This is a genomic window from Neisseria sp. P0004.S004 (assembly GCF_051963335.1).
Taxonomy (GTDB): domain Bacteria; phylum Pseudomonadota; class Gammaproteobacteria; order Burkholderiales; family Neisseriaceae; genus Neisseria.
Window position 1 is genome coordinate 57,672 of sequence record NZ_JBQCUK010000007.1, and the last position, 56,578, is coordinate 114,249.

57 protein-coding genes (2 of these 57 only partly in view) are annotated in these 56,578 nt (G+C 48.1%); 30 read left to right on the forward strand and 27 right to left on the reverse strand.

Going from position 1 to position 56,578, the window contains the following annotated elements; translation table 11 throughout:
• The 9 genes from ACTHRY_RS07450 to gltX form a co-directional block, all read right to left on the reverse strand.
• On the reverse strand, positions 1-81 hold the start of the coding sequence (locus tag ACTHRY_RS07450; protein ID WP_049323685.1) for an HvfB family MNIO-type RiPP peptide maturase. It extends 762 nt beyond the left edge of the window; only the first 81 of its 843 coding nucleotides appear in the window; the start codon lies at positions 79-81; its stop codon lies beyond the left edge, outside the window.
• An 86-nt stretch (positions 82-167) separates the two neighbouring features.
• Complete coding sequence (locus ACTHRY_RS07455) at positions 168-440, reverse strand: hypothetical protein (protein ID WP_049323686.1); 273 nt, start codon at positions 438-440, stop codon at positions 168-170.
• Between the two features lie 109 nt (positions 441-549).
• Complete coding sequence (locus tag ACTHRY_RS07460; RefSeq protein ID WP_049323687.1) at positions 550-999, reverse strand: HvfX family Cu-binding RiPP maturation protein; 450 nt, start codon at positions 997-999, stop codon at positions 550-552.
• A gap of 224 nt (positions 1,000-1,223) precedes the next feature.
• Positions 1,224-3,533 carry a DNA helicase RecQ gene (gene recQ, locus ACTHRY_RS07465; protein WP_440374159.1) on the reverse strand — a complete coding sequence of 770 codons (2,310 nt, stop codon included), beginning with the start codon at positions 3,531-3,533 and terminating at the stop codon, positions 1,224-1,226.
• Between the two features lie 216 nt (positions 3,534-3,749).
• Positions 3,750-4,085 carry a zinc ribbon domain-containing protein YjdM gene (locus ACTHRY_RS07470; protein WP_440374160.1) on the reverse strand — a complete coding sequence of 112 codons (336 nt, stop codon included), beginning with the start codon at positions 4,083-4,085 and terminating at the stop codon, positions 3,750-3,752.
• Between the two features lie 59 nt (positions 4,086-4,144).
• The gene (locus ACTHRY_RS07475) at positions 4,145-4,483 is read right to left on the reverse strand and encodes a hypothetical protein (RefSeq protein WP_004519158.1); all 339 of its coding nucleotides are present in this window, start codon (positions 4,481-4,483) and stop codon (positions 4,145-4,147) included.
• 277 nt (positions 4,484-4,760) lie between these two features.
• Positions 4,761-5,711, reverse strand: a complete 951-nt coding sequence (locus ACTHRY_RS07480) for a hypothetical protein (RefSeq protein WP_003747822.1) — start codon at positions 5,709-5,711, stop codon at positions 4,761-4,763.
• Positions 5,704-6,135 (reverse strand): hypothetical protein, encoded by a 432-nt coding sequence (locus ACTHRY_RS07485; protein WP_440374161.1) that lies wholly within the window; start codon positions 6,133-6,135, stop codon positions 5,704-5,706. The genes ACTHRY_RS07480 and ACTHRY_RS07485 overlap by 8 nt, the downstream gene beginning before the upstream one ends.
• Positions 6,136-6,243: 108 nt before the next feature.
• The gene (gene gltX, locus ACTHRY_RS07490) at positions 6,244-7,638 is read right to left on the reverse strand and encodes a glutamate--tRNA ligase (protein WP_440374162.1); all 1,395 of its coding nucleotides are present in this window, start codon (positions 7,636-7,638) and stop codon (positions 6,244-6,246) included.
• Positions 7,639-7,797: 159 nt separating this feature from the next.
• Between gltX and ACTHRY_RS07495 the strand changes: the two genes are divergently transcribed.
• Positions 7,798-8,892, forward strand: a complete 1,095-nt coding sequence (locus ACTHRY_RS07495; protein WP_440374163.1) for an ABC transporter substrate-binding protein — start codon at positions 7,798-7,800, stop codon at positions 8,890-8,892.
• A gap of 118 nt (positions 8,893-9,010) precedes the next feature.
• Positions 9,011-9,268 carry a hypothetical protein gene (locus ACTHRY_RS07500; RefSeq protein WP_070837238.1) on the forward strand — a complete coding sequence of 86 codons (258 nt, stop codon included), beginning with the start codon at positions 9,011-9,013 and terminating at the stop codon, positions 9,266-9,268.
• A 70-nt stretch (positions 9,269-9,338) separates the two neighbouring features.
• On the opposite strand, the gene ACTHRY_RS07505 is transcribed toward ACTHRY_RS07500, so the two are convergent.
• Both ACTHRY_RS07505 and arsC read right to left on the reverse strand, forming a co-directional pair.
• Complete coding sequence (locus ACTHRY_RS07505; protein ID WP_440374164.1) at positions 9,339-9,995, reverse strand: YdcF family protein; 657 nt, start codon at positions 9,993-9,995, stop codon at positions 9,339-9,341.
• A 25-nt stretch (positions 9,996-10,020) separates the two neighbouring features.
• The gene (gene arsC / locus ACTHRY_RS07510) at positions 10,021-10,380 is read right to left on the reverse strand and encodes an arsenate reductase (glutaredoxin) (protein ID WP_004519164.1); all 360 of its coding nucleotides are present in this window, start codon (positions 10,378-10,380) and stop codon (positions 10,021-10,023) included.
• A 169-nt stretch (positions 10,381-10,549) separates the two neighbouring features.
• Here arsC and ACTHRY_RS07515 point away from each other — a divergent pair, with 169 nt between their 5' ends.
• From ACTHRY_RS07515 to ACTHRY_RS07555, 9 genes are all read left to right on the forward strand, one after another.
• Entirely contained in the window at positions 10,550-11,032 is a 483-nt protein-coding gene (locus tag ACTHRY_RS07515) for a TlpA disulfide reductase family protein (protein ID WP_003747814.1), read from the forward strand.
• Between the two features lie 126 nt (positions 11,033-11,158).
• Positions 11,159-12,121 carry a DNA (cytosine-5-)-methyltransferase gene (gene dcm / locus ACTHRY_RS07520; protein WP_004519166.1) on the forward strand — a complete coding sequence of 321 codons (963 nt, stop codon included), beginning with the start codon at positions 11,159-11,161 and terminating at the stop codon, positions 12,119-12,121.
• The gene (locus tag ACTHRY_RS07525; protein ID WP_440374165.1) at positions 12,114-12,749 is read left to right on the forward strand and encodes a hypothetical protein; all 636 of its coding nucleotides are present in this window, start codon (positions 12,114-12,116) and stop codon (positions 12,747-12,749) included. The genes dcm and ACTHRY_RS07525 overlap by 8 nt, the downstream gene beginning before the upstream one ends.
• Positions 12,680-13,231 carry a hypothetical protein gene (locus ACTHRY_RS07530; RefSeq protein WP_440374166.1) on the forward strand — a complete coding sequence of 184 codons (552 nt, stop codon included), beginning with the start codon at positions 12,680-12,682 and terminating at the stop codon, positions 13,229-13,231. Before ACTHRY_RS07525 ends, ACTHRY_RS07530 begins: the two co-directional genes overlap by 70 nt.
• 221 nt (positions 13,232-13,452) lie before the next feature.
• Entirely contained in the window at positions 13,453-14,103 is a 651-nt protein-coding gene (gene ftsE / locus ACTHRY_RS07535; RefSeq protein WP_004519169.1) for a cell division ATP-binding protein FtsE, read from the forward strand.
• A complete protein-coding gene (gene ftsX, locus ACTHRY_RS07540; protein WP_440374167.1) occupies positions 14,100-15,017 on the forward strand; it encodes a permease-like cell division protein FtsX in 918 nt (305 codons plus the stop codon). Before ftsE ends, ftsX begins: the two co-directional genes overlap by 4 nt.
• 196 nt (positions 15,018-15,213) lie before the next feature.
• Complete coding sequence (gene murA / locus ACTHRY_RS07545) at positions 15,214-16,467, forward strand: UDP-N-acetylglucosamine 1-carboxyvinyltransferase (protein WP_070504121.1); 1,254 nt, start codon at positions 15,214-15,216, stop codon at positions 16,465-16,467.
• A 127-nt stretch (positions 16,468-16,594) separates the two neighbouring features.
• Positions 16,595-18,652, forward strand: coding sequence for a methionine--tRNA ligase (gene metG, locus ACTHRY_RS07550; protein ID WP_440374168.1), 2,058 nt, complete (start codon positions 16,595-16,597; stop codon positions 18,650-18,652).
• A gap of 27 nt (positions 18,653-18,679) precedes the next feature.
• Positions 18,680-18,874: a virulence regulator gene (locus ACTHRY_RS07555; protein WP_440374169.1), complete on the forward strand. Its 195-nt coding sequence runs from the start codon at positions 18,680-18,682 to the stop codon at positions 18,872-18,874.
• Positions 18,875-18,983: 109 nt separating this feature from the next.
• On the opposite strand, the gene rsgA is transcribed toward ACTHRY_RS07555, so the two are convergent.
• Positions 18,984-19,850, reverse strand: a complete 867-nt coding sequence (rsgA, locus tag ACTHRY_RS07560) for a ribosome small subunit-dependent GTPase A (protein ID WP_440374170.1) — start codon at positions 19,848-19,850, stop codon at positions 18,984-18,986.
• Between the two features lie 151 nt (positions 19,851-20,001).
• Between rsgA and ACTHRY_RS07565 the strand changes: the two genes are divergently transcribed.
• The 5 genes from ACTHRY_RS07565 to ACTHRY_RS07585 all read left to right on the forward strand — a co-directional run bounded on the left by ACTHRY_RS07565 (position 20,002) and on the right by ACTHRY_RS07585 (position 24,846).
• The gene (locus ACTHRY_RS07565) at positions 20,002-20,619 is read left to right on the forward strand and encodes a tellurite resistance TerB family protein (RefSeq protein ID WP_107868135.1); all 618 of its coding nucleotides are present in this window, start codon (positions 20,002-20,004) and stop codon (positions 20,617-20,619) included.
• 99 nt (positions 20,620-20,718) lie between these two features.
• Positions 20,719-21,639 (forward strand): patatin-like phospholipase family protein, encoded by a 921-nt coding sequence (locus ACTHRY_RS07570; protein WP_440374171.1) that lies wholly within the window; start codon positions 20,719-20,721, stop codon positions 21,637-21,639.
• A 108-nt stretch (positions 21,640-21,747) separates the two neighbouring features.
• The gene (locus ACTHRY_RS07575; RefSeq protein ID WP_440374172.1) at positions 21,748-23,604 is read left to right on the forward strand and encodes a ribonuclease catalytic domain-containing protein; all 1,857 of its coding nucleotides are present in this window, start codon (positions 21,748-21,750) and stop codon (positions 23,602-23,604) included.
• A gap of 134 nt (positions 23,605-23,738) precedes the next feature.
• Positions 23,739-23,966 (forward strand): exodeoxyribonuclease VII small subunit, encoded by a 228-nt coding sequence (locus ACTHRY_RS07580; protein WP_003681131.1) that lies wholly within the window; start codon positions 23,739-23,741, stop codon positions 23,964-23,966.
• A complete protein-coding gene (locus tag ACTHRY_RS07585; RefSeq protein WP_440374173.1) occupies positions 23,950-24,846 on the forward strand; it encodes a polyprenyl synthetase family protein in 897 nt (298 codons plus the stop codon). Before ACTHRY_RS07580 ends, ACTHRY_RS07585 begins: the two co-directional genes overlap by 17 nt.
• Positions 24,847-25,003: 157 nt before the next feature.
• On the opposite strand, the gene ftsY is transcribed toward ACTHRY_RS07585, so the two are convergent.
• Positions 25,004-26,536, reverse strand: a complete 1,533-nt coding sequence (ftsY, locus tag ACTHRY_RS07590; RefSeq protein WP_049323015.1) for a signal recognition particle-docking protein FtsY — start codon at positions 26,534-26,536, stop codon at positions 25,004-25,006.
• Positions 26,537-26,681: 145 nt separating this feature from the next.
• Between ftsY and msrAB the strand changes: the two genes are divergently transcribed.
• A complete protein-coding gene (gene msrAB, locus ACTHRY_RS07595; protein ID WP_049323014.1) occupies positions 26,682-28,250 on the forward strand; it encodes a bifunctional peptide-methionine (S)-S-oxide reductase MsrA/peptide-methionine (R)-S-oxide reductase MsrB in 1,569 nt (522 codons plus the stop codon).
• Between the two features lie 130 nt (positions 28,251-28,380).
• Here the strand turns inward: msrAB and purB are convergent, their stop codons facing one another.
• A complete protein-coding gene (purB, locus tag ACTHRY_RS07600) occupies positions 28,381-29,751 on the reverse strand; it encodes an adenylosuccinate lyase (RefSeq protein WP_049323013.1) in 1,371 nt (456 codons plus the stop codon).
• Between the two features lie 210 nt (positions 29,752-29,961).
• On the opposite strand from purB, the gene ACTHRY_RS07605 reads away from it, so the two are divergent.
• Positions 29,962-30,402, forward strand: coding sequence for a surface-adhesin E family protein (locus ACTHRY_RS07605; RefSeq protein WP_049323011.1), 441 nt, complete (start codon positions 29,962-29,964; stop codon positions 30,400-30,402).
• Positions 30,403-30,787: 385 nt separating this feature from the next.
• On the opposite strand, the gene ACTHRY_RS07610 is transcribed toward ACTHRY_RS07605, so the two are convergent.
• Positions 30,788-31,357 (reverse strand): L-threonylcarbamoyladenylate synthase, encoded by a 570-nt coding sequence (locus ACTHRY_RS07610; RefSeq protein ID WP_049323029.1) that lies wholly within the window; start codon positions 31,355-31,357, stop codon positions 30,788-30,790.
• Positions 31,358-31,428: 71 nt separating this feature from the next.
• Positions 31,429-32,700: a phosphoribosylamine--glycine ligase gene (gene purD / locus ACTHRY_RS07615; protein WP_049323010.1), complete on the reverse strand. Its 1,272-nt coding sequence runs from the start codon at positions 32,698-32,700 to the stop codon at positions 31,429-31,431.
• 140 nt (positions 32,701-32,840) lie between these two features.
• Here purD and ACTHRY_RS07620 point away from each other — a divergent pair, with 140 nt between their 5' ends.
• Positions 32,841-33,152 carry a DUF4298 domain-containing protein gene (locus ACTHRY_RS07620; RefSeq protein ID WP_049323009.1) on the forward strand — a complete coding sequence of 104 codons (312 nt, stop codon included), beginning with the start codon at positions 32,841-32,843 and terminating at the stop codon, positions 33,150-33,152.
• Positions 33,153-33,206: 54 nt separating this feature from the next.
• Here the strand turns inward: ACTHRY_RS07620 and ACTHRY_RS07625 are convergent, their stop codons facing one another.
• From ACTHRY_RS07625 to ACTHRY_RS07645, 5 genes are all read right to left on the reverse strand, one after another.
• Positions 33,207-33,818: an IMPACT family protein gene (locus ACTHRY_RS07625; protein WP_440374174.1), complete on the reverse strand. Its 612-nt coding sequence runs from the start codon at positions 33,816-33,818 to the stop codon at positions 33,207-33,209.
• Positions 33,819-33,879: 61 nt separating this feature from the next.
• Entirely contained in the window at positions 33,880-34,812 is a 933-nt protein-coding gene (locus ACTHRY_RS07630; RefSeq protein ID WP_049359009.1) for an electron transfer flavoprotein subunit alpha/FixB family protein, read from the reverse strand.
• Positions 34,813-34,822: 10 nt separating this feature from the next.
• Positions 34,823-35,572, reverse strand: coding sequence for an electron transfer flavoprotein subunit beta/FixA family protein (locus ACTHRY_RS07635; protein WP_049323005.1), 750 nt, complete (start codon positions 35,570-35,572; stop codon positions 34,823-34,825).
• Positions 35,573-35,756: 184 nt separating this feature from the next.
• Positions 35,757-36,725 carry a lipopolysaccharide heptosyltransferase I gene (gene waaC / locus ACTHRY_RS07640; protein ID WP_049323004.1) on the reverse strand — a complete coding sequence of 323 codons (969 nt, stop codon included), beginning with the start codon at positions 36,723-36,725 and terminating at the stop codon, positions 35,757-35,759.
• Positions 36,726-36,771: 46 nt separating this feature from the next.
• Positions 36,772-37,407, reverse strand: coding sequence for a nicotinamidase (locus tag ACTHRY_RS07645; protein ID WP_049323003.1), 636 nt, complete (start codon positions 37,405-37,407; stop codon positions 36,772-36,774).
• A 170-nt stretch (positions 37,408-37,577) separates the two neighbouring features.
• Between ACTHRY_RS07645 and tsaA the strand changes: the two genes are divergently transcribed.
• A complete protein-coding gene (gene tsaA, locus ACTHRY_RS07650; protein ID WP_049323001.1) occupies positions 37,578-38,252 on the forward strand; it encodes a tRNA (N6-threonylcarbamoyladenosine(37)-N6)-methyltransferase TrmO in 675 nt (224 codons plus the stop codon).
• A gap of 95 nt (positions 38,253-38,347) precedes the next feature.
• On the opposite strand, the gene gap is transcribed toward tsaA, so the two are convergent.
• Entirely contained in the window at positions 38,348-39,352 is a 1,005-nt protein-coding gene (gene gap, locus ACTHRY_RS07655; protein WP_049323000.1) for a type I glyceraldehyde-3-phosphate dehydrogenase, read from the reverse strand.
• A 648-nt stretch (positions 39,353-40,000) separates the two neighbouring features.
• On the opposite strand from gap, the gene lpxC reads away from it, so the two are divergent.
• Positions 40,001-40,915: a UDP-3-O-acyl-N-acetylglucosamine deacetylase gene (gene lpxC, locus ACTHRY_RS07660; RefSeq protein WP_049322999.1), complete on the forward strand. Its 915-nt coding sequence runs from the start codon at positions 40,001-40,003 to the stop codon at positions 40,913-40,915.
• Between the two features lie 237 nt (positions 40,916-41,152).
• Here lpxC and ggt read toward each other — a convergent pair whose 3' ends face one another.
• Positions 41,153-42,922: a gamma-glutamyltransferase gene (gene ggt, locus ACTHRY_RS07665; protein WP_049322998.1), complete on the reverse strand. Its 1,770-nt coding sequence runs from the start codon at positions 42,920-42,922 to the stop codon at positions 41,153-41,155.
• Between the two features lie 482 nt (positions 42,923-43,404).
• Here ggt and gnd point away from each other — a divergent pair, with 482 nt between their 5' ends.
• Positions 43,405-44,853, forward strand: coding sequence for a decarboxylating NADP(+)-dependent phosphogluconate dehydrogenase (gene gnd, locus ACTHRY_RS07670; protein ID WP_049322997.1), 1,449 nt, complete (start codon positions 43,405-43,407; stop codon positions 44,851-44,853).
• A 195-nt stretch (positions 44,854-45,048) separates the two neighbouring features.
• Here gnd and ACTHRY_RS07675 read toward each other — a convergent pair whose 3' ends face one another.
• Positions 45,049-45,999, reverse strand: coding sequence for a D-2-hydroxyacid dehydrogenase (locus ACTHRY_RS07675; RefSeq protein ID WP_049322996.1), 951 nt, complete (start codon positions 45,997-45,999; stop codon positions 45,049-45,051).
• 128 nt (positions 46,000-46,127) lie between these two features.
• Between ACTHRY_RS07675 and ACTHRY_RS07680 the strand changes: the two genes are divergently transcribed.
• Complete coding sequence (locus tag ACTHRY_RS07680; RefSeq protein ID WP_070826381.1) at positions 46,128-46,346, forward strand: DUF2061 domain-containing protein; 219 nt, start codon at positions 46,128-46,130, stop codon at positions 46,344-46,346.
• 164 nt (positions 46,347-46,510) lie between these two features.
• Positions 46,511-48,661: an ATP-dependent DNA helicase DinG gene (gene dinG / locus ACTHRY_RS07685; RefSeq protein WP_440374175.1), complete on the forward strand. Its 2,151-nt coding sequence runs from the start codon at positions 46,511-46,513 to the stop codon at positions 48,659-48,661.
• A 69-nt stretch (positions 48,662-48,730) separates the two neighbouring features.
• Here dinG and ACTHRY_RS07690 read toward each other — a convergent pair whose 3' ends face one another.
• Positions 48,731-49,186, reverse strand: coding sequence for a GNAT family N-acetyltransferase (locus ACTHRY_RS07690; protein WP_049322993.1), 456 nt, complete (start codon positions 49,184-49,186; stop codon positions 48,731-48,733).
• Positions 49,187-49,353: 167 nt separating this feature from the next.
• On the opposite strand from ACTHRY_RS07690, the gene ACTHRY_RS07695 reads away from it, so the two are divergent.
• Positions 49,354-49,620 (forward strand): DUF3079 domain-containing protein, encoded by a 267-nt coding sequence (locus ACTHRY_RS07695; RefSeq protein ID WP_003686685.1) that lies wholly within the window; start codon positions 49,354-49,356, stop codon positions 49,618-49,620.
• An 81-nt stretch (positions 49,621-49,701) separates the two neighbouring features.
• Here ACTHRY_RS07695 and ACTHRY_RS07700 read toward each other — a convergent pair whose 3' ends face one another.
• Complete coding sequence (locus tag ACTHRY_RS07700; RefSeq protein ID WP_049322992.1) at positions 49,702-50,184, reverse strand: dihydrofolate reductase; 483 nt, start codon at positions 50,182-50,184, stop codon at positions 49,702-49,704.
• A gap of 194 nt (positions 50,185-50,378) precedes the next feature.
• On the opposite strand from ACTHRY_RS07700, the gene ACTHRY_RS07705 reads away from it, so the two are divergent.
• Complete coding sequence (locus ACTHRY_RS07705) at positions 50,379-51,179, forward strand: factor H-binding protein (protein ID WP_239662102.1); 801 nt, start codon at positions 50,379-50,381, stop codon at positions 51,177-51,179.
• Between the two features lie 89 nt (positions 51,180-51,268).
• Here ACTHRY_RS07705 and asd read toward each other — a convergent pair whose 3' ends face one another.
• On the reverse strand, positions 51,269-52,384 hold the full coding sequence (gene asd, locus ACTHRY_RS07710) for an aspartate-semialdehyde dehydrogenase (RefSeq protein ID WP_049344926.1): 1,116 nt from the start codon (positions 52,382-52,384) through the stop codon (positions 51,269-51,271).
• Positions 52,385-52,624: 240 nt separating this feature from the next.
• On the opposite strand from asd, the gene ACTHRY_RS07715 reads away from it, so the two are divergent.
• From ACTHRY_RS07715 to mltA, 4 genes are all read left to right on the forward strand, one after another.
• Positions 52,625-53,197, forward strand: coding sequence for an RDD family protein (locus ACTHRY_RS07715; RefSeq protein ID WP_049344925.1), 573 nt, complete (start codon positions 52,625-52,627; stop codon positions 53,195-53,197).
• Positions 53,198-53,434: 237 nt separating this feature from the next.
• A complete protein-coding gene (locus tag ACTHRY_RS07720; RefSeq protein WP_011058339.1) occupies positions 53,435-53,521 on the forward strand; it encodes a tetracycline resistance determinant leader peptide in 87 nt (28 codons plus the stop codon).
• Positions 53,522-53,536: 15 nt separating this feature from the next.
• Entirely contained in the window at positions 53,537-55,456 is a 1,920-nt protein-coding gene (tet(M), locus tag ACTHRY_RS07725; protein ID WP_440374176.1) for a tetracycline resistance ribosomal protection protein Tet(M), read from the forward strand.
• 91 nt (positions 55,457-55,547) lie between these two features.
• Positions 55,548-56,578 carry the 5' portion of a murein transglycosylase A gene (mltA, locus tag ACTHRY_RS07730; RefSeq protein WP_070873668.1) on the forward strand. The gene runs 292 nt beyond the window's last position, so 1,031 of the gene's 1,323 nt are visible here — the first part of the coding sequence; its start codon is at positions 55,548-55,550; its stop codon lies off the right edge, out of view.

Genomic DNA, 56,578 nt, shown 5'->3' on the forward strand with positions numbered 1-56,578 from the left:
GCGTATCGGGCTGTCGTCTGAAAGCGAGAGGAAGTCTTCCGCCAAGTCGCGGCGGTAGCCCAAGCCTGCATGTTGAATCATGGTGATGTCCTGTTATGGTGCCGTATGAACGACAAAGTCGCATTTTCGTTCATAAAATGCGACTTTGTTAAAGGTATGTTGCAGGATTATTTAGAACCGCATTTACCTTCGCCGCATTTGCCTTCTACTACTTTGGCAGCTTTGGCTTTAGATGCTTTGCTTTTTTTAGCATGGGCTTTTTTCATGGCTGCGCCGCAAGAACCTTCACCGGCTTTGGCAGACGCGCCGCAAGTACCTTCGGCAGCTTTAACAGTTTTCTCAACAGCCACGTCGCTGGCGGCTTTATCAGCGGCAACAACGCCGGCAGCCAGAGACAGGGACAGCGCACCGGCCAAAGCAGCAGCTACATTTTTTTTCATTTCAACTTCCTTTTTAAAATATGGGTTTAAATAAATCAAGGGATAATATCGGGCATTTAAAGTCGGCCCGCGACCATTAATCCTTAAAGATAATCCTTAAAGATAATCCTTAAAGAAAATGCTTGATGCGGCAACAGCGTTTCTTCAGCAGTGCATCCAAAGACAGACGGCCTGCGCCCTGCAATAGGACAGGAAATAAAACCACCAAATAAATCAGTGCCATTTTATAACCGTTGTCGCACACATTGTACCCTAAGCCGGCATGTACCGCAGACCATGCGACAGCCGTCACAACCATCAATCCCAGCGCGGACAGCCGCGTTGCCAAGCCGACGATGAGCAGCGCAGGCAAAACCAGTTCCGCCCACATCGCCAAATTCCAGTTGATCGTATCCGGCAACAAATTGAACGGAAAGGGAAATTGACTGTTGATATCTGCAAACCAGTTTTCCCCGTTCCATTTTTCCAAGCCGGATTCAAGAAATTCATACGCAGCAAAAAGCCTGAGCGTCAACAAACCGAAAGCGGCCTGCCAAGAGGGGTTGGATGAGGTGTTCATTTATTTTCCTAATCAATGTGTGTGTCGAATGGGATGGGACAAAAAATCCATCGGCACCATCCCATCTTTCATGCCTGTTTAGACGCGGCAGCTTTAAAAAACTGACGAAATAAATAAAGTTATTTTCTTATTCATTGTTTTATAAAGATTAAAAATTCAAAAGGCCGTCTGAAACACCATGCTTGATTGGGTTTCAGACGGCCTTTGATGATAATCGCAATCCATTAATCCGCTTGTTTGCACAATTCAACAATTTCCGCGCCATATTTGTCGGTTTTTTCCTCATTCATGCCGTGGATTTCCGCCAGCTCCGCCAAATCTTGCGGCCGTCGGGCGGCAATGGCGCGCAGGGTGACTTTGCTGCATATCTGATAGGCTTCGAGACCTTCATGACGGGCAGTATCGATGTTCCACTGAAGCAGGCGGCGCATCAATCGGCGTTTGCGTTTGTCCTCTTCGCTCAGGCCGTCTGAAAACGGGCGGCAGATGTTTAAAATGCCCTCGCCGTATTGTTCGATACGTTTTTCGCCGAGTTTATACACGCCTAAAAGATCGATGGGTTCGGCAGGCGTATTGGTCAGCAAGTCATCCATGCTTTCGTTGGAGAACACCGTTCCCAGTGTGACTTGATCGGCACTTGCCTGCTGCTCGCGCCAAGTTTCCAAAGCCTGTTTTAAGGCCTGTTCGCGCTCGCCCAAGCTGGGGATAACTTGTGTGTTATCTGTGGAAACCGTACCGGCTTCGGCCGTTTCGCAAACGTCGAGTATCTCCAAACCGAATTTATTAATTTTCGCCTCGCCCAAGCCGTAGATTTGATGCAAATCTTCCAAACTTCGGGGCATTTTTTCGACAATATCGCGCAGGGTTTTGTCGCCGCAAACCACATAGGCCGGTACTTCCTCTGCCCGGGCGCGTTGTTGCCGCCATTGGCGTAATGCCTGCCACAAACGCTCTTCGCGCTCGGTGCGCAACCAATCGTCTTTCGGCTTTTGGGTGGCCGTTTTTTCGCGGCGCAGGGGGCGCAGCATGACTTCGGTTTCACCCTTGAGGACTTTTTTGGCCGCGTCGGTCAGCTGCAAGGCTTGATGCTGCTCGACGTTGACAGTGAGATAGCCCAGGCTGATGCACTGGCGGATGACGCTGCGCCATTCCTTGTCGGTCTGTTCGCTGCCAATGCCGAATGTGGATAATTTGTCATGGCCGTTGCGCTGTATCCAATCGTCGCTTTTGCCGCGCAAAAGGTTGGTGATGTAACCGGCGGCAAAACGTTGTCCAGCGCGGTACACGCAGCTGAGTAATTTTTGCACCAACACCGTACCGTCAAACCGTACGGGCGGATGCAGGCAGTTGTCGCAATGGCCGCAGGGTTCGGATTCTTCTCCGAAATGTTTGAGCAGCAGTACGCGACGGCAGGCGGCGGTTTCGCAGACGGAAAGCATGGCATCGAGTTTTTGCATTTCGATTTGCTTTTGCACCTCGTCGCTGTTGCCCTCGGCAATCCGTTCGCGCAGCAACACCCAATCGTTCAAGCCGTAACACAACCAGCTCACGGCAGGCAGCCCGTCCCGGCCGGCGCGCCCCGATTCCTGATAGAAATGTTCGACACTTTGGGGCATATCGAGATGGGCGACAAAGCGCACGTCGGGTTTGTCTATGCCCATGCCGAACGCCACGGTCGCCACCACAATAATATTGTCTTCATGCGTAAAGCGGCGTTGGTTTTCCTCGCGCACGTCCATGCTCAAACCGGCATGATACGGAATCGCCTCCAAGCCGTTTTCACACAAAAACTGCGCCACATCCTCGACTTTTTTGCGGCTTAGGCAATACACAATACCGCTTTGCCCATGCATCTGCTTGCGGATGAAATCCAGCAATTGTTTTTTTCCATTATTTTTTTCGATAACCTGATAATAAATATTCGGGCGGTCAAAGCTGGAAATAAATTCGGGCGCATTGTCCAAATGCAGATAATGCTTGATGTCGGCGCGCGTGGCCGCATCGGCGGTAGCGGTCAGGGCGATGCGCGGGACGTTCGGATAGCGTTCGGCAAGCATGCCGAGCTGTTGATATTCGGGGCGGAAATCGTGTCCCCATTGGCTGACACAATGCGCCTCATCAATGGCAAACAGGCTGACGGTTTGTTGGTCGAGAAAACGCAAAAAGCGGTCGGTAACCAAGCGTTCCGGCGCGACATAAAGCAGTTTCAGACGGCCTTGGGCAAGCTTGTCGGCAATATCGCGCGCCTCATCTGCCGATGTACTGCTGTTGACTGCTGCCGCTTCAATCCCGGCCACATGCAGGCTGGCTACTTGGTCGTTCATCAGCGCAATCAGCGGCGATACGACAACCGCCACGCCTTCGCGCATCAGTGCCGGAATCTGGTAACACAAAGACTTGCCCCCGCCCGTCGGCATCAGCACCATCAAACTCTCGCCGCCGGCCAAAGCATTGACGATAGCCTCCTGCTTGCCACGAAATTCGGGATAACCGAATACTTCGTGCAAAATCTGTTTGGCGGTCGGCTGAGGCATAATGGTTCCGTAAAATAGGGGAAAGCGTTATTTTAACGGTTTTGCACCCGCGTATGTGCGGAACATTTTGCAGCCGCTTTTTCAGACGGCCCAAAATTCAAATTTATAAAACTCATTCAATTTTAAATAAGTATTTATTTTATCTTGAATGAAATAGATGGAGGCCGTCTGAAACCTGATATTAGGATTTCAGACGGCCTTTCAAAAATAAAATCTTTAGGCTTTTTTGACGAACTCAGATTTCAAGTTCATCGCGCTGCCATCAATTTTGCAACCGATATTGTGGTCGCCCTCTTGCAGGCGGATGCCTTTGACTTTGGTGCCTTGCTTGATGACCATAGAGCTGCCTTTGACTTTCAAATCTTTAATCAAGACAACCGTATCGCCATCTTGCAAGACCGCGCCGTTGGCATCTTTGACTTCCAAGGCATCATCGCCGACGGCCGCAGCATCGGCCTCGTTCCACTCATGGGCGCACTCAGGACAAACGTATTGGGCGCCGTCTTCGTAAGTGTATTCGGAGTGGCATTTCGGGCAGGGAGGTAGGGACATGAGGTTTCCTTATAAATATAATAAAAGAAGCGTAAAACGCAAATAATACAATGTCTAAATTATTGATTCGCCTTGCTGCCGCCTACACCGTAAACAGCATTCCACGCCGCATCCAACATCTGGCCGGCTTGTTGCAGCTTGGCATTTTGCTGCTCTTTCTGAGCCAAGGCCGTCTGAATTTCGCCTTTCAAACGGTCAATATCGGATTGCGCAGCCTGCAAACGGCGCTGCGCGCTTTCCAAATCGCTTTGCAGGGAAATGATTTTGCTGTCATTGCTGTTTTGCTCATGCAAAGCGGCACGGTAAACCGATTGGACAGACAGCAAACGGTCTTCCGCCTCACCGGCATACGCCGCGGCGGCAGATAACATCATCAGGGCAAGTAAGGTTTTTTTCATGGGTTTTCCTTTAAAGTTGTTTGATTTGTAAAAGTAAAGCGCAGAGCCGATTTTTCAGCTGTCAAGTTTACATAATAGGCTTATTGGTCTTTGTTCTTGATGGTTTATTTTATCTAATCCGGACATTCAGGCTGATGATAAAAATTAATTCAATCGGCAGTTGTGACAGGCAGGTGGCTATTATTTTCTCATATTCTCCGCCTTATTCCATTATTTTCTGGTTTTATTATAAAAGGCCGTCTGAAACATTTCAGACAGCCTTCCCTTTAATTACGTTTTAAGAACGACTTATCCCCTGTGCTTGTGACTGCGCATACTGTCTTTGCTGTTCTTCATACTCAAAACGCTGCGTCGCTTCCTGAACCTTTGCAAGGCTTTCTTCTATCGGAATATAGGCTGCTGTCTGCATATCCATAGATACTCGATTCAATATGGGATTACGCTCACCAATCAGATACTGTCCGTCTTTTACATTAAACAGCGTGACATCTGTCATTTTTTTGGAATAACCCAACGCAGTAAGAGCCATTGCAGAGTTTTGCAGTTTTGCTTCCTCAATCGGTATCCCATTTTTCTCATGGTATTCGGTTAGATGTCCTTTTACTGCATTGAAAAGATTTTGGGTTTCTGGGGCAAGAGATTGTAGTTTAGATACAAAAAAGGACTGTGAATATTGTAGTAGCTGTTCTTTCTCATTTTTAAATGATAATTTCATTTCCTCAGTAAAAACGCGATTATCTTTCAAATTATTTATCGTCTCTCCTCTTTTTACTGCATCATAGATCCATTTTTCCAATGGATCTTTAGTTTCTCCCTTGATTTTTGCTTGCTCCCATTTGAAATATTCCTTTTGTCCAACGGCATTATTCCATTTATCCATGTTAACTTCTTTTCGCCAATCTTCCATACTCATGTTAGCAGGCTTATTAGAAATATCTTCATGATCATCAAGTATTGCTTTAGCTCGATCACGTCCTATTGCCTTAGATAATTCATGAAATTGATCCTGAAATACAGGGTAAACGATACCAGAACCAGATATTAATGTACTTTCAGCTACTTTTTGAATATTTTGAGTAATAACTGCACTTAAAAGAGCATGTCTATATGCATCATAACTATTATTATGTGGTCTTTTATCATCTTCGCCTGCAAAGCCACCATATTCATTAGCCTTTTTTACTGCATACGACACAAAAGTACTAGGGCTATAATAGTAGTCACTCATTTTCACACTTCCCTAAATTAAAGTTAGAAAAACTTGAATTATTTGATATTTCTGCCTGTAAACAAATATTTTTATTTATGGGATAACAAACTTCGGGTTGTTTGTTCATAGGCCATGATTCAATGTAATAAACCTTCTCAAATTTTCCATTTTTTTTACCCCAAAATATTGTTTTATCTTCTACCATCTTGTAAAAAAATAAATCTTGTCCTAATTTATTTTCAAAATCAGTTTCCAATACATAAGGTTCTTGAATACAAACTTCATCATACCCATTAAAAATCTCGATTAAAGGGATACTATTTTTTCCTTGAATTAATGGAAATAAGTTATTATTTACATTAAAAAATCTAAAAAATAGACAAATAAACACTATTAATATAAATATGAGTACTAGAATAACTTTAAAAGAAATTTTTTTCATAATCATACCCTTATAAAGACGTAATGATTATAGTCTGAAGACTAAATCTGAACAACCCAAAAGGCCGTCTGAAAAATTTTCAGACGGCCTTTTATCATTATTCATGCCTTACGAACGAATCCGTTTCAACACTTCTTCTTTGCCGATTAATGCCAATACGGCATCAACGCTTGGAGTTTTTGCCGTACCGCAGACAGCGAGGCGCAAAGGCATACCGAGTTTGCCCATTTTGATGCCTTCTTCGTCGCAGAAAGGTTTGAAGAGGTCGTGGATGGCTTCGGCGTTCCAGTCTTCCAAACCCTCGAGGCGTTCGGCAAAGCGCAGCATACGGGCGGCGGCTTCATCGTCCCAGTGTTTCTGCACATCTGCTTCGGCAGGGGTTTGTTTGACGTAGAAGTAGAGGCACTCGTCGGCAAGCGTGTTCAGGTCTTGGGCGCGGTCTTTGACCAATGCCAACACGTCTTCCAAAGCGGGCTTGCTGGTTTCATGGATATCGCGCAGGGCGAGGCGGGGTTTGACGAGTTCGGCGAGTTTGTCGTTAGGCGTGATTTTGATGTGTTCGCCGTTGATCCAGTAGAGTTTCTTCAAGTCCATACGGCTTGGAGATGGGGAAACGTCTTTCAAATCAAACCATTCGATGAATTGTTCCATTGTGAAGAATTCGTCGTCGCCGTGCGCCCAGCCCAAACGAGCCAGATAGTTGAGCATGGCTTCGGGCAGGATGCCCATCGCGCCAAAGTCGGTAATAGCAACGGTATCGCCGCTGCGTTTGGAGATCTTTTTGCCTTGCTCGTTGAGAATCATGGGCAGGTGGCCGTATTCGGGCAGGGTGGCGCCAATGGCTTTTAAGATGTTGATTTGTTTCGGGGTGTTGTTCACATGGTCGTCGCCGCGGATAACGTGGGTAACGCCCATGTCGTAGTCGTCCACGACGACGCAGAAGTTGTAAGTCGGCGTGCCGTCGGCGCGGGCGATAATCAGGTCGTCGAGTGCTTCGTTGGGAATGGAGATTTCGCCTTTGACCAAGTCCGTCCATTTGGTGACGCCGTCCAAAGGCGTTTTGAAACGGACGACGGGTTGCACGTCGGCCGGGATTTTGGGCAGGGTTTTGCCTTCTTCCGGACGCCAGCGGCGGTCGTACGTCGCCGTGCCTTCTTTTTCGGCTTTCTCACGCATGGCTTCCAACTCTTCTTTGCTGCAATAGCAGTAGTAGGCATGGCCTTTTTCTAAAAGTTCGGCGATGACTTCTTTGTAGCGGTCGAAACGGCGGGTTTGGTAAACGACGTTGTCGGCATTGTCGTAGTCCAGGCCGACCCATTTCATGCCGTCGAGGATGATGTTGACGGATTCGGCAGTAGAGCGCGCCAAGTCGGTGTCTTCGATACGCAATAGGAACTCGCCTTTATGATGGCGGGCAAACGCCCATGAGAACAGGGCGGTGCGTACGCCGCCGATGTGCAGGTAGCCGGTGGGGCTGGGGGCGAAACGGGTTTTGACGGTCATGATGGCTCCAAAATCTTTTAAAATGGTTATTTTACTTTTTCGGCAAGGTTTAAACAATGTAAGGCCGTCTGAAAATAATGTCGGCGCAGAAGGACCGTCTGGGAACTTTTCTCCTGAAAACAAAACAAATGATAATCATTTCTTTGAAAGTATCCGCTCATGAACAAACGCGCTTTATTTGCCGCCCTCGCCCTCCTGCCCCTTTTTGCCCAAGCCGAAATCAAAACTATCAAAGACGTATTGGGACGCGAAGTCAAAGTCGATGTCCCTGTCAAACGCGCGGTTTTGGCGTTTTACTATCCCGACTATATCGCGGTAACGGGCGCGGACAAATTTAAAAACGTCATCGGCATTTCGCGTGAGTTTTGGGAGAAATTCAATCCCGGCAGCTGGGCGATGTTCAAACAGAAGCTGCCTACGCTGCAAAACATTGCCGACATCGGCAACATCAGCACCGGCACGTTTTCACTGGAGAAAACGCTCGCGCTCAAGCCGGACGTATTGATTCTGGCCGACTGGCAGTATAAGGCCGTCGCCACCCATCTGCCGCGCATTAAAGCGGCAGGCATACCCGTCGTCGTGGTCGATTTCAACGCCGAAACCGTCGCGCGGCACACGCGCAGTGCGGAAATTTTCGGCGAACTCAACGGTACGCAGGCGCGCGCCCAAAAAATTGCCGCCGAATACGCCCGAGGCATTGCCGACATCCAAAAACGCGTCGCACGCGCCAAGCAGTCCAAACCGAAAATCTATATCGAGTTCGGCGACAAAGGCCCGTCCGAATACAGCTACACCTTCGGCAAAGATATGTGGGGCGCGATTGCCGACACAGCAGGCGGCAACAATATCGCCGCGCCTTACGTTAAAAACTGGGGACCGGTAAACCCTGAAAAATTCCTGACGGCCAAACCCGACGTCATCGTCATTTCGGGGACGGAAAACGGCCATAAAGACAAGCCTGACATTATGGCGATGGGCATAGGCATCAGCCAGGCCGATGCGCAACGCCGACTGGCCGGATTTGTCAAACGCAAAGGCTGGGCAGACATTCCTGCCGTCAAAAACAAACGCGTTTACGGCATCTACCACACCGCCTCCCGCTCGCTCACCGATTTGGCCAGCGCGCAATTTATCGCCAAAACCCTGTATCCGCAGCAGTTTGCCGACATAGACCCAAACAAGACCTATCTGGACTTCTACCGCAAATACCTGCCCGTCGTGCCGGACGGTACGTTTTACATCCGATTGAAATAGCGGCTGCAAAAATCATAGGCTCAGGCCGTCTGAAGATTCAGACGGCCTGAGCATGCTATGCCGATAAAGATTTAATGAGTATAATTACTGTTCTTTCAACAAAATTACTGAGTACATAATGAACGGACAAAACCAAATCGGCCATCAACAGGCTCCAATTGTAAGCGTCAAAGAATGGTTGATAACAAACTTGATTATGATGATTCCGCTGGTCAATATAGTTATGATGCTTGTATGGGCATTCGGCTCAAACACCAATCCAAATAAAGCTAATTATTTCAAGGCTACCTTGATTCTGTTTGCCATCGTAATGGTAATTTATCTGGTACTGGCTGTAGTCTTTTTTGGCAGTGTAGCTGCAAATCAATATCAATAAGTAAGAATACATTTAGGCCGTCTGAAACCTAAAAGGCTTCAGACGGCCTTTTACATGGATTACCGAAAGCTCAAGCACCTATCCAATTCCAAACTGCATCGCTCCATTTGCCGATACGGTAGAGAAACAAAGAATAGCTCTCCTGCATCAGGAACTTGGCTTTCTTGTTGCGCTCGTCAAAGCGCGTGGTCGGGGTGGCGGAGAACTGTGCGTCTGACAAGCCCAAATCGGCGGCCATTTCTTCGGCGCGCGCCAAATGATACGGGTCGCTGACAACGATAATGCTGCCGATGCCGTTGGCGTGCATGATGGGAACGATATTGCGCAGGTTTTCGTAAGTGTTGCGCGACGTGTTTTCAAACAGGATATTGTGCGCCGGTATGCCCTGCTTGAGCGCGTATCGGCGCCCCACTTCGGCTTCGGTCATGAATCCTTTTTTGGGCGTGCCGCCGGTGAAAATGATTTTGCCGACACGATGGCTTTGGTAGAGCGTGATAGCGTGGTTGATGCGCTCACGGAATACCGGCGACGGGCGTTTGTCCCACGCCGCCGCACCCAATACCACCGCCGCATCGGCATGAGCGTCCTTCGGCAAGGTGTGCGAACCTGTCCGGTAAATCTGCCATGTGCCGCTCAAAAAAATACCGCACACCAGCAAAACGCTCAAAGCAAGGCCGCGAAACAGGTAATATCGCAGTCCGTTGCGGCTTTTAAGCAGGGAAATCATCTTCAGACGGCCTTATCCAACCCCATCAGCCGAGTAGGGCGGCAATGTTTTCCAACGGACGGCCGATGGCTGCGCGCGTAGGCGTTACCAAAACGGGACGCTCGAGCAGGGCGGGGTGTTCGGCGATTGCCTGAAGCAGGGCGGCATTGTCCAAATCAGGATTGTCCAAACCCAATTCTTTGTACAAATCGTCTTTCGTGCGCATCATGCCGCGCACCGATTCGATGCCGAGTTTGGCAAACATATCCTGCAAAGTCGCCAAATCGGGCGCGGTATCCAGATATTTGACCACGTCGGCGGCAACGCCTTTTTCTTCGAGCAAAGCCAGCGCGGCACGCGATTTGCTACAACGCGGGTTGTGATAAAGTGTGAATTCAGACGGCATGAAATTCTCCGTATTATTGCAAAATCATTCAATGATGGCGGTTATTATCGTCTGCAACTGATTTTTACTCAAACTTTTTACCTGATATCTTGATATGAATCGGTAGGCATACCCACCAAACCGTTTTACAATAAACCCAATTTCGATTGGCAACCTCAAGGATACAACCATGAAAGCCTTAACCGCCCTTCTCTTGTCCGCCGCCGTTTTTACCGCTGCGCCGGCCTTTGCCGCCGATGAAACGGCAGGTTGGCAGGACAACAAACCGCAAAGCCTGGAATCGCTCAAAGCCCCCGTGCGCGTGGTCAACCTTTGGGCAACCTGGTGCGGCCCCTGCCGTAAAGAAATGCCCGCCATGTCCGCATGGTACAAAGCGCAGAAAAAAGGCAGCGTCGATATGGTCGGCATCGCACTGGATACCACTGACAACATCGGCAAATTCCTGAAACAAACGCCGGTCAGCTACCCGATTTGGCGTTACACCGGCGCCAACAGCCGCAACTTCATGAAAGCCCACGGCAACAACGTCGGCGTATTGCCTTTCACTGTCGTCGAAGCGCCGAAATGCGGTTACAAACAAACCATCACCGGCGAAGTCAACGAAAAAAGCCTGACCGCCGCCGTGAATTTGGCCAAAACCAAATGTAAATAGGTAAATTAATGTAAATAGATAAATTGAAATAAGGTGGGATTTTGCCGATCTTAACTATTATTACCGAGTATAACTACATGGCTTTTTGATATACTGAAAAGTTATTAAATACAAATTAACTTAGAAATGAATAATCCAAAATTTACTTTTATTGACTTATTTGCTGGTATTGGAGGTTTCCACTTTGCTCTTAAAGAATTGAGAGGAAAATGTGTCTTTGCCAGTGAATGGGATAAAAATGCACAAAAAACTTATGAGGTTAATCATAATCTAAAACCTTTAGGAGATATCACCAAACAAGAAATTAAAGATCAAATTCCAGAAAAATTTGATATCCTCTGTGCAGGCTTTCCTTGTCAGGCTTTTTCGATTGCTGGTCACCAAAAAGGTTTCTCTGATAGTCGTGGAACGCTATTTTTTGATATTGAACAAATAGTGAAAAAACACAGACCTAAAGTTGTTTTTTTAGAAAATGTTAAGAATTTAGTTTCACATGATAAAGGAAATACTTTCAAAGTAATTCTTGATATTTTAGAAAATAAACTAAATTATCAGGTTTTTTTTAAAGTAATGAATACAGCAGAATATGCAAACATACCTCAAAATAGAGAGCGTATATTTATTGTGGCTTTTAATAAAGACCATAACTTTGATACTTCAAAATTTGATTTTCCCAAAAAAATTAAACTTACAAAAAGCATACACGACATTTTAGACAAGGAAAAACAAGAAGATATTTATTACTACGATAAATCAAAATATATTTCTCAATTAAAAGAAACAATTAAATCAAAAGATACCATCTATCAATGGAGAAGGGTTTATGTAAGAGAAAATAAAAATAAATTATGTCCTACATTAACTGCTAATATGGGAACAGGAGGCCATAATGTGCCACTCTTACTTGATGACTACGGAATAAGAAAACTAACACCTAAAGAATGCTTTGCTTTTCAAGGGTACGATATGAGAAGTTTTATAATGCCCAATATTGCCAAGAGTAAATTATATATGCAAGCTGGAAATAGTGTTACCATGCCTCTAGTAAAAAGAGTTGCTGAAAATTTCTTAAGGGTACTATATGAATAATCAAATTAATACAAATGAAAAATATATTGAACTTTTAAAAATTATGGCATCTCTATCTGGTCTGTTTTCTAACAATAAAATCCCTTACCTTTATTATAGAAATGCTGAAAACCTTTTCTGCTATGCATTACGTGCTAAAAACTTAAGTAGAGACGATTCGGCTTTTGATGCTCTAATTAATATAAACGATATTAAAATAGGAGTTGGACTAAAAACTTTTATTTGCGAGCGAGATCACTCTCTAGAAAAAGTTGCTGAATTTAATCAGCTTTCAAGTAGTTTTAATATTTCTGATAGTCGGCAATTAGCTAAAACTATAGCAAATGCTAGGAACGAACGTATCCGTTTTGCCCAACGAATATATGGTGTAAATAGTGCTATATATCATTTAGTTACTAGAAGAAAGGATGAGCTCCGTATTTTTGAAGAAAATTATGATTTAATTGATATTGATAATATAAAAATAGATAAACATAATAATAAAATTTTAAGTTTTCAGATGAAAAAAATTTTTACAATTATAATTTCTCTAAAAGCACCTTATTTAAGAGATTTGATATGCCTGAAGTATGCAAAGTTATTCCTGTCAAAATCATTAAAGAACCTTATGATTTACTACTTAAACTAAGAGATACTTTAAATGATTATGACATTGCTAATTTTGATTCACTCCCACAAATAGTATTACCTCTATATTCCACAAGAGATAATAGTGTTCCGTTAAAAAGTGGGCTAAACCAATGGAATGCTAATGGTAGAAAACGTGATAATAATGAAGTATATATTCCCGTTCCTAAATATATACATGATAAATATCCTGATTTTTTTCCCTCTTCAAATACTACTTTTTCGTTAATTACTCCTGATGGTCAAACTCTTCAAGCTAAGATTTGCCAACAAAATGGAAAAGCTCTAATGACTAATCCTAACTCAGCATTAGCAAATTGGCTATTACGTCAACTTTTAGCCTTAGAACCGAAGCAATTAGCAACAATGGAACATCTAAAACTAATAGATTGTGATAGTGTAACTATTACTAAAATAAATGACGCAGAGTTTAAAATAGATAAAGCAAAATTTGGAGAATATAAAAGATTTTCTGAAAAATAAGTTATAAAAGGCCGTCTGAAACCCAACCGTTCAGACGGCTTTTATTTCAAACCATGTTGTTTTGTGTTGCAAACCGGCAGTGTATCCGCCGGCAGAACCGGGGTTTCACTATCAAAAAGCAGCCGAAATATTTATAATATGTGAATATCCCCATTTTTTCAGACGGCATGTTGCCCTATCGATGATACCGGCCGTCTGAATCCCTATTTTCAGGAAAACCCATGATCCGTTTCGAACAAGTTTCCAAAACCTATCCCGGCGGTTTCGAAGCCCTGAAAAATGTCAGTTTCCAGATTAACAAAGGTGAGATGATTTTTATCGCCGGCCATTCGGGCTCGGGCAAATCCACCATTTTGAAGCTGATTTCAGGCATTACCAAGCCTACCAAAGGCAAGGTTTGGTTCAACAACCAAGACCTCGGCACCTTGAGCGACAATCAGATCGGCTTTATGCGCCAACATATCGGCATTGTCTTCCAAGACCACAAAATCCTCTACGACCGCAATGTCTTGCAAAACGTTATCCTGCCTTTGCGGATTGGCGGCTACCAGCCGCGCAAAGCGGAAGAGCGCGCGCGTATTGCGATTGAGAAAGTCGGCTTGAAAGGCCGCGAAAACGATATGCCCATCACTTTGTCCGGCGGCGAACAACAACGTTTGTGCATCGCGCGCGCAGTGGTTCACCAACCCAGCCTGCTGATTGCCGACGAGCCGTCCGCCAGCCTCGACCGCGCCTATGCGCTGGATATTATGGAATTGTTTAAAACCTTCCATGAAGCAGGCACGACCGTGATCGTTGCGGCGCACGATGAAACGCTGATGGCGGATTACGGCCACCGCGTCTTGCGCCTGCAGAAAGGACGCCTCGCATGAGTATGATTCACTACATCTCGTTACACGTTGAATCGGCACGCGCCGCGCTCAAAGAGCTTCTGCGCCAACCCATCGGCACGTTGCTGACCCTGTTCATGCTTGCCGTTGCCATGACCTTGCCGCTGTTTATGTATTTAGGTATCCAAAGCGGACAAAGCGTGTTGGGCAAACTCAACGAGTCGCCGCAGATTACGGTTTATATGGACACCGATGCGGCAAGTTCTGATGCCGATACGGTAAAAAACCTGCTCCAACGCGACAGCCGTATCGATAAAGTCCGCTTTATCAGCAAGCAGGAAGGTTTGGAAGAATTGCAGACCAATCTCGACCAAAACCTCGTTTCCATGCTCGATGGCAACCCGTTGCCCGACGTCTTTATCGTTACGCCCGACCCTGCCACTTCTCCGGATCAGATGCAGGCCATCTATAAAGACATTACCAAACTGCCGCGCGTCGAATCGGCAACCATGGATACCGAATGGGTACAAACTCTTTATCGTATTAACGAATTTATCCGCAAGATTTTGTGGTTCCTCTCGCTGACATTGGGCATAGCCTTTGTCTTGGTGGCACACAACACCATCCGCCTGCAAATCCTCAGCCGCAAGGAAGAGCTGGAAATCACCAAGCTTTTGGGTGCGCCCGCTTCCTTCATCCGCCGTCCTTTCCTTTATCAGGCAATGTGGCAGAGCATTTTCTCCGCCGCCGTCAGCTTGGGCTTGTCGGCTTGGCTTTTGGCCGAAGTACGGCCGCTGGTGGACGCGATTTTCAAACCCTACGGTCTGAACATCGGCTGGCGTTTCTTCACATTTAGCGAAGTGTCGCTGGTATTCGGCTTCGTCATCGCGCTGGGCGTATTCGGCGCATGGCTGGCCACCACGCAACACCTCTTAGGCTTCAAAGCCAAAAAATAAGCCTTGGCAAACAGGCCGTCTGAACCATTCAGACGGCCTGAAATCTTATCCTTTCGCAACGTAAACAAACCTTGTGAAAATTTAATACTGCCAAATCTAACAGCAAGGGCATAATCCCTTATAATTGATGGTTTATTATCCATCTCATTTCATTTGTGCGGCATAAGCCGTGCGGACAAATAACGAAAGACATCCTGTGGACAAACTCAAAATCTCTGCCAACGGCCCCCTCAACGGCGAAATCATCGTATCCGGCGCGAAAAATGCCGCCCTGCCGCTGATGTGTGCCGGTCTGCTGACTTCCGGCACTTTACGCTTGAAAAACGTACCCATGCTCGCCGACGTCAAAACCACCCAAAAACTGCTGCAAGGCATGGGCGCACGTGTTTTGACCGACAACATCTCCGAATTTGAAATCAACGGCGGCACCGTCAACAACACCTGCGCACCTTACGAACTGGTGAAAACCATGCGCGCATCCATCTTGGTTTTGGGCCCGACCCTCGCCCGCTTCGGCGAAGCCCAAGTCAGCCTGCCCGGCGGCTGCGCCATCGGTTCGCGCCCGGTTGACCAACACCTCAAAGGCCTAGAAACCATGGGTGCGGAAATTACCATCGAACACGGTTACGTCAAAGCCAAAGGCCGTCTGAAAGGCACGCGCGTCACCATGGACGTCGTGACCGTAGGCGGTACCGAAAACCTGCTGATGGCGGCCACGCTTGCCGAAGGCACCACCATCCTCGAAAACTGCGCCATCGAGCCCGAAGTCGTCGATTTGGCCGAATGCCTCGTCAAAATGGGCGCAAAAATCAGCGGCATCGGTACAGCAACCATGACCATCGAAGGCGTAAAAGAGCTGCACGGCTGCGAACACAGCGTCGTTCCCGACCGCATCGAAGCCGGCACCTTCCTCTGCGCCGTCGCCATGACCGGCGGCAAAGTCGTCCTGCGCAATGCCGCTCCCAAAACCATGGAAGTCGTGTTAAACAAATTGACCGAAGCCGGCGCCATCATCGAAGCCGGCGACAACTGGATTTCCATCGACATGCAACAACGTCCGAAAGCCGTGGACATCCGTACCGTCGTCCACCCGGGCTTCCCAACCGACATGCAGGCGCAGTTTATGGCCATGAACGCCATTGCCGAAGGCAGCAGCCGCGTGGTGGAAACCATTTTTGAAAACCGCTTCATGCATGTTCCCGAACTCAACCGCATGGGCGCAGACATCACCACCGAAGGCAACACCGCCTACATCAAAGGCGTAGAAAAACTCTCCGGCGCCGTCGTGATGGCAACCGACCTGCGCGCCTCCGCCAGCCTCGTCATGGCCGGTTTGGTCGCAGATGGCGAAACCATCGTCGAACGTATCTACCACCTCGACCGCGGCTATGAATACATCGAGAAAAAACTCGGCGGCGTAGGCGCAAAAATCGAACGCGTACGCGGTTAATCCCATACACAGCCGATAAATAAAAGGCCGTCTGAAACACCGGCAATCGGGTTTCAGACGGCCTTTGCGTATTGTTTTGCGGTATAATTCCCACCATCTTTATCCATTGTTTTTAAAAGCACAAACCATGACACGCAAAATCCTTGTCACTTCCGCGCTGCCCTATGCCAACGGCAGCATCCACCTCGGCCACATGGTCGAACACATTCAAACCGACATTTGGGTGCGCTTCCAAAAACTGCGCGGCCACGAATGCTACTACTGCTGCGCCGACGACACCCACGGCACGCCCGTGATGCTTGCCGCGCAAAAACAAGGCATCGCGCCTGAAGACATGATTGCCAAAGTGCGCGAAGAACACTTCGCCGACTTTACTGGTTTCGGTATCGGTTACGACAATTATTACAGCACCCATTCCCCTGAAAACAAACAGTTTTCCCAAGACATTTACCGCGCGCTGAAAGCCAACGGCAAAATCGAAAGCCGCGTCATCGAGCAGCTTTTTGACCCAGAAAAACAAATGTTCCTGCCCGACCGCTTCGTCAAAGGCGAATGTCCCAAATGCCACGCCCAAGACCAATACGGCGACAACTGCGAAGTTTGCGGCACGACCTATTCCCCGACCGAACTGATTAACCCGTATTCCGCCGTTTCCGGTGCCAAACCCGAATTACGCGAATCCGAACACTTCTTTTTCAAACTGGGCGAATGCGCCGACTTCCTCAAAGCATGGACTTCCGGCAACAATCCGCACGACGGCAAGCCCCATCTGCAACCAGAAGCCCTCAACAAAATGAAAGAATGGCTGGGCGAAGGCGAAGAAACCACCCTGTCCGACTGGGACATCTCCCGCGACGCCCCGTATTTCGGTTTCGAAATCCCCGACGCGCCGGGCAAATACTTCTACGTTTGGCTAGACGCACCCGTCGGCTACATGGCGTCGTTTAAAAACCTATGCGACCGCATCGGCGTCGATTTTGACGAATACTTCAAAGCCGACAGCCAAACCGAGATGTACCACTTCATCGGCAAAGACATCCTCTATTTCCACGCCCTGTTCTGGCCCGCCATGCTGCATTTCTCCGGCCACCGCGCCCCGACCGGCGTGTACGCACACGGCTTTTTGACCGTGGACGGACAAAAAATGTCCAAATCGCGCGGCACCTTCATCACCGCCAAATCCTATCTGGAAAAAGGCCTGAACCCCGAGTGGATGCGCTACTACATCGCCGCCAAACTCAACAGCAAAATCGAAGACATCGATTTGAACCTGCAAGATTTTATCTCGCGCGTCAACAGCGACCTCGTCGGCAAATACGTCAACATCGCCGCCCGCGCGTCAGGTTTCATCGCCAAACGCTTTGAAGGCCGTCTGAAAGACGTTTCAGGCAGCGCATTGCTGGCAAAACTGACTGCGCAAAGCGAAGCCATTGCCGAATGCTACGAAAGCCGAGAATACGCCAAAGCCCTGCGCGACATCATGGCCTTGGCGGACATTGTCAACGAATACGTTGATGCCAACAAACCTTGGGAACTCGCCAAACAAGAAGGCCAAGACGAACGCCTGCACGAAGTATGCAGCGAACTCATCAACGCCTTTACCATGTTGACCGCCTACCTCGCCCCCGTATTGCCGAAAGTGGCCGAAAACGCCGCCAAATTCCTGAATTTGGAAGCCATCACTTGGGCAAACACGCGCGAAACCTTGGGCGAACACGCCATCAACAAATACGAACATTTAATGCAACGAGTGGAGCAAAAACAAGTGGACGATTTAATCGAAGCCAACAAACAAAGCATCGCCGCAGCCGCCGCGCCTGCTGCCGAAGAGAGCAAATACGAAAAAGTCGCCGAACAAGCGAGCTTCGACGACTTCATGAAAATCGACATGCGCGTCGCCAAAGTATTGAACTGCGAAGCCGTCGAAGGCAGCACCAAACTTTTGAAATTCGACCTCGATTTCGGTTTTGAAAAACGCATCATCTTCTCCGGCATCGCCGCGTCTTATCCCAACCCCGCCGAATTGAACGGCCGCATGGTCATCGCCGTCGCCAACTTCGCCCCGCGCAAAATGGCAAAATTCGGCGTATCCGAAGGCATGATCCTCTCCGCCGCCACAGCCGAGGGCAAACTGAAGCTCCTCGATGTCGATGCCGGCGCGCAGCCCGGGGATAAAGTGGGCTAAGCCTTAGCCAAACCATAAGGAGAAACCATGTTAAACCTTTCCGCACCGGTACTTAAAGAAATTGAGTTGCTTCATGCCGCAGGCTTATCGGTTGGCGCTATTATTACAGTGTTGCGTCTGAAGTTTCCGGTAGAACTCCATGATCGGGGGGACAAACAAATTGAAGAAGCCGTTCTTCTCATGATCAATCCGCCACGAAAAGCACCTTCTCTTTCCCGCTAAGGCAGCAGTGCCGGTTGAAAGGTAAATTTGGTTATACTTCAACAAAAGGCCGTCTGAAACTTTCAGACGGCCTTTTTATTTATCCAAACGCTTAGTTTCCGTTAAAACTTTATCTCAACAATTCATCGGTAACGCGTTGCAGAAATTCGATACGCTCGGGTTTGGCTTCGCCTGATTCGGCAGCGGCTTTGACGGCGCAGCCGGGTTCGGCGCGGTGGGTGCAGTTGTGGAAACGGCACTGGCCGATAAGGTGGCGCAGGTCGGGGAAGTATTGTAATAAATCGGCAGCTTGGAGATGGTGCAGGCCGAATTCTTGCAGGCCGGGGGAATCGATGAGTCGGGTTTCTGCGTTTAAATCGTATAGTTGGGCGTGGGTGGTGGTGTGTTTGCCGGAATCGAGCGCGGTGGAAATGTCGCCGGTTCGGGCGGCTTGGTTGCCGAGTAGGGCGTTGGTCAGGGTGGACTTGCCCATGCCGCTTTGTCCGAGCAGGATGTTGGTTTGCCCTTCTAATATGGGACGCAGGATGTCGGCGTTTTCCAATGCGTTGGTTTCGACCACGGGGTAGCCGAGGGTTTCGTAGAATTTGAGTTTCTCGCGCCATTGGGCGGTTTCGGGGAGGTCGGCTTTGTTGAGGACGATGACGGCGTTAATGCCGGCCGCTTCGGCTGCGAGGAGGGCGCGTTGCAACAGGGCTTCGCTGGGTGAGGGGCTGGCGGCGGTTACGATGAGCAGTTGGGTAACGTTGGCGGCAATCAGTTTGGTTTTCCACGCGTCTTGGCGGTAGAGCAGGCTTTCGCGCGAGAGGTAGTCTTCAATCACGACTTGTTCGCCGTTGATGGGGCTGATGCGGACTTGGTCGCCGCAGGCGAAATCGACGCGTTTTTTGCGGGTGGTGGCGTCATATGTTTGGCCGTCGGGGGTGCGGACAATATAGCGGCGGCCATAGCTGGTAATGATTTGGGCGGTATCGGTCATGATGGGGTTTATTGTTTGGAATGGTGTGATTGTACCGAAAGTCGGCTATGGCCGTCTGAAAACTTGTTTGCACCTTTTAACTTTCTTTGGCTTGGTTTTTGGGTGTTTCTACTCTATATTTGCAATGTATTGGTTTTCAGGAGATTTTTTTATGGATTTCAGTCAGTTGCTCAATCAGGTTTTGGGTGCGGCTCAAAAAGGCGGCAAAGCGGTGGCGGACAGCCCGCTCAATTCTTTCGGCGGCGGCGCACTGACGGGTGCTTTGGCATCGATGCTGTTGAAAAAGAAAAACGCAAAGAAGCTGGTCAAGGCCGGCTCGGTCGCTGCTTTGGGTTTTCTGGCTTATAAAGGCTATCAAAACTGGAAACAAAACCGCCAGCAGGACGAATTGCCGCAAAGTGCGTTCCAACCTGCCGGCCTGATTGGTGAAAACCACAGCCGTGTGATTTTGCAAACGATGATTGCGGCGGCGGCTTCAGACGGCCTGATTGACGATGCGGAACGCGCGGCCATTGAGCGTGAAAGCGGCAGCGATGCGGAAACGGCGGCATGGTTGCAGGCGGAATATGCACAACCGGCCTCTATCGAGCAAATTGCCGCTTCTGTCGGCAGCGACGAGGCTTTGGCAGCCGAAACTTATCTGGCGGCCCGATTGGTCTGCGCGGACTTGTCGCGCAAGGAAATCGTGTTCCTGAGCCGTTTGTCCCAAGCTTTGAATTTGGACGACCAGCTGGTCGAAAGTTTGGAAAAACAGCTCGAATTGGCTTAAGCTAGATTTAAAAGGCCGTCTGAATCCTGATTTCAGACGGCCTTTCGACTTAATTTCAGAGTAAAATAACCCTTTCGACATATTAAAGGCTGTCTGAACATGAATAAACTTTTTTCCACATTCAAAACGTTTTTAGCCGCTTCGTCCGTCTTGGTATTGGCCGCCTGTCCGAGCGGCAACGCGCCGCAATCCAAACCTTCTGCGCAGAGTCAAAATACGGTTTCGCATACTGCACCTAAACCGAAAGCTACGGTTGCGCTGGCTTTGGGCGGCGGCGCATCCAAAGGCTTTGCCCATATCGGGATTATTAAGGTTTTGAAAGAAAACAATATTCCGATCAAAATCGTTACCGGCACATCCGCGGGCTCGATTGTCGGCAGTATGTACGCTTCGGGAATGTCGCCCGACCGCCTCGAATTGGAAGCGGAAATTTTGGGTAAAACCGATTTGGTGGATTTGACCTTGTCCACCAGCGGCTTCATCAAAGGCGAAAAACTGCAAAACTACATCAACCGCAAAGTCGGCAACCGCCCGATGCAGCAGTTCCCCATCAAATTTGCCGCCGTTGCGACCGATTTTGAAAGCGGCAAACCGGTGGTGTTCAACGTAGGCAATGCCGGACAGGCCGTCCGCGCTTCTGCTTCGATTCCGAACGTGTTCCAACCTGTCGTTATCGGCAGCCGCAAATATGTGGACGGTGGCCTGTCGCAGCCCGTACCGGTCAGCGCGGCGAAAAAACTGGGCGCAAACTTCATCATTGCCGTCGATATTTCCGCCCGTCCTGCCAAAAACGTCAGCCAAGGCATGTTCTCCTATCTTGACCAAACCATCAACGTGATGAGCCAAACCGCCTTGCGCCAAGAATTGGGCCAAGCCAATGTGGTCATCAAACCGCAGGTTTTGGAGCTGGGTTCGATTGGCGGTTTCGACCAAAAACAACGCGCCATCCAATTGGGTGAGCAGGCCGCACGCGCCGCCCTGCCTGAAATCAAACGCAAACTGGCGGCATATCAGTATTAATCATCCGCCGTTTGAACAGGCCGTCTGAAAGTATGTTTTTCAGACGGCCTTTCTTGTGCAAATCTGCTAAAATCACGCGTTTCCTACAAATCATAAAATCCTAAAAAAATGAATATCTTTTACGAAGAGTCCGGCCAATTCAAAGTTGCCTCCATCGTCCAAAAAAACGACGCCACCTACCAAGTCGATACCCAACACGGCAAACGCACCAAAGTGAAGGCAAACAATGTCTTTGCCGAGTTTGACGGCGATATGGCGGCGTTTTTGGAGAACGCGCAGGCGCAGGCAGCGGACATCGACACCGATTTATTGTGGGAAGTATGCGGCGAAGAGGAATTTACCGCTGAGGCGATTGCCGAAGAATATTTCGGCCATGCACCGACCAAAACCGAGCTGGCGGCAACTTTGATTGCGCTGTACGCCGCACCGATGTATTTCTACAAAAAAGCCAAAGGCGTGTTCAAAGCCGCGCCTGAAGAAACTTTGAAACAAGCGCTTGCCGCCATCGAACGCAAAAAACAACAAGACGCGCAAATCGACGCTTGGGCGGAAGCCTTGAAACGCGGCGAGATGCCGTCTGAAATCGCGGCGGATTTGAAAACCATCTTACACGCGCCCGACAAGCAGTCGCTGACCTACAAAGCCTTTACCAAAGCCGCCGACGAGCTGAAAATCTCCGCCTACGAACTGGCGAAAAAAACGGGCGGCATTACGTCCATTCCCCAATATCTGCAAGACGGGTTTGAAATCAAATATTTCCCCAAAGGAACAGGTTTCCCCGACCTTCCGCTTCCCGAAATGCCCGACTTGCCCAAAGCCGACGTTACTGCCTTTTCCATTGACGACGAATCGACCACCGAAGTCGATGATGCTTTGAGCCTGACCGACTTGGGCAACGGCATGAAGCGCGTCGGCATCCACATTGCCGCGCCGTCGCTTGCCGTTAAACCGGGCGACAAAATGGAAAAAAACATCATGGAACGCTTGAGCACGGTTTATTTCCCCGGCGGCAAAATCACCATGCTGCCCGAAAACTGGATTGCCGCGTTCAGCCTTGATGCGGGCGCGTACCGCCCTGCCGTCAGCATTTATTTCGATGTGGACAGCGAGTTCAACGTCGGCGCGCCAACCTGCAAAATCGAAGCGGTCAACATCGCCGAAAACCTGCGCATTCAAGCCATTGAGCCGCATTTCAACGCTGAAACCGGCTTGGACGAAGCAGGCGAAATGATGTTTGCCCACCATCAAGACCTGATTTGGTTCTATCAATTCGCCATCGCCCTGCAAAAAGCGCGCGGCAAATACGAACCCGACCGTGCGCCGCAATACGATTACAGCATCGAATTGGATGAAGAAGGCAACGTATCCGTCGTCCGCCGCGAACGCGGTTCGCCCATCGATACGCTGGTCAGCGAGATGATGATTCTTGCCAACAGCACTTGGGCGCAAATGCTGGACGAAAACGAGCTGCCCGGCCTTTTCCGCGTCCAACCGGCAGGCAAAGTGCGCATGAGCACCAAATCCGAACCGCACATCGGCATGGGCGTGCAGCATTACGGCTGGTTCACCTCGCCACTGCGCCGCGCCGCCGACTACATCAACCAAAAGCAGCTGATCAGCCTGATCGACGACACTGCCGAGCCGCTGTATCAAAACAGCGATGCCGAGCTTTTCGCCGCGCTGCGCGACTTCGATGCCGCCTATACAGCCTACGCCGACTTCCAACGCCAAATGGAAGCCTACTGGAGCCTCGTCTATCTGCAACAGCAAGGCACGAGCGAGCTGACGGCCACCATCCTCAAAGAAGACCTCGTCCGCATTGAGGGGCTGCCGCTGGTAACGCGCGCGACCGGTATTCCGTTTGACGCGCTGCCCAAATCGCAGGCATTGTTCAAAATCACTGAATTGGATGCCGAGAAGCAATTTATCGCGCTCAACTATCAAAAAGCCGTTTTACCGGGCTGATAACGTTATTCCGTTTGAAAAAAGGCCGTCTGAACGCAAAAACAGAAATCTTTGATTTCGTTTTCATCCCCGTTCAGACGGCCTTCATCATCTAAAAATGCTACAATTCCCTTTTCTGCCCATCATTTCAAACCATGAAAAAAAACGCCCCCCAATCCTTTGAAGAAGCCTTATCCCGCCTCGAAACCCTGACCCAGGCCATGCAAAGCAGCGAAATGCCGCTGGAAGACGCCCTGGCCGCCTATCAGGAAGGCAACGAATTGGTCAGATACTGCCAAACCAAATTGGCGGAAGTCGAGCAAAAACTGCAAGTCTTGGATGCCGGCGAACTGAAGGAGTTGAACCTTGAACCCGGCGAATGAACTCAAAACATGGCAGCAAAAAGCCCAAGCGCAAACCGAATTGCTGCTGGCGCATTTCTTACCGTCTGAAAGCCAAGTGCCGCACACGCTGCACGAAGCCATGCGTTACGTTACCCTCGGCGGCGGCAAACGGTTGCGCCCGCTCTTGGTGCTTGCCGCGTCCGAATTGGGCGAAGCAAACCAAAATGCCGTCGAACAGGCGATGGCGGCGATCGAAATGGTGCACGTCTATTCGCTGGTTCACGACGATATGCCGGCGATGGACAACGACAGCCTGCGCCGCGGCAAACCGACCTGCCATGTGCAATACGACGAAGCCACCGCCCTTTTGGTCGGCGATGCGCTACAAACCCAAGCCTTTGATGTATTGAGCCGTCCGACAGGCCTGCCTGCCGAACGCCAGCTTGCCATGTTGTCCACGCTGGCCCAAGCATCCGGCAGCCTCGGCATGGCGGGCGGACAAGCCATCGACCTGGCCAATGTCGGCAAAGCCATGAATCCGGCCGAACTGGAACAAATGCACAGCCTCAAAACCGGCGCACTCATCCGCGCGGCCGTAGCCTTAGGCGCACTTTCCTGCCCGGACTTAACACCGGCGCAAATCCAAACCTTAGACCACTACGCCGCCAAATTGGGCCTGGCTTTCCAAGTGATCGACGATGTATTGGACTGCGAAGCCGATACCGCCACATTGGGCAAAACCGCCGGCAAAGACTCGGACAACGACAAACCGACCTACGTCAAACTGATGGGCCTGCACGCCGCGCGTACTTACGCAGAAACGTTGATTGCAGAAGCCGTTGCCCTGATCGAGCCATTCGGCGACAAAGCCCTGCGCCTGCGCCAACTGGCCGAGTTTGTTACTGCGCGGAAAAACTAAACCTGCGAATAAAATAAAGGCCGTCTGAAACCTGATTTTAGGTTTCAGACGGCCTTTTTAACAGCCTGTTTGGCTGGTTCAACCGAATGCTGAGTCTTTCTAAATACGGCTCAAAAATCCCCCCGCAAACTGCGTTGACAAGCCTCAGCCTGCCTGTTTAATCCAATAGGGCATCTACAAACGCTTTGGCATTAAACGGACGCAAATCATCGATGCCTTCGCCTACGCCGATGTAGCGGACGGGAACTGGGCGGTCAGAGGCAAGGGCGGCAAGGATACCGCCTTTGGCCGTACCGTCGAGCTTGGTGACGATCAGACCGGTCAGACCCAGCGCTTCGTCAAAGGCTTTCACTTGGTTGACGGCGTTTTGACCAATATTGGCATCAAGCACGACAATGATTTCATGTGGCGCATCCGGCATGGCTTTTTGCAACACGCGTTTCACTTTTTTGATTTCTTCCATCAAATGAAGCTGCGTGGGCAGGCGGCCGGCAGTATCGGCCAGCACGATGTCGATCCCGCGCGCTTTCGCAGCTTGGACGGCATCGAAGCAAACAGCGGCGGAATCGCCCGTGGTTTGCGAAATCACGGTCACATTGTTGCGTTCGCCCCAAGCTTGAAGCTGCTCGCGCGCGGCGGCGCGGAAAGTATCACCTGCCGCCAGCAATACAGATTTGCCCTGCGCTTGGAAGTATTTGGCGAGTTTGCCGATAGATGTGGTTTTACCTGCGCCATTGATACCGGCAAGCATAATCACGAAAGGCTCCTTGGTTTCCGGCAAGACCAAAGGTTTTTCCAGAGGCTTAATCAAGTCGTACAGCGCATCTTTCAGTGCGCCGCGCAATTCGTTGCCGTCTTTGAGGCCTTTGAGGCTGACACGGTCGCGCACGTCTTTCATCAAGTATTCGGTGGCTTCCATGCCCATATCGCTGGTAATCAGCACGGTTTCCAGCTCTTCGTACAAATCCTCGTCGATTTGTCCGCCGCCGAACACGCCGGCCAGCGATTTCGCCATTTTATCGCGTGATTTGGTCAAGCCTTGTTTCAAACGTGCGGCCCAACTGAGCTTGGGTTCTTCTGCCGGAGCAGGGGCTTCAGCCGGTGTTTCCGTAACGGCTTCTTGAGCTTGCTCGACAGCTTCGCTAACTGCTTCAACAGCTTCTTCTTTAATCGCTTCGGCCTGTTCTGCTGCTTCTTCAGCAGCCTCGTCCACTTCAGACGGCATCTCAGAAACGGTTTCTTGAACCTGTTCAACAGCCTCGCTGACGGTTTCAACAGCTTCTTCTTTAACTGCTTCAGCCTGTTCCGCTACTTCCTCAGCAACCTCAGCCGCTTCAGACGGCATCTCGGCAACGGTTTCTTGAACCTGTTCAACAGCCTCGCTGACGGTTTCAACGGCCGTTTCTTTTGCCGCTTCAACGTGTTCTTCCACTTTTTCGACTGTTTCAGACGGCGTTTCGGTCAAAGCCTCCCAAACCTGCTCAACGGTTTCACTGACAGTTTCAACAGCCGATTCGACAACTGATTCAACATGCCCTTTGACGCTTTCTGCTAAAGATTCGGCATCTTCTTTAATATTTTCAACTACTTGAGCAAATTCAGATTCTACTTTTGCTGCGGTTTCCTGAACTTGAGCCTCCTCAGGAGCCGGAGTTTCCTGTTTTTTCTTGCGACGGAAGAAGCTGAACATTAAATTTTCCTTTTAATTTTAGAAACTTGAAATAGGGAGTATTGTAGCGTATTTTACGTGGCAAGGTCGTCTGAAAATCAAGGTTGTCAGGTTTTGGCATTTCCAACGTCTAATGAGACAAACCATCCATACAGGAAACATAGAGATGAAACCCCGTACCTTCTTTTCCCTTTGCGCCAAGTTCGGCTGCCTGCTTGCGCTTAGCGCCTGCTCAGCCAAAATGATGGATACCGAAGCCGCAACCGTACCGCAAGCATTATCCTCTTTGAAAACTCCTGACAACCGCCCTGCCAGTGTTTTCCTGAAAAAAGACAAACCGACCCTGATTAAATTTTGGGCAAGTTGGTGTCCTTTATGTTTGTCCGAACTGGGGCAGACCGAAAAATGGGCGCAAGATGCAAAATTTGGTTCTGCCAACCTGATTACCGTTGCCTCACCCGGCTTTCTGCACGAGAAAAAAGACGGCGACTTTCAAAAATGGTATGCCGGTTTGAACTATCCCAAGCTGCCCGTTGTTACCGACAACGGCGGCACCATCGCCCAAAGCCTGAATATCAGTGTTTACCCCTCGTGGGCGTTAATCGGTAAAGACGGCGACGTGCAGCGCATCGTCAAAGGCAGTATCAACGAAGCGCAGGCATTGGCGTTAATCCGCGACCCGAATGCCGATTTAGGCCGTCTGAAAAGTTCGTTCTACAAACCCGACACACAGAAAAAGGATTCAAAAATCATGAATACGCGCACCATCTACCTCGCCGGCGGCTGCTTCTGGGGCTTGGAAGCCTATTTCCAACGCATAGACGGCGTGGTTGACGCAGTATCCGGCTACGCCAACGGCAAAACGGAAAACCCGAGCTACGAAGACGTGTCCTACCGCAACACGGGCCATGCCGAGACCGTCAAAGTGACCTACGATGCCGACAAACTCAGCCTCGACGACATCCTGCAATACTATTTCCGCGTCGTTGACCCGACCAGCCTCAACAAACAAGGCAACGACACCGGCACGCAATACCGCAGCGGCGTGTACTACACCGACCCCGCCGAAAAAGCCGTCATCGCCGCCGCCCTCAAACGCGAGCAGCAAAAATACCAACAGCCCCTCGTCGTCGAAAACGAGCCGCTGAAAAACTTCTACGACGCCGAGGAATACCATCAGGACTACCTGATTAAAAACCCCAACGGCTACTGCCACATCGACATCCGCAAAGCCGACGAACCGCTGCCGGGCAAAACCAAAGCCGCCCCGCAAGGCAAAGGCTTCGACGCGGCGACGTATAAAAAACCCGGCGATGCCGAACTCAAACGCATCCTGACCGAAGAGCAATACCAAGTTACCCAAAAAAGCGCGACCGAATACGCCTTCAGCCACGAATACGACCATCTATTCAAACCCGGCATTTATGTGGACGTCGTCAGCGGCGAGCCCCTGTTTTCTTCCGCCGACAAATTCGATTCCGGCTGCGGCTGGCCGAGCTTCACCCGCCCGATTAATGCCTCCGCCGTTACCGAACACGACGATTTAAGCTACAACATGCGCCGCACCGAAGTGCGCAGCCATGCCGCCGATTCGCACTTGGGACACGTCTTCGCCGACGGCCCCAAAGACAAAGGCGGCCTGCGCTATTGCATCAACGGCGCAAGTTTGAAATTCATCCCTTTGGAAGAAATGGACGCTGCCGGCTACGGCGCATTGAAAGACAAAGTGAAATAACGGATTGAATCGAAAAAGGCCGTCTGAAAAAGATTTCAGACGGCCTTTTTGATTTGTCGGATGTAGAGGGTTGGTTTCTTATCTATCAAAAAATCTCAATAACTAAGAAAGTGCACCCTACAAAAGCCTTTTAAATTCGTTTTGCCAACTCTTCGGCTTTGCCCACATACAACGCAGGGGTCAGCTCAAGCAATTTGGCTTTGGCTTCTGCCGGAATTTCCAACGACTCGATAAAGAGTTTCAACACTTCAGGCGTAATGCCGTCTTTACCGCGTGTCAGGTCTTTCAGCTTCTCGTAAGGATTGGCCACACCGTAACGACGCATTACGGTTTGAATCGGCTCGGCTAGCAACTCCCAAGTAGCGTCCAAATCGGCAGCAAGGGCGGCAGGATTCGGCTCAAGCTTGTTCAGACCGCGCAGATGGGCGGCAAAACCCAATACGGTATAGCCCACGCCTACGCCCATATTGCGCAATACTGTGCTGTCGGTCAGGTCGCGCTGCCAACGGGAAATCGGCAGTTTTTCAGACAAAAAGCCCAATACGGCATTGGCCATACCAAGGTTGCCTTCAGAGTTTTCAAAGTCGATCGGGTTGACTTTGTGCGGCATGGTGGAAGAACCGACTTCGCCTGCTTTGACTTTTTGTTTGAAGTAACCCAAAGAAATATAACCCCAAACGTCGCGGTTGAAGTCGATCAGAATCGTGTTGACACGGCTGATGGCTTGGAAGAATTCCGCCATATAGTCGTGCGGCTCGATTTGAATGGTGTAGGGGTTGAAGGTCAGACCGAGGCTGATTTCGACGAAGTTGCGACAATGGGTTTCCCAATCCACATCGGGATAAGCGACCATATGGGCATTGTAGTTGCCGACTGCGCCATTGATTTTGCCGAGGAACTCTTGCGCTTGCAGGTTTTTAAACTGACGTTGCAGGCGGTACACGACATTGGCGATTTCTTTACCTAATGTGCTTGGTGTCGCAGGTTGTCCATGCGTGCGGCTCATCATAGGGACGGCAGCCAACTCATGCGCCATGCCGGTCAGTTTTTCGATGATTTCGGCCAGTTTCGGCAGCAAAACAGTCTCACGCGCTTCTTGCAGCATTAAAGCGTGGGACAGGTTGTTGATGTCTTCGCTGGTGCAGGCAAAGTGGATGAACTCGCTGGCAGCAACCACTTCAGGCACGCCGGAGAAGCGTTCTTTAAGCCAATATTCGATGGCTTTGACGTCGTGATTGGTGGTCGCCTCAATGGCTTTGACGGCGGCGGCATCTTCAAGTGAGAAGTTTTCGATCACTTTGTCGATTTCAGCAAGCGTAAAATCGCTGAAAGCAGGAACTTCTGCAATCTTAGGCTCGGCGGCAAGAGCTTTGAGCCAGTTTAATTCAACTTTGACACGCGCACGCATCAGGCCGTATTCGGAGAAAATCGGACGCAATGCTTCAACGGATTTGGCATAGCGGCCATCTAATGGGGAAAGTGCAGCGATAGGGTTAATCATGTCGGATCTTCCTATGGGATGAAAACCAAATTGTTTGCAATTATACATGATTTTACACTTCAAGGCCGTCTGAAAAGCAGGTTTCAGACGGCCTTTTCAGCGTATTTCTCATAAAATTCTTTTCAGAGGTTCAACTTTGCAAATTCGATTTACGATATATGCCATCTTCACGGATAATATCGGCTGACTTTCTGTAAATAATGAGGTTTTATGAATATCAAACGTTTTTCCCTAGCTGCAACCGTATTTGCGGCTTTGATGTTGAGTGCCTGTGAAACAACCACCACATCGAGCGGCGGTGGCAGCTGGACCAACATCGGCACCATCTCTGAAGGCAATATCAAAGTGGCCATTGATAAAAGCAGCATTAAAAGAAATGGTGCACTGGTTACTTTCCGCGATAAAAAAACCGTTTCAAAACTGAAAGAGGAACGTTTCGTCAACACGCCTGCCTATAAAACGGCCATTGGCAGCTGGGAAATTCATTGCTCAAACAAAACCTATCGCCTGGCAGCGCTGCAACTGATGGACGAACACGGCCGGGTGATTTCCAACCAAAGCTATACGCCGACCAGCATCCGCCCAATGAGCGTCATGAGCGGCACGATTACTGAAAAACAATACGAAACAGTGTGCGGACATAAGCTTTAATCCACACTTATTCACAAAGTTATCCACAGTTTAAATATTTAAAAGGCCGCCTGAATGCTTTGAATATCAAGTTTCAGACGGCCTTTTTATGTTTTGATGGAAATTTATCTTCAAATTTATCCACAAAATTTGTTTATTCAAAAATAATTTATTACAGCGATTCATTTACGCTCAAAATTTGCTTCACTTTTTGCCAGAGTATTTCACAAAATACTGCTTTCTACTCTATTTACTGACTTACTATCTGCTTAATCGATCTGTATTTACAGACTGCTATGTATCAAACTGGATCTGCACTAAATGCTTTTCACACAGGTATTCCAATCTTTTGGAAAAAATTTACTTCTCCAAATGAATACTTTTTCTTTGATGATACAACCCTTCTTTAACGCAGCCTTGCTCCTGTTTCTCCATCAATAATCTGGCTGGGCGTTTTCTGCTTACCTATCAATCCGCCTACAACCCAGACTTTCCTGCCGAACTGTCTTCTGACCTCCCTTGCCGTTTTGCACGCCCGTTTGCCTGCACGATTGCATGAAGTAGAGACTAAAGGCATTTCCAAAACCTGACACAAACGCCTTGCACCTGCATGCGCAGGAACCCTGACAGCCAATTTACTGCGTCCTTTCCCACGCAATAAGGGCAATACTTTTTTGCCGGCCGGCAATAAAAAAGTTTTCGGAGCCGGCCATGCTTCATGCAGCATGGTTTGGATATTTTCAGACGGCCTTTGCAGCAAAGGTTGCAACTGTTCCAAGCTATGGCCAATGACAATCATACCTTTGTGTTGCGGTCGTTTTTTCAGATGAATCAGTTGATTGAGTGCTTTGGGCAAAGTAGGGATACAGCCTAAGCCATAGCAAGACTCGGTGGGATAGGCGACCAAACCGCCTTTTTTAAGATGCGCCTGCAGCCTACGTTGGGCTGCAGCCGATAAAATTCTGGGGAACATCATCATATACCAAGGCCGTCTGAAACTGCGATTGTCGGACAATCTGTGTTCAGACGGCCTATTTCTATTCATTATTAACGGTTGATGGCTTTATCGGCAATGTCTTTACGGTATTGCATACCGTCAAAACGGATGGTTTCCAATGCCTCATAAGCCTTACTCTTAGCTTGTGCAACATCATCACCCAAACCGACGACACACAACACACGGCCGCCGTTGGTTACCACTTCGCCTTTTTCATTCGTTGCAGTACCGGCATGGAAAACTTTACCGATTTGATTAGCCTTATCCAAACCGGAGATCACATCGCCTTTTTTCGGAGAGTCAGGATAGTTTTGTGCGGCCAACACCACGCCTACGGCAGTCTGCGGATTCCATTCGGCGGTAACACTATCCAGTTTGCCGTCGATTGCTGCTTCAATCAAATCCACCAAATCACTATTCAACCGGCTCATAATCGGCTGGGTCTCAGGGTCGCCGAAACGGCAGTTGAATTCAATGGTATAAGGCGCACCACTTTTATCAATCATCAAGCCCGCATATAAAAAGCCGGTAAACTCATGACCTTCTGCTTTCATACCTGCCACAGTCGGCAAAATAATTTCATTCATCGCGCGCTCGTACACATCAGGCGTTACTACCGGAGCAGGGCTGTATGCACCCATACCGCCGGTATTAGGGCCTTTGTCGTCATCCAACAGGCGTTTATGGTCTTGACTGGTTGCCATCGGCAAAACATGATTGCCGTCCACCATAACGATAAAGCTTGCTTCCTCGCCTTGCAGGAAATCTTCAATCACGACGCGCGCGCCTGCATTGCCCATTTTGTTACCCAACAACATATCGTCGATAGCGGCATGGGCTTCATCCAAAGTCATGGCGACAATCACGCCCTTACCGGCAGCCAAACCATCCGCTTTAATGACAATCGGCGCACCTTTTCGGTTGACGTAATTATGTGCCGCATCGGCATTTTCAAAGGTTTGGTATTGCGCGGTTGGAATGTTATATTTTGCCATAAACGCTTTAGCAAAATCCTTTGAGCTCTCCAACTGGGCCGCGTATTGAGTCGGGCCAAAAATCTTCAATCCGGCAGCACGGAAGTCATTGACCACACCTGCAGCCAAAGGCGCTTCAGGGCCGACTACAGTAAAGGCAATATTTTCATTACGGCAAAAATCAATCAAATCTTGATGCGCCGTTAATGCGATATTCTGAAGTTTAGGTTCAATTGCCGTTCCGGCATTACCAGGTGCAACAAAGACAGTTTCTACTTTAGACGACTGCGCTAATTTCCAAGCCAGTGCGTGTTCACGTCCACCATTACCAATAACGAGCAATTTCATACCATCTCCTTGAAGAATAGATGTTGTCAATTAAATTCAATCGATGGAATTATTGTTCCATCTTGTATAGCTGTTTCAAATTAAGAATAATATTGCACCAAGACAACCATACTCTAATTTCAAACAACAAAAGGAAAATCATGCAAAAGCGTATTGACGAAATTCAAAGCAAATACCGCGAATGGTGCGAATTACTGCCGCAACTGGAGGCAGATATCGCCCGATGGAAACATGCTGCAAGCCTCATGCAGGACATGGATGAATTCTATACCAACGAATACCAAACGTGTCATCAAGCCATTGAAGAAGGTGCAGATGTTGATTTGCGTACACAGGGCGAATACAGCATTATGAGCGAAGATGCCCTATGGAACGCACTGGGAGAATTTCATCAACTGGCTTGGGAACACTTGCGCTCAAGCGTAAATGCTTTAGACAGATACCAAGGCTAAAACATCAAAGGCCGTCTGAAACTTTTGATTGATCAAATATGTTCAGACGACCTTTTATTCAAACGGCTTCTCAGTATTTACTTCAATTTGGCGCGTATTTTTCCAGGCGGCAATACAGGCTTCATAATCGGCCAACGCTATTTTTACTGTCAACTTACAATCCAGCTGCAAATCCTGTTCCACAATATCGGCCTGATATTGTTTGGCAATCCGTATCGCCTCATTCAAAACTGGATATTCACACTTCAACCAAACCGTTTTTTCAACATTCTTTTCAACAACTTCAGCTATCGCCAGCGCCTGAGCCGTTGATTCCTTATAGGCATGAATCAAACCGGGAACACCCAATAGCGTACCGCCAAAATAACGCACAACCACAACCAATACATCCGTTACGCCAACAGAATCAATCTGCCCCAGAATAGGGCGGCCAGCGCTCCCGGACGGTTCTCCATCATCATTTGCGCGAAACTGCATTCCATCCACACCCAATCGATAGGCGTAGCACCAATGTCGTGCTTTGTGATGCTCTTCCTTTAATGGGTCGAGATATTTCTTCACATCAGCCAACGTGCGGATCGGATAGGCATATGCGATGAAGCGGTTGCCTTTATCTTTAAATTCAGCCTGTGTCGGTGTGGTAATGGTTTTATAGGTCGTAATCATGCCAAAATATTTTCAGACGGCCTTTGTTATAAAAGGCCGTCTGAACGTTTCACGTGAAACATTAGTTTTTCAGTGCTTCTGTCAGTTGAGGCACAACTTCAAACAAATCACCAACCAAGCCGTAGTCTGCCACATTGAAAATAGGCGCATCAGCATCTTTGTTGATGGCAACAATCACTTTACTGTCCTGCATACCGGCAACGTGTTGGATAGCACCGGAAATACCGATAGCGAAGTATAGTTGCGGCGCAACCACTTTACCGGTTTGACCCACTTGGGCATCGTTTGGCGCATACTCGGCATCCACTGCCGCACGGGACGCACCAATCGCCGCACCCAAAACATCTGCCAAAGGAGTCAACACTTCATTAAATTTTTCAGCACTGCCCAATGCACGGCCACCGGAAACAATCACTTTTGCCTGAGTCAATTCAGGGCGGTCAGACTGAGAAAGTTGACGGTTTACGAAACGGCTCAGGTTTTGAGCAGGTGTTGCCTCAACATTGACCACTTCTGCATTACCGCCTTGTCCGGCAGCATCAAATGCTGTCGCACGGAAAGTCAGCACCAGTTTTTCAGAATTGGATTGAACGGTTTCAAATGCATTACCGGCATAAATCGGACGGACAAATGTCGAGTTATCCACAACTTCGGTTAAATCCGAAACTTGTGGCACATCCAACAGGGCAGCTACTCGGGGCAACAGATTTTTACCAAACGCAGTTGCAGTCGCAGCCACATAGCGGTAATCCGCAGCCAGTTTAACAACCAAAGGCGCTAATTCTTCTGCCAAACCTTCAGCGTAATAGGACGCATCGGCTACCAAAACCTTCGCTACGCCTGCAACCTGTTTCGCCTCTTCAACCACCGCAGCAGCATTACTGCCGGCAACCAATAAATCTACATTACCCAATTTAGCGGCAGCCGTTACCGCATGCAAAGTGGCAGGATTCAAATGTTGGTTATTATGTTCCGCAATAATCAATACGCTCATTTCATACTCCTTAGATCACTTTGGCTTCGTTTTTCAGCTTTTCAACCAACTCGGCAACATCAGCTACTTTCACACCGGCTTGACGTGCTTTAGGTTCGGCAAATTTCACGGTATTCAAACGCGGAGAAATATCCACAGCCAAATCGGCAGGACTTAATTTTTCCAAAGGTTTTTTCTTTGCCGCCATGATATTAGGAAGTTTGACAAAGCGTGGTTCGTTCAAACGCAAATCCGCACTGATGACTGCAGGCAGCTTCAATGCAACAGTTTCTTCGCCGCCGTCAATTTCACGAGTTACCAATGCTTCTTCGCCTTCAATTTGCACTTTTGATGCAAAAGTACCTTGAGCCGCATTCAACAACGCAGCCAGCATTTGGGCAACTTGGTTGGCGTCATCATCAATTGCCTGTTTGCCCAGCAGTAAAATTTGCGAATTTTCTTTATCCGCAACAGCTTTCAGCAATTTTGCAACGGCCAAAGGCTCCAATTTCGCATCAGTCTCAACATGAACCGCACGGTCAGCACCCATCGCCAAAGCAGTACGCAACGTCTCTTCGCATTTTTTCTCGCCAAGAGAAACAGCAACAATCTCGCTTACTTTTCCGGCTTCTTTCAAACGGACAGCTTCTTCTACCGCGATTTCATCAAACGGGTTCATCGACATTTTGACATTACCGATATCCACATCGGAACCATCGGCTTTCACACGAACTTTGACGTTGTAGTCCACTACGCGCTTTACTGCGACCAGTGCTTTCATTCAATTCTCCTAAAAAGAATGCCCATCAAATCAAGCATACTGCTTTTGATACATTCTTTATATAAAATCCAATTCGGTTTTCACCAACATGACAAAACCAAATTTATATAAATCTTGGCAAATAGAGCGAAATTATATCATTTCTAAAGCATTTACTCAGAAAATAAATCCAACTCCCCAGCAATTATTTACCGTATGCTGCAACACACTCCATCAAGGTTTGATAAACCTCGTCAACATTGGGAATTTGAGCAATACCGCCTAAATTTTTTGCATAAGCCGAAACTTGAACGCCGGTCTTGGCCGGATCTGTATCTGTATAAATTCCTACGACAGGCTTTTCCAACGCATTGGCAAGATGCAGTAGTCCGGTATCTACGCCAACAATACCTTCTGCGTTTTTCAATAAAAATGCAGCCTGTAATAAATTCATTTTGTCGCAAACCGAGGCAAACGGTAAATCGCTTGCAATCTGTTCGGCACGCATTTTTTCGGTTTCATTTCCCCATGGCAGATATACATTGCATTGTTGTTCTTCATTCAACTTTTTCAATAATGCACGCCAGTGTTCTACCGGCCATAATTTACTGTCGCGACTGGTTGCATGCAAAGCAACGTAATAAGGGGATTGCAAATTTTTCAGACGGCCTGATTCAGGAACCGATAAACCAAATACCTGCGTTTCCGGCATTGCATAACCAAATACTTGGGCGAATAATTCACGGTTTCGCCAGACCGCATTTTTACCTTTCGGTACGGCAAATGTTTTACTGTACACAAGGGCCGCTAAACTTTCACGCGCGCTGTGTTTATCCAAACCGTAAATAGGAGATTTCGCCATTTTGGCAAAGCATGCGCTTTTAATCAGTCCTTGGCTATCTAAAACAAAATCAAAAGATTCAGCCTGTAAATCCGTTTTCAGACGGCCTATTTCACGCCACGTTTCAGCCTGAAAAAGGTGCTTGCGCCATTGCCGCCATTTCATTACATGAACTTTTTTGACAAAAGGATGTAAGCGCGCAATATCTGCAAACCCTACCTCACACAGCCAATGGAGCTCTACCTCAGGACATTGTCGCGCCAAATCTTCAACTGCGGGCAACGTATGAATTAAATCGCCCATACTAGACAAGCGGACAAGTAAAATCTTCATATTTTGAAAGATGTTTCACGTGAAACAATAGGATTTAAAATATATTTTATTGATTATTAATGTATTTTTTTATTTCTTCGGCGTTTTCTAAAACAATAGCCCCGGCGGAACGCATTTCCTGCCATGCGGATTCAACCGTTTCCGGAGCAATACCGCGACAAGCCGCCTGATTGACGATAACTTTCCAAGCCCCGCCTTTAAGCAACTGTAAAACCGTTGTCTTCACACAATAATCCGTTGCCAAACCGCCGACAATAACTGTATCTGCATTTTGACAGCGCAACCATTCGATCAAACCTGTACTGAGTTTTTCTTCAATATCGTGAAAACATGCGCCGTAAGGATGCAATTCAGGATCAACGCCTTTCCAAACGCAATAATCGTATTCTTTGGCTGAAGGCAGGCCATCCAACAATTCATAGCCATATGTTCCAACCATCGCATGCGCCACCCAAGTCAAATCCGCATCGGGCAAACCCGTCGGTTTCAACATATCAATAGGATTATCCACAAGCCATTTTGCCGCGGCATGATGCGCATCTTTCGTCATCACGCGTAAATCCGCCAATGCAGCTTGGACATTGAGTTCATCCGCAATCAGATGACCTTCGGCAACAGGCAATTCTTTCGGGCACAAAGGCGTAAACGTTTTTTGTGCATCTACATCGATAGAAACAATCATGGATTAATATAACCTATTGATTTTATTTTAAATGATTTAAATTTTGTATTTATTGCCAATATTCGGACATTTGGAATAAATGCTTTGTATTATAACAAATTACGACTGCAAAAGGTGGGAAAACATCTGTGATATGATGACAGTTTGTACAGAATATTTATCCACAAATTATGTCCTATTCGATTACGCCTATTGCAACCGTTCATTCCCCCTACAAGCAAAAATTCGGCATTGCCCGCCAACCCGGTTTGGTTCCTGCGGCAGAAATTTGTATTGAACTCACTCCTGAATTTACCGCAGACAGCGTTCGGGGCTTGGAAGATTTCGACTATGTGTGGATAAGTTTTATTTTCCACGGCGTATTAGATGAAGGTTGGGCGCAAATGGTGCGTCCGCCACGGCTCGGAGGTAAACAAAAAATGGGCGTATTTGCCACGCGCAGCCCACACCGCCCTAATCATCTCGGTTTATCCCTGCTGAAACTCGAACGCATCGAAACAAGCAAACCTGTCCGCATTTATTGCAGCGGTGCAGACCTGTTGGACGGTACCCCGGTAGTGGATATCAAACCCTACATCCCGTTTGTAGAATCCAAACCTGACGCATCATCGGGCTTTGTCAGCGGCAAACCTGAAGAATTGAGTGTAGTCTGGGCAGAAAGTACGCTTGCGGAACATTTATCCATAGAAGAAAAACATCTTATTGAGCAAAGCATTGCCCAAGATCCCCGTCCTGCCTACCAAGATATTCCCGAACGGATTTATGTAATGAATATCGCGGATTATGAAGTGCAGTTTAGGATAGAAAACAAATGTGCCACAGTGATTAAACTATCCAAAATCTGATTACAAATTGAATCTTTCTACAAACAAAAGGCCGTCTGAAATGTTCAGACGGCCTTCTCATTATCCACAGACTGATTGATTCAGCCTGTTATCCTTTAGATTTTGCTGGCAAAAAATTCCAAGGTACGAACCAATTGGCAAGTGTAAGACATTTCATTGTCGTACCAAGCAACGGTTTTCACCAATTGTTTGTCGCCAACAGTCATCACACGGGTTTGAGTCGCATCGAAGAGTGAGCCGTACTCGATACCGATAACGTCGGAAGAAACGATTTGATCTTCAGTGTAACCTAAAGCATTGTTGGCGGCAGCTTTCATGGCTGCATTGATTTCTTCTTTGGTAACAGGGCGTTCGAGAACAGAAACCAGTTCGGTCAAAGAGCCGGTAGCAACGGGAACGCGTTGGGCAGAACCATCAAGTTTGCCGTTCAATTCAGGGATAACCAAGCCGATGGCTTTAGCGGCACCGGTGCTGTTCGGTACGATATTCAATGCAGCGGCACGGGCGCGGCGGAAGTCGCCTTTGCGGTGAGGCGCATCAAGGGTGTTTTGGTCGCCGGTATAAGCGTGGATGGTGGTCATCAGGCCTTCGACAATACCGAATTCTTTTTGCAATACCGCAGCCATAGGAGCCAGGCAGTTAGTCGTACAAGAAGCGGCAGAGATGACGGTTTCGCTGCCATCCAAAATATCTTGGTTTACGCCGTATACAACGGTTTTCACATCATTGCCGCCGGGAGCAGAAATCACAACTTTGCGCGCACCGGCACGGATATGGGCTTCCGCTTTGGTTTTATTGGTAAAGAAACCGGTACATTCGAGGACGACGTCCACACCCAGCTCGCCCCAAGGCAATTCTTCAGGATTAGGATTGGCAAATACTTTGATTTCTTTGCCGTTAACAACAATAGCGTCGTCTTTCAATTCGGCAGAGCCTTCAAAGCGGCCTTGGGTGCTGTCGTATTTGAAGAGGTGCAACAGCATGTCAGCAGGAGTCAAGTCGTTAACAGCAACGACTTCGATACCTTGGGCTTTTTCAATTTGACGCAATGCCAGACGACCGATACGGCCAAAACCATTAATCGCTACTTTAATACTCATTTTGCTACTCCTTTAGGTGGAATGGGAAAAATTTCTCAATGAAGCCATTGTATCCTGAAATAAAATTACTTTCTAGAATTACATGTAATTACTTTTAAAATGTTTGATTTAAATAAACAAAACGTGAAATTCTTGATTATAGGAAAATATCGAATTTGTCTAAACAGTCCTGTTTTTTGGTATTTTATTTCATAAATTTCATTTTTTCATCTTAGTTTTTTTATAAGTTTATGATTTTCATAAATTTAGTTCTATTTTCTGTATTTTGCCGTTTTTATGCTGATAACTCAGTCTTTTCTTCAAATCATAGTATTTAAGTTTTTAAAACGATGATTTTGATGATGGTCCTAATCCTTTGTGGATAACAGAAGATTTTTCTTTAAAACCAATCCAATAATCACTTTTTATCTTTGAGGCAAACCCCAACTGAATATCGGAATAAAAAAGGATAAAATCTTAGTTTCCCTATTTATCTGTGGATAAAAACCAAATTACCCACTTCAACTTCACACACCTTTGTGGATAATTCAAAACGTGAAGTTCATCCCTGCAAAACATCCATATTGGCAAATACTATTAAAAATGATGGCTTGTTTTTTCCTTTTTAACGTATCATTTGTCCATCAGACTTTTTAAAAGGAAGCAATTATGCTGCAACGGACTTTAGCCAAATCAGTAAGCGTTACCGGCGTTGGCCTGCATTCGGGCGAAAGGGTCGCTCTAACTTTGCATCCTGCCGAAGAAAACAGCGGTATTTCGTTCCGCCGTACTGATTTAAGTGGAGAAATGGGCGAAGTCATCCAATTGAATCCTTATTTGATTAACGATACCCGCCTCTCTTCAACCATCGTTACCGATAAGGGCGTGCGCATCGGCACGATTGAACACATTATGTCGGCACTGTCTGCCTACGGCATCGACAATGCTTTGATTGAATTGAACGCGCCTGAAATTCCGATTATGGACGGCTCGAGCCTGCCTTTTATTTACCTTTTACAAGATGCAGGCGTGGTGGATCAAAAAGCCCAAAAACGTTTTTTAAAAATCCTCAAACCCGTTGAAATCAAAGAAACCGGAAAATGGGTACGCTTTACGCCTTATGACGGCTTTAAAGTTACTTTAACCATCGAATTCGACCATCCTGTTTTCAACCGCAGCTCGCCCACTTTTGAGATTGATTTTGCAGGAAAATCCTATATCGATGAGATTGCCCGCGCCCGTACCTTCGGCTTTATGCACGAAGTGGAAATGATGCGCGCCCATAATCTCGGACTGGGCGGCAATTTGAACAATGCTATCGTAATTGACGACATGGATGTTTTGAATCCGGAAGGTTTGCGCTATCCCGATGAATTTGTCCGCCACAAAATCCTGGATGCCATCGGCGATTTGTACATTGTCGGCCATCCGATTATTGGCGCATTTGAAGGTTACAAATCAGGTCATGCCATCAATAATGCGCTGTTGCGTGCCGTTTTGGCAGACGAAACGGCTTACGAATGGGTTGAGTTTGCCGATGACGAAGACTTGCCCAGCGCTTTTCACGAGCTGCCGGCAGCCTGATAGAAAATAGATAAAGCAGTTCAATAAAAAGGCCGTCTGAACCTTTCAGACGGCCTAAATCATGTCGTTTTCCACAAGTAATTATCCACATATTCATCCCTTTTATCTTATTGAAAAATAAAAATATTAAAATTTAACGTTATTCTTATACACATTTTATCCATATATTTTCCCAAACTAAAAGGCCGTCTGAACAACTAGGTTTCAGACGGCCTTTTTCATGTCAAACCGACAATATCAATCGCCCATGACCTTGCCTTCACGGCGCGGGTCGGCGCCGCCGAGCAAACCGTCTTTGCCGATCACAATGCCTTGCACGCCGGAATTCAAATCGCGGATTTGGACTTTGTAGCCCAGTTTTTCCAACGCTGGCGCTTTGTCCGCCGCTGCAGTTTTATCCTCGATTTCATACTGGCTGCCGCGGTTGAGCATATTCGGTAGGGAGATTGCCGTCTGAATGTCCATGCCCCAATCAATATGCGCCACCAGCGTTTTGGCAACGAAACCGATAATGCGGCTGCCGCCGGGCGAACCGACTGCCAAATAAGGTTTGCCGTCTTTCATCACAATGGTCGGCGCCATTGAAGAACGCGGCCGCTTGCCGCCCGCCACGCTGTTGGCCACCGTTTTACCGTCCGCGCCGACAGGGTTGAAAGCAAAATCGGTCAATTCATTGTTGAGCAGATAGCCGTTTACCATCAGTCCCGAACCGAACGCGTTTTCAATCGAAGTCGTCATCGACACGACGTTGCCGTCTTTATCCACAACCACCAAATGGCTGGTGGATGGCAGCTCGACCGCCATACCCTGCGCGTATGCCTTGCCGAACTGGCCTGCCTGAATATTTTCCAATGCCTTTTCAGCTTTGCGGATTTCTTCGGCGCGCGGTTTCAAATAAGCCTGAGAAATCAGGGCGCGAGTCGGGACGTTCACGAACTTGGGATCGCCGACGTAATAATCGCGGTCGGCAAACGCAATCCGCGACGCATCGCCTATCCAGCGCCAACTGTGGATATTTTCCGCGCCTAACGCCTTCATATCTTGATTTTGCAAGACACCCAAAATCTCACCCAAAGCAATCGCGCCCGAACTTGGCGCGCCTATGCCGCAGACTTCGTATTCACGATACGGCGCGCAAACCGGTTCGCGCTCGATAACGCGGTAGTTTTTCAAATCCGCCATGCTGATTTTGCCGGGATTATCCACAGCGCCGGTAACGGCACGGACAATATTCTGCGCCAGCATTCCCTGATAAAACGGCGCGCTGCCTTTTTCCGCCAACAGGCGCACGGAACGGGCAAATTCAGGGTTTTTCAATACCGTTCCCGCTGCCAAAGGCTTGCCGTCGGGCAGGAAATACGCGGCGGTTTGCGGATAACGTTTCAAAGGCTCCAGATTCTGCTCGATGGATTTCGCCATTCGCGGTGAAACGGTAAAGCCTTGTTCCGCCAAAGTAATCGGTTTCTCAAACAAACTTGCCCACGGCAATTTGCCGTAACGCTTGTGGACATCTTCCAGCAGCTTCGGAATCCCCGGTACGCCGACCGAACGGCCGCCAACGACAGCTTTCATAAAGCCCATCGGTTTGCCGTTTTCATCCAAAAAAAGTTCCGGCGTTGCCGCTTTCGGCGCCGTTTCTCGGGCATCAAACGTCGTCAGTTTTTTCGCCTTATTGTCCCAATACACCAGAAACGCGCCGCCGCCCAAACCGGAAGACTGCGGCTCGGTCAGCCCCAAGGTCGTCTGCATGGCGATCATCGCATCTATCGCGCTGCCGCCGCGTTTCAAAACCTCGTATCCCGCCTCAGTCGCCAACGGATTGGCAGACGCCGCCATATAATGCTTGGCGCGGATCAATTTCTGCTCGGTCAGCCCCGTCCCTTGTTCCGGCGCATGGTTATCCACAGATACAGAGGGCAGGGCAACTTGAGGTTTCAGAGCCGGCTGTTGCGCACAAGCAGCCAATACCAAAACAGATAACAATTTAATACTAAAGGAAAATTTCATATTCACTCCATAAATTTAAATATTTTCAGACGGCCTTTTCCCAACTTGAACAAGAGGAAATATGAAAATATTCAGAAATAAAAAACCATTTGACTATTTCCCTACTCAATCAGTTCCGATTGGAGAAGTATAAAAAAGCTAAGATTGTGCACAGGCGAAAATTTATCCACAGAATAAAGCGGCAGAAAAATTTTATCCACATACACAAACAAGGCCGACCATACTTTATCCTCATCAAGAAATATCAGCTAAGTATTTGAAAAATTGTTTTAATCAAAGTTATCAACAAGCTGTAGCAGCACTCAATATCATCTTCTATTTATTATTTAAAATCTTATTTATAGTTTGTTTTCCCGAAGGCAAAGGCCGTCTGAAACGTAAAGGCATCTTTTCAAAAAATTAAAAAGTTAAGGATTGTTAAAAACGTGTAAATCAGCTAGAGTTACGCTTGATAAAATTAATCAATAACGGAGTTTCACGAAATGAAAGGCGACATTGGCGTAATCGGCCTTGCCGTAATGGGGCAAAACCTGATTCTCAACATGAACGACAACGGCTTTAAAGTTGTCGCATACAACCGTACGACCAGCAAAGTAGATGATTTTTTAAACGGCGCAGCCAAAAATACCAATATTATCGGCGCATATTCACTGCAAGATCTGGTTGATAAATTAGAAAAACCGCGCAAAATCATGATGATGGTACGTGCCGGTTCTGTCGTGGACGATTTTATCGAACAACTTGTTCCGTTTTTGGACGAAGGCGACATTATTATTGACGGCGGCAATGCCAATTATCCCGATTCCACCCGCCGCACACACGAGCTGGCGGCAAAAGGCATCCGCTTTATCGGCGCGGGCGTTTCCGGTGGCGAAGAAGGCGCGCGTCACGGCCCGTCTATCATGCCTGGTGGCGATGAAGCCGCATGGCCTGCCGTTAAGCCGATTTTCCAAGCCATCTCCGCCAAAACGCCTCAAGGTGAGCCTTGCTGCGACTGGGTCGGCCGCGACGGCGCAGGCCACTTTGTCAAAATGGTGCATAACGGCATCGAATATGGCGACATGCAGTTGATTTGCGAAGCGTACCAATTCATGAAAGACGGTTTGGGCCTGTCTTATGACGAAATGCACCAAATCTTCAACGAGTGGAACAAAACCGAACTGGATTCTTATCTGGTCGAAATTACCGCCGCGATTTTGGGTTACAGAGATGAAAACGGCGAACCTTTGGTCGAAAAAATCCTTGATACTGCCGGTCAAAAAGGCACGGGCAAATGGACCGGCATCAACGCCCTCGATTTGGGTATTCCGCTGACACTGATTTCCGAAGCCGTGTTTGCACGTTGCGTTTCTGCGTTCAAAGACCAACGCGTCCAAGCAAACAGCCTGTTTGGCAAAACCATTACCCTGATTGAAGGCGACAAAGCCGCATGGGTAGATGCGTTGCGCCAAGCCCTGTTGGCATCTAAAATCATCTCTTATGCACAAGGCTTTATGTTGATCCGCGAAGCCAGCGAAAACAACGATTGGGCATTGAATTACGGCAATACCGCCCTCTTGTGGCGCGAAGGCTGCATTATCCGCAGCGCCTTCTTGGGCAACATCCGCGACGCATACGAAGCCAATCCTGATTTGGTGTTCTTGGGTTCCGATCCTTATTTCAAAGGCGTATTGGAAACCTGTCTGCCTGCATGGCGTAAAGTGGTGGCCAAAGCGATCGAGTGCGGTATTCCGATGCCTTGCATGGCTTCTGCGATTACCTTCCTTGACGGCTACACTTCCGCGCGCCTGCCGGCCAACCTGTTGCAAGCCCAACGCGACTACTTCGGCGCGCACACCTACGAGCGTACCGACAAACCGCGCGGCGAGTTCTTCCATACCAACTGGACAGGCAAGGGTGGCGATACCGCTTCAACCACATACGATATTTAATTTATCTAGGCAAACAAAAGGCCGTCTGAGTATTTCAGACGGCCTTTTTATAGGGTTATCCACAATAAAGAATGAAACAATTTAAAGTATTTGATAGATAACTTCATGAAATAAATAAAGATTAATAAAGGCCGTCTGAATGTTTCAGATGGCCTTTAAAATTGTTCACAACCTTATCAACAGGTTTTCCATAGCTTAAACCAGATTTTGCGGATTGCCGGCCACGAAGCGGTTAATGTTGTTCAAGAGGATGTCAAACAGGCGGTTGGCGGCCTCTTGGCTTGCCCATGCAATGTGTGGCGTGACGATGAGGTTGGGCAGTCGGGCTTTCAGCAGAGGGTTGCCGTCGCGCGGCGGCTCTTGTGTCAATACGTCAAAACCTGCCCCGCCGATTTGGCCGTATTTCAACGCCGCAACCAAAGCGGCTTCATCGACCAAGCCGCCGCGCCCGCAGTTGATGAGGATGGCGCCGGGTTTCATTTGTTGCAATTCGGCTTCGCCTATCATGTTTGCCGTTTGCGGCGTGAGCGGACAATTAAGCGACACGACATCGGCGGAGCGGATGGCTTCGTCAAAGGAAACATAGCCGTCGCGGACGCTTTGGGCATTTTTATGTTCGGCGAACACGACATTCATTTTGAAAGCCTGTGCATAAGTTGCCAGCGTTTTACCGATATTGCCGCGACCGAAAATCGCCAGCGTTTTACCGTTTAAATCGCGCATCGGTGCGCCGAGGTGACAGAAAAACGGCGAGTTTTCCCACAAGCCTGCCGCAACATCGCGCTGATAGGCAGGCAGGTTGCGCATCAGGGTAATCATCATCATAAACGCGTGTTCCGCCACGGATTCATTGCCGTAAGCGCGGATATTGCACACTGCCGTGCCGTTTTGTTTGGCGGCCTCAACGTCCACATTGTTGACGCCTGTCGCGGTAACGGCAACCAGCTTGAGTTGTGGATTTTCGGCAAAGGCTTGGGCGGAAATCACGACTTTGTTGGTAATCACAATGTCTGCACCGCGGATACGCGCCAGCGTTTCGTGCGCTTCGGTTGTGCCGTAGCTGCTCAATGTATGTGGAAAATCAAAGTCAAACGGGCGGTTGACGAGGGTATCGCGGTCAAGGACGACAATTTGGAGCAGATTCATAAAATTCCTATCAAAAATAAAATATCGATTTATAAAATCTAAATAAGGATAAAGGATTTAAAATATACGCGTTAGTTGATAATAATTATTATGTAGCTATTAAAACATCAATGTATCAGGAAAACAAAATGATTAAAACCATTACATTTGCTATTTTGCATTTCAGCGTCGCATTTAGTGTCGCCTATATTTTGACCGGCAGTATCGGCGTTTCCAGCGCGGTGGCTTTGGTCGAACCCATCGTCAATACCGTCGTCTTTTATTTTCATGAAAAAGCGTGGAACCGCTACGAGAAAAACAAATCCGAAAAGCAAAAATTGTGGGTGCCTCTGCATCAGTGCGGCTAAAGTTTCAGACGGCCTTTTGCTTGATTAAAACCGATTATGTTTTTGAGGTTCGTCCATCGCCATCAAAATGCCAAACCCTAAAATAGAGTAAGACTTTACAAGGGCTTCATGAAGGTAAAAATGCTAAAATACGCTATTCTTGCAAACCCATTCAGACGGCCTCAATGCTCACCGATTTAGAAAAAAACGCCATCCGCGACCATTACCAAAACATCGGCAAAAACCTGCCCGGTTTCCGTCCGCGCTCTTCGCAGCGGGAAATGATTGCGGCGATTGCCAACGCTTTTTCGCGGACGTTGACGCGTGAAGAAGGCGAAGAAGCGCCCAAACGCGAGGGCGAGAGCATTGCCATGATAGAAGGGCCGACCGGTGTGGGTAAATCGTTGGCCTACCTTTTGGCCGGCGGCATCATGGCGCAGACGCGCGGCAAACGGTTGATTGTCAGCAGCGCGACGGTGGCTTTGCAGGAGCAGTTGGTTGACCGAGATTTGCCGTTTTTGGTCGAAAAAAGCGGTTTGGAGCTGACCTTTGCGCTTGCCAAAGGGCGCGGTCGTTATCTTTGCCCCTACAAACTCTATCAACTGACGCAAAACAATGCCCAGCAAAACCTGCTTGGTTTTGAAGCGCCGGAAGTGTTGTGGAACAGCAAACCCAAGCCGGAAGAATTGAATCTGCTGCGTAACATTGCCGATGAATTTTCCGCCCGCCGCTTTAATGGCGACCGCGACACTTGGCCGGAAAAAATCGATGACGCGATTTGGCTCAAAGTGACCAACGACCGCCACGGCTGCCTGAAATCCGCCTGTCCCAACCGTCCGGAATGTCCGTTTTACCTGGCGCGCGATGTCTTGGAAACCGTCGATGTCGTCGTTGCCAACCACGATCTTCTGCTTGCCGACATCAGCATGGGCGGCGGCGTGATTCTGCCTGCGCCCGAAAACAGTTTCTATTGCATAGACGAAGCGCACCACCTGCCCAAAAAAGCCCTCAGCCGTTTTGCCGCCGAACATTCATGGAATATTGCCGTTTGGACGCTGGAAAAACTACCGCAGCTTACCGGTAAAATTGCCGCGCTGACCGATAAAGCCGAACTTGCCAACCTTGCCGACGAAGCTGCAACATCCTTGCTCGACAGCCTGCACGAATGGCAGTTCCATTTGGCGGAAGAGCCGTCTTTAAGTCTGGGGTCGTCTGAAAACGATAGGCGGAAACACAACGAACCGACTTGGCTGTGGGAAGACGGCAAAATCCCCGAAGGCCTGGAAACCACAGTTTCCAATACGGCCATTGCTGCGCGCAGCCTGCTCAAACACGTTATCGGCCTGAACGATGCGCTTTCCGCCGCACGCCGCGAAAAAGAACAGGACGGCGCGCTCATCGACCGCCTGACCAGCGAGTTCGGCCTTTTTATCGCCCGTATCGAACAAATCAGCGCGGTTTGGGATTTACTCTCCACCGTTCCCATTGAGGGTGAAGAGCCGTTGGCAAAATGGATAACCCGCCGTGCCGACGACAAAAACGACTATATTTTCAACGCTAGCCCCATCAGCAGCGCATCCCACCTTGCCAACAATCTGTGGCGGCGCGCGGCAGGTGCGGTGCTGACTTCGGCCACCCTGCAATCGCTCGGCAGCTTCAACCTGATTTTGCGCCAAACCGGCCTATTATGGCTGCCCGAAACCACCACGCTCGCTTTGGAAAGCCCGTTTAATTTCGATGCGCAAGGCGAGCTGTATATTCCGCCGGTTCATGCCAGCCCGAAAGACCCTGATGCGCACACGGCTGCCATTGTCGAATGGTTGCCGAAGCTGGTTTCACCGGTTGAAGCCATCGGCACGCTGGTGTTGTTTTCCTCGCGCAAACAAATGCAGGACGTCGCCTTGCGCCTGCCTGACGAATATTTGCCGCTTCTGCTTGTGCAGGGCGAGTTACCCAAGGCCGTTCTTTTACAAAGGCACCATCAAGCCATTGCCGAAGGCAAAGCCAGCATTATTTTCGGCCTCGACAGTTTTGCCGAAGGCCTCGACCTTCCCGGTGCAGCCTGCGTACAAGTTATCATTGCCAAGCTGCCGTTTGCGATGCCGGACAACCCCATCGAGAAAACCCAAAACCGCTGGATTGAACAACGCGGCGGCAATCCTTTTATTGAAATCACGGTGCCCGAAGCCAGCATCAAATTAATCCAAGCCGTCGGCCGCCTTATCCGTACCGAACAGGATTACGGCCGCGTGACCATCCTCGACAACCGCGTCAAAACGCAACGCTACGGCCAGCAATTATTGGCCTGTCTGCCGCCGTTTAAGCGGATAGGGTAGTTTTGTATCATTCAAAAAACAAAGGCCGTCTGAAACCAAATGTTCAGACGGCCTTTTATTCTTTTCAAGCTATAAATCCAATTTCATGACGGATACGGTTTCCCCGTTGTGCCAAGTCTGGGTAATTTCTTTCCAGCCGAACTTTTCATATACAGCCTGCACATCCGGCGTATAGAGAAACAGATGCGGCAAACCCAGTTCGCGTGCTTTATCCAGACAAAACGAGACCAGCTGCCTGCCCACGCCCAAACCGCGAAATTGCGGTAAAACGAACACATCGCCCAGCCAATATTCGTATTCGGGAAAACACACCATATCAAACCGTTTTAATGACGCCGAACCCATCAGCCGCCCTTCCTTATCCACAGCCGCAAACGCCAGCGGCAAGTTATCCCCATTAAGGCACTGCGCGTAATACGCACGGATTTTGTCCAGAGACGACCACGGCGCAAAATCGTGCCATTCCTCAAACAGCGCGAGGGATAAAGGCTCGACAAATTCAGGCTTCAGACGGCATATGTTCATATCGGGTCCTTTTGTTGTACCGAATAGGGATAGTTTTTACAGTATAGGCCGTCTGAAAGGTTAACACATCTTAAAAAATCAGCGTAAAACACGATAAACCCGCCGCCAGTCCCATTCAAATCACTTATAATTCTGCCCATACCGCACACAAACAAAAGAAGAACATCATGGCCAAGAAATTTCCCATTTTTCCGAAAAATCCCGAGCGTATCTGCTGGGGTTGCGACAAATACTGCAAAGAAGACGATTTGCAATGCGGCAACGGTTGCGAACGCATCCAACACCCCATCGAATTGGACGGCCGTGACTGGTATAAAAAAGGCGACTGGAGCAATTTGTTGAGTGAAGAGCAGCAAATCGAACTTGGACTGAAAGAAGCGCCCAAGCCGGCCAAACCGCATATCAAACTGCCTTTGAAAAACAAAACGGCTTAAACAGCATGCCGTAAACAAACGAAATAAAAAGGCCGTCTGAAACCTGAAAACAGGGTTTCAGACGGCCTTTGCGTTGTCGGATTATGCTTTCATATAATGCACAAACGCGTATTCGATGCCTTTGGCGGAAACATGATTTTCCCGAGAGGCTTCTTGCCATGTCTCTGTGGAAAACTCAGGAAAAAACGCATCGCCGTCCACATCCAAACCGACTTCGGTCAAGCGCAAATCGGTGGCAATCGGCAGGGCTTGTGCATAAATTTGCGCGCCGCCCATGATGATGACTTCTTCAACTCCCTGACACAAAGCCAGCGCATCTTCCAAAGAAGCCGCTGTTTGCGCGCCTTCGGCCTGATAAGCTTGGCGGGTGATGACGATATTTTGACGGCCGGGTAGAGGTTTGCGCGGCAGCGATTCCCATGTTTTGCGGCCCATAATGACGGGTTTGCCGGTGGTGTAGGATTTGAAAAAGGCAAAATCCTCGGGTAAATGCCAAGGCATGGTGTTGTTGATGCCGATACAGCGGCGGGCGGCGTAGGCGGCGATGAGGGTGATTTTCGGCATGATGAAATCCGTTTGCAAAATAAAATGATTATAGCGGAAGGGAGGCTGGATGAACTGAATGCCCGATATTCTAAAAATGTTTCAATATTTATAAAATCAATATTCTTAATGCTTAATTTTGACAAAAATCATTTATTGTTCATTTTTTTAGGTATATGATAAATATCATATCAAATAAAAAAGGAAAGGAAAAAATGATGAGAACCCTCCGCATTTCTGCTTTGACGGCTTCCCTGTCTTTGATGTTGGCTGCCTGCGGCGGCGCAACAAGCGGCTTGTCAAATGCCGTTACCGAGCCGCTCAATCCGCATCCGAAGGGCGTGTTATCCGTTGAATTGAACGAATCCGTCCCTGAAAACGGTATGTTGGATCTGACGGCCAACGGTAAAACGCAAACCCTGCAAAAAGGCGGCAAACTCGATACCGGCTTTTTGAAAACCGATAAAGTATCCTCTTACGACTACGCCCAAAAAATCAAGGTAAACGGCCAAGTCATCACTTTGGAAACCGGCGACTTCCAAGTGTATAAACAAAATTATTCCACTGTTGCCGCGCGTTACGCCAAACAAAAAGCCGATGACACAGGCAAGCTGCAAAACCTCGATACATACACATTCACTGTCGGCGAGGTACAAGGCGATGAAACTGCGTATCGCAATTTGCCCAAACAAGGCAGCTATCAGTATTCGGGCATCGCGTTTAATGGCGACGACCGCAGCGGCCGTCTGAAATACACCGTCGATTTCGATAAAAAACAAGGTTACGGCAACATCAGCAGCATGGCTTCCCACAATAATGTCGACCTGCTTGCCGCAAGCATTGCCAATAACAACGGCAAAGCCGCCATCAGCGGTAAAACCAGTTTGAACGGTATTGAAAACGGCCGTTACGATTTGAAACTCTTCGGCCCGCAGGCTGAAGAAATTGCCGGTAAGGCGCAAATCAAAGTTGGCGATTCCACCAAAGAAATCGGTTTGGCCGGTAAGAAAGAATAGGAAAAAGGCCGTCTGAAAGGTTCAGACGGCCTTGTTATTATCCAAAAAAGCAACGGCCCAAACCGTTGCTTTTTTCATGGCAACCTAAATTACAGGCTGCCCAAGATAATGCGCAATACGCGGCGCAACGGCTCGGCAGCGCCCCACAAGAGTTGGTCGCCGACAGTGAACGCGCTGATGTATTCGCCGCCCATTTCCAGTTTGCGGATACGGCCGACGGGAACAGACAGCGTGCCGGTTACTTTGGCGGGCGTCAGCTCGTGGATGCTGGCTTCTTTTTCGTTGGGGATGACTTTCACCCAGTCGTTCGCGCCTGCCAAAATCGCTTCGATTTCAGAAACAGGCAGGTCTTTTTTCAGCTTCAGGGTAATGGCTTGGCTGTGGCAGCGCATAGAACCGATGCGCACGCACAAGCCGTCGATTACGGTCGGATTGTCGCTGCGGCCGAGGATTTTGTTGGTTTCCACGCCGCCCTTCCATTCTTCTTTGGACTGGCCATTACCCAAATCCACGTCAATCCAAGGAATCAGGCTGCCGGCGAGCGGTACGCCGAAGTTGGCTTTCGGATAGTCTTCGCTGCGCAGGAAATCGGACACTTTGCGGTCGATGTCGAGGATCGCGCTGGAAGGGTCGGCAAGCTCGTCTGCCACTTGGGCGTGAATCGCGCCCATGCCGCTGATGAGTTCGCGCATGTTTTTCGCACCCGCGCCGGAAGCGGCTTGGTAGGTCATGCTGGTTGCCCATTCGACCAAATCGTTTTGGAACAGGCCGCCCAAAGCCATCAGCATCAGGGAAACGGTGCAGTTGCCGCCGATGTAGTTTTTCACGCCGTTTTTGAGGCCGTTGTCGATGACGTTGCGGTTGACCGGGTCGAGGACGATAATCGCGTCGTCTTTCATGCGCAGGGAAGAAGCCGCGTCAACCCAGTATCCGTTCCAGCCGCTGTCGCGCAGGGGTTGGAACACGGATTTGGTGTAATCGCCGCCCTGACAGGTAACGATGATGTCCATTTTTGCCAATTTGGCAACATCGTTGGCATCCAACAATGTTTTGGCCGCCTGACCGAAATCAGGGGCAGCACCGCCGACGTTGGAAGTGGTAAAGAAAAACGCTTCGGGAATATGGGCGAAGTCGTTTTCTTCTTTCATACGCTGCATCAAAACAGAGCCGACCATACCGCGCCAGCCGACAAAACCTACTTTCATGTGTTACTCCTTACAAAGAAAATCCGGATAAGTTTATAGTGCATTAACAAAAATCGGAACGGCATCGCCTGCCGCTTTGTTCAGATTTTTGTTAACCCACTATAAAAAAGGGGAAAACAAACGTTTTAACGCCGTCTGCGGAAAATGTAAAGGTTTTTATCGAAAATTTTTAGAATGATAGGAAAATAGGTTAAGATGGCAATGAAATTGCATTTCATTAATGGTACAGAGGAAGATTAAATGAGCAAAATCAATTTGTCGGATTTGCCCCAAACAGAAATAGTAGATGTCCATATTGCTTCGCCGGGGGCGAGGGTTGCGGCATATTTGTTGAATAATCTGTTTACTTTTTTGATATGGTTGCCATTTATTGTGATGGTAGTTTTTACTTTAGATGAAAGCAAAAAATTAGTTTCGGAATCTTCTCTTTTTAATACCCCTGAATATTTTGCCATAACATTTTTTATTTCTTTGGCTGTCTATTTGGTTTTCGGTATCTTCCAACTGTATTACATGAGCCGGGACGGTCAGTCTTTAGGTAAAAAAATTATGGGCATCCGGGTGTTAAAAAATGACGGAAGCAATCCGGGCTTTGAAGGAACGGTTTTAATCCGCGAAGTTGTCTGGGCGCTTGCTGTTGGTGTTGTGGTAACTATTGTATCGTTGGCAATAAGTGACACGGGTGGAAACCTGATTTCTCTGCTTATAGCCTTCATCAACTTCATCATGCTCTTTTCCGTCAAACGCGACCGCCGCACGCTCTACGATATGCTGGCCGATACGGTTGTCGTCAAATTGCCGCCGCGCCGATAAATCGCTTTTTTTGATAAAAAATTGGAGATTCCTTTACAAATATGCTCTTACGTGCTATTATTTAAGTGACTATTTAAAAGGAGTTAATAAATATGCGGCAAGGTATTCTTAAATAAACTGTCAATTTGATAGCGGGAACAAATAATTAGATGTCCTTTTTTAGGAGGGCTTAGTTTTTTGTACCCAGTTTAAGAATACCTTTATCATGTGATTCTAAAGTATCCAGAGAATATCTGTATGCTTTGTATACCTATGGTTATGCATAAAAATCCCAGTGATAAAAGTATTTATCACTGGGATTTTTATGCCCTTTTGGGTTTTTGAATGGAGGAAAATCACATGAAAATTATTAATATTGGAGTTTTAGCTCATGTTGATGCAGGAAAAACTACCTTAACAGAAAGCTTATTATATAACAGTGGAGCGATTACAGAATTAGGAAGCGTGGACAAAGGTACAACGAGGACGGATAATACGCTTTTAGAACGTCAGAGAAGAATTACAATTCAGACAGGAATAACCTCTTTTCAGTGGGAAAATACGAAGGTGAACATCATAGACACGCCAGGACATATGGATTTCTTAGCAGAAGTATATCGTTCATTATCAGTTTTAGATGGGGCAATTCTACTGATTTCTGCAAAAGATGGCGTACAAGCACAAACTCGTATATTATTTCATGCACTTAGGAAAATGGGGATTCCCACAATCTTTTTTATCAATAAGATTGACCAAAATGGAATTGATTTATCAACGGTTTATCAGGATATTAAAGAGAAACTTTCTGCCGAAATTGTAATCAAACAGAAGGTAGAACTGCATCCTAATATGCGTGTAATGAACTTTACCGAATCTGAACAATGGGATATGGTAATAGAAGGAAATGATTACCTTTTGGAGAAATATACGTCTGGGAAATTATTGGAAGCATTAGAACTCGAACAAGAGGAAAGCATAAGATTTCATAATTGTTCCCTGTTCCCTGTTTATCACGGAAGTGCAAAAAACAATATAGGGATTGATAACCTTATAGAAGTGATTACGAATAAATTTTATTCATCAACACATCGAGGTCAGTCTGAACTTTGCGGAAAAGTTTTCAAAATTGAGTATTCGGAAAAAAGACAGCGTCTTGCATATATACGTCTTTATAGTGGCGTACTGCATTTGCGAGATTCGGTTAGAATATCGGAAAAGGAAAAAATAAAAATTACAGAAATGTATACTTCAATAAATGGTGAATTATGTAAAATCGATAAGGCTTATTCCGGGGAAATTGTTATTTTGCAGAATGAGTTTTTGAAGTTAAATAGTGTTCTTGGAGATACAAAGCTATTGCCACAGAGAGAGAGAATTGAAAATCCCCTCCCTCTGCTGCAAACGACTGTTGAACCGAGCAAACCTCAACAAAGGGAAATGTTACTTGATGCACTTTTAGAAATCTCCGACAGTGACCCGCTTCTGCGATATTATGTGGATTCTGCGACACATGAAATCATACTTTCTTTCTTAGGGAAAGTACAAATGGAAGTGATTAGTGCACTGTTGCAAGAAAAGTATCATGTGGAGATAGAACTAAAAGAGCCTACAGTCATTTATATGGAGAGACCGTTAAAAAATGCAGAATATACCATTCACATCGAAGTGCCGCCAAATCCTTTCTGGGCTTCCATTGGTTTATCTGTATCACCGCTTCCGTTGGGAAGTGGAATGCAGTATGAGAGCTCGGTTTCTCTTGGATACTTAAATCAATCATTTCAAAATGCAGTTATGGAAGGGATACGCTATGGTTGCGAACAAGGATTATATGGTTGGAATGTGACGGATTGTAAAATCTGTTTTAAGTATGGCTTATACTATAGCCCTGTTAGTACCCCAGCAGATTTTCGGATGCTTGCTCCTATTGTATTGGAACAAGTCTTAAAAAAAGCTGGAACAGAATTGTTAGAGCCATATCTTAGTTTTAAAATTTATGCGCCACAGGAATATCTTTCACGAGCATACAACGATGCTCCTAAATATTGTGCGAACATCGTAGACACTCAATTGAAAAATAATGAGGTCATTCTTAGTGGAGAAATCCCTGCTCGGTGTATTCAAGAATATCGTAGTGATTTAACTTTCTTTACAAATGGACGTAGTGTTTGTTTAACAGAGTTAAAAGGGTACCATGTTACTACCGGTGAACCTGTTTGCCAGCCCCGTCGTCCAAATAGTCGGATAGATAAAGTACGATATATGTTCAATAAAATAACTTAGTGTATTTTATGTTTATGTAAAATCAGCACTTTCCAACATAGGCCGTCTGAAAAATCGCTTTCAGACGGCCTTTCGACACGCTATTGATTTCATGAAAAAACATTTGTACCGCATTACGCTCGTCAGCATTGCCGCGGCCATTCTTGCCGCCTGTCCGAGCAAAAGCATTAAAAACCTCCCCGAAACCGACACCAGCGTTATCAAAGGCCCTGACCGCCCCACCGGTACGCCCGATCCCGTCGGTACGACAGTGAGCGGGGGAGGAGCAAACTACACCGTAGTTTCCTACAACGAATTGCCGCACTGGGACCTCCAACACTTTACCAAAAGCCTGCAATCTTTCCGTTTAGGCTGTGAAAAACTTAAAAACCGCCAAGGCTGGCAGGACGTTTGTATCCAGGCCATGCAAACACCGGTGCACCATTTCCAAGCCAAGCACTTTTTCGAGCGCTATTTCACCGCATGGCGCGTCGATAACGGCGGCAATCCTGCCGGCACCATTACCGGCTATTACGAACCGGTCCTGCGCGGCGACGACAAATCCACGAGCCAATCCCGTTTCCCTATTTACGGCATTCCGAACGATTTTGTTTCCGTTCCGCTGGCTGCAAACTTGAGGGGCAGCAAAGCCACCGTCCGCATCCGCCAAACCGGCCCAAACAGCGGCGTCATCGACAACAGCGGCGCATACACGGCCGACTTGTCCAGATTCCCGATTACAGCACGCAGCACCGCGCTGAAAGGCCGTTTTGAAGGCAGCCGTTTCGTTCCTTACTACACCCGCAGCCAAATCAACGGCGGCGCGCTTAACGGCAAAGCGCCGATTTTGGGTTACGCAGATGATCCGGTCGAACTTTTCTTTATGCACATTCAAGGTTCAGGCCGTCTGAAAACGCCGTCCGGCAAATACATCCGTGTCGGATTTGCCGATAAAAACGAACATCCGTATGTTTCCATCGGCCGCTATATGGCGGACAAAGGCTATCTGCCGCTGGGTCAGACCAGTATGCAGGGCATCAAGGCCTATATGAAGCAAAACCCCGGCCGCCTTGCCGAAGTTTTGGGACAAAACCCAAGCTACGTCTTCTTCCGCGAGCTGACCGGCAGCAGTGATTCAGGCCC

Excerpts from the sequence above, each read along its gene's own strand:
- metG (WP_440374168.1), top strand. The coding sequence starts at position 16,595 with ATGACACGCAAAATCCTTGTCACTTCCGCGCTGCCCTATGCCAACGGC.
- ACTHRY_RS07565 (WP_107868135.1), top strand. The coding sequence starts at position 20,002 with ATGGATTTCAGTCAGTTGCTCAATCAGGTTTTGGGTGCGGCTCAAAAA.
- ACTHRY_RS07530 (WP_440374166.1), top strand. The coding sequence starts at position 12,680 with ATGCCTGAAGTATGCAAAGTTATTCCTGTCAAAATCATTAAAGAACCT.
- ACTHRY_RS07470 (WP_440374160.1), bottom strand. The coding sequence starts at position 4,085 with ATGTCCCTACCTCCCTGCCCGAAATGCCACTCCGAATACACTTACGAA.
- ACTHRY_RS07575 (WP_440374172.1), top strand. The coding sequence starts at position 21,748 with ATGAATATCTTTTACGAAGAGTCCGGCCAATTCAAAGTTGCCTCCATC.
- ACTHRY_RS07525 (WP_440374165.1), top strand. The coding sequence starts at position 12,114 with ATGAATAATCAAATTAATACAAATGAAAAATATATTGAACTTTTAAAA.
- ACTHRY_RS07630 (WP_049359009.1), bottom strand. The coding sequence starts at position 34,812 with ATGAGCGTATTGATTATTGCGGAACATAATAACCAACATTTGAATCCT.
- purB (WP_049323013.1), bottom strand. The coding sequence starts at position 29,751 with ATGATTAACCCTATCGCTGCACTTTCCCCATTAGATGGCCGCTATGCC.
- msrAB (WP_049323014.1), top strand. The coding sequence starts at position 26,682 with ATGAAACCCCGTACCTTCTTTTCCCTTTGCGCCAAGTTCGGCTGCCTG.
- ACTHRY_RS07460 (WP_049323687.1), bottom strand. The coding sequence starts at position 999 with ATGAACACCTCATCCAACCCCTCTTGGCAGGCCGCTTTCGGTTTGTTG.
- ACTHRY_RS07620 (WP_049323009.1), top strand. The coding sequence starts at position 32,841 with ATGCAAAAGCGTATTGACGAAATTCAAAGCAAATACCGCGAATGGTGC.
- ACTHRY_RS07475 (WP_004519158.1), bottom strand. The coding sequence starts at position 4,483 with ATGAAAAAAACCTTACTTGCCCTGATGATGTTATCTGCCGCCGCGGCG.
- ACTHRY_RS07675 (WP_049322996.1), bottom strand. The coding sequence starts at position 45,999 with ATGAATCTGCTCCAAATTGTCGTCCTTGACCGCGATACCCTCGTCAAC.
- ACTHRY_RS07645 (WP_049323003.1), bottom strand. The coding sequence starts at position 37,407 with ATGATTGTTTCTATCGATGTAGATGCACAAAAAACGTTTACGCCTTTG.
- ACTHRY_RS07705 (WP_239662102.1), top strand. The coding sequence starts at position 50,379 with ATGATGAGAACCCTCCGCATTTCTGCTTTGACGGCTTCCCTGTCTTTG.
- arsC (WP_004519164.1), bottom strand. The coding sequence starts at position 10,380 with ATGCCGTCTGAATTCACACTTTATCACAACCCGCGTTGTAGCAAATCG.
- ACTHRY_RS07480 (WP_003747822.1), bottom strand. The coding sequence starts at position 5,711 with ATGAGTGACTACTATTATAGCCCTAGTACTTTTGTGTCGTATGCAGTA.
- waaC (WP_049323004.1), bottom strand. The coding sequence starts at position 36,725 with ATGAAGATTTTACTTGTCCGCTTGTCTAGTATGGGCGATTTAATTCAT.
- ACTHRY_RS07720 (WP_011058339.1), top strand. The coding sequence starts at position 53,435 with ATGCTTTGTATACCTATGGTTATGCATAAAAATCCCAGTGATAAAAGT.
- ftsX (WP_440374167.1), top strand. The coding sequence starts at position 14,100 with ATGAGTATGATTCACTACATCTCGTTACACGTTGAATCGGCACGCGCC.
- ACTHRY_RS07570 (WP_440374171.1), top strand. The coding sequence starts at position 20,719 with ATGAATAAACTTTTTTCCACATTCAAAACGTTTTTAGCCGCTTCGTCC.
- ACTHRY_RS07680 (WP_070826381.1), top strand. The coding sequence starts at position 46,128 with ATGATTAAAACCATTACATTTGCTATTTTGCATTTCAGCGTCGCATTT.
- ACTHRY_RS07505 (WP_440374164.1), bottom strand. The coding sequence starts at position 9,995 with ATGATTTCCCTGCTTAAAAGCCGCAACGGACTGCGATATTACCTGTTT.
- gltX (WP_440374162.1), bottom strand. The coding sequence starts at position 7,638 with ATGACCGTCAAAACCCGTTTCGCCCCCAGCCCCACCGGCTACCTGCAC.
- ACTHRY_RS07515 (WP_003747814.1), top strand. The coding sequence starts at position 10,550 with ATGAAAGCCTTAACCGCCCTTCTCTTGTCCGCCGCCGTTTTTACCGCT.
- ACTHRY_RS07455 (WP_049323686.1), bottom strand. The coding sequence starts at position 440 with ATGAAAAAAAATGTAGCTGCTGCTTTGGCCGGTGCGCTGTCCCTGTCT.
- ACTHRY_RS07700 (WP_049322992.1), bottom strand. The coding sequence starts at position 50,184 with ATGCCGAAAATCACCCTCATCGCCGCCTACGCCGCCCGCCGCTGTATC.
- recQ (WP_440374159.1), bottom strand. The coding sequence starts at position 3,533 with ATGCCTCAGCCGACCGCCAAACAGATTTTGCACGAAGTATTCGGTTAT.
- dcm (WP_004519166.1), top strand. The coding sequence starts at position 11,159 with ATGAATAATCCAAAATTTACTTTTATTGACTTATTTGCTGGTATTGGA.
- ACTHRY_RS07625 (WP_440374174.1), bottom strand. The coding sequence starts at position 33,818 with ATGATTACGACCTATAAAACCATTACCACACCGACACAGGCTGAATTT.
- lpxC (WP_049322999.1), top strand. The coding sequence starts at position 40,001 with ATGCTGCAACGGACTTTAGCCAAATCAGTAAGCGTTACCGGCGTTGGC.
- ACTHRY_RS07580 (WP_003681131.1), top strand. The coding sequence starts at position 23,739 with ATGAAAAAAAACGCCCCCCAATCCTTTGAAGAAGCCTTATCCCGCCTC.
- ACTHRY_RS07715 (WP_049344925.1), top strand. The coding sequence starts at position 52,625 with ATGAGCAAAATCAATTTGTCGGATTTGCCCCAAACAGAAATAGTAGAT.
- ACTHRY_RS07635 (WP_049323005.1), bottom strand. The coding sequence starts at position 35,572 with ATGAAAGCACTGGTCGCAGTAAAGCGCGTAGTGGACTACAACGTCAAA.
- tsaA (WP_049323001.1), top strand. The coding sequence starts at position 37,578 with ATGTCCTATTCGATTACGCCTATTGCAACCGTTCATTCCCCCTACAAG.
- ggt (WP_049322998.1), bottom strand. The coding sequence starts at position 42,922 with ATGAAATTTTCCTTTAGTATTAAATTGTTATCTGTTTTGGTATTGGCT.
- ACTHRY_RS07500 (WP_070837238.1), top strand. The coding sequence starts at position 9,011 with ATGAACGGACAAAACCAAATCGGCCATCAACAGGCTCCAATTGTAAGC.
- ftsY (WP_049323015.1), bottom strand. The coding sequence starts at position 26,536 with ATGTTCAGCTTCTTCCGTCGCAAGAAAAAACAGGAAACTCCGGCTCCT.
- ACTHRY_RS07485 (WP_440374161.1), bottom strand. The coding sequence starts at position 6,135 with ATGAAAAAAATTTCTTTTAAAGTTATTCTAGTACTCATATTTATATTA.
- gap (WP_049323000.1), bottom strand. The coding sequence starts at position 39,352 with ATGAGTATTAAAGTAGCGATTAATGGTTTTGGCCGTATCGGTCGTCTG.
- ACTHRY_RS07690 (WP_049322993.1), bottom strand. The coding sequence starts at position 49,186 with ATGAACATATGCCGTCTGAAGCCTGAATTTGTCGAGCCTTTATCCCTC.
- ACTHRY_RS07695 (WP_003686685.1), top strand. The coding sequence starts at position 49,354 with ATGGCCAAGAAATTTCCCATTTTTCCGAAAAATCCCGAGCGTATCTGC.
- ACTHRY_RS07495 (WP_440374163.1), top strand. The coding sequence starts at position 7,798 with ATGAACAAACGCGCTTTATTTGCCGCCCTCGCCCTCCTGCCCCTTTTT.
- gnd (WP_049322997.1), top strand. The coding sequence starts at position 43,405 with ATGAAAGGCGACATTGGCGTAATCGGCCTTGCCGTAATGGGGCAAAAC.
- rsgA (WP_440374170.1), bottom strand. The coding sequence starts at position 19,850 with ATGACCGATACCGCCCAAATCATTACCAGCTATGGCCGCCGCTATATT.
- ACTHRY_RS07605 (WP_049323011.1), top strand. The coding sequence starts at position 29,962 with ATGAATATCAAACGTTTTTCCCTAGCTGCAACCGTATTTGCGGCTTTG.
- purD (WP_049323010.1), bottom strand. The coding sequence starts at position 32,700 with ATGAAATTGCTCGTTATTGGTAATGGTGGACGTGAACACGCACTGGCT.
- ftsE (WP_004519169.1), top strand. The coding sequence starts at position 13,453 with ATGATCCGTTTCGAACAAGTTTCCAAAACCTATCCCGGCGGTTTCGAA.
- dinG (WP_440374175.1), top strand. The coding sequence starts at position 46,511 with ATGCTCACCGATTTAGAAAAAAACGCCATCCGCGACCATTACCAAAAC.
- ACTHRY_RS07610 (WP_049323029.1), bottom strand. The coding sequence starts at position 31,357 with ATGATGTTCCCCAGAATTTTATCGGCTGCAGCCCAACGTAGGCTGCAG.
- ACTHRY_RS07555 (WP_440374169.1), top strand. The coding sequence starts at position 18,680 with ATGTTAAACCTTTCCGCACCGGTACTTAAAGAAATTGAGTTGCTTCAT.
- asd (WP_049344926.1), bottom strand. The coding sequence starts at position 52,384 with ATGAAAGTAGGTTTTGTCGGCTGGCGCGGTATGGTCGGCTCTGTTTTG.